This is a genomic window from Streptomyces sp. NPDC057623 (genome assembly GCF_042800355.1).
In the GTDB taxonomy this organism is placed as follows: Bacteria; Actinomycetota; Actinomycetes; order Streptomycetales; family Streptomycetaceae; genus Streptomyces.
The window spans coordinates 1-45958 of sequence record NZ_JBHVGZ010000001.1 but is presented as its reverse complement, the minus strand read 5'-3'; the positions used below and the strand labels follow the sequence as shown (position 1 = coordinate 45958).

The window sequence follows — 45958 nt, the reverse complement described above, 5'->3', positions numbered from 1 at the left end:
GTGGGTGCGTTTCCTCTTTTGGGGGGTGAAGGGGGGTGGGGGGGGGGGGGGGGGGGGGGGGGGGGGGGGAGGGGGGGGTGGGGCCCCCCCCGAAAACCCCCCCCCCCCACGCCCTGGAAAGGGTGCGCTCAGCGCCCTACGGCCCGGCGCAGACTGCGCGCCTTTCGTGCGACCCGGCGGACCGTCGCGTTGCGCGGGATGAACGCCAGCTGGGCCGGCACCCCGCCGGGCAGCGCCAGCGAGGTAAGCCGCCTGCGCTTGAAGTACCGCAGGGTGTGCGGATTCAGCTGCCGCGCCAGATACTCCTCCGCCTCCCGCCGCAGGTTCGGCAGGACCTTGGCCTGCATGGCGAAGCCGACGGCCCGCAGGAGGGCGGCGAGGGCGTCCGTGTCCATGCCGCGCCGCTGTTCGGTGACCGCGGCACGGTCCGTCAGCTCGGGCAGCAGCGCGTGGACGATGGTGACCGGGACACGGTTGCTGTTCTCGTACGGGGCCAGCCGGTCCAGCAGGATGTCCGTGCCGACCTGGGCGACCGGCAGCCGGTACAGCTCGGCGGCGGTGAGCAGGGCGGTCGAGAAGCAGCCGACCACCAGGGCGGGGCGCATCCGCTGGTACAGCACCTCGGCGAGGACCGGGGTGTCCAGGACGGTGAGCTCGGCGCCGAGCTTCTCGGCCTCCCGCTCCAGGGTGCGGGTGAAACGGGCCGGGGCGGTGGGGTGCGGCTTGAACACCACCCGGGTGTGGCCGAGTTCGAACGCGCCCTTCAGCATCCGGACGTGCAGGTCCTCCTCCTGCTCGGCCGTGAGGATGCCGAGCGCGGAGAGGTACTGGCCGAGCAGCAGCGCGGGTTCGTCGATCCCGGGCAGCTCGTCCCCGGTCGCGACCAGTTCGGCGAGCACCTTGGTGAAGGCCGCGGTCGGGACGAGTTCCGGCTCGACGCCGAACTCGGTGAGCAGGAGCGGCTTCAGACCCGGCACCAGGTCGAGGTGGAGCAGCCGGTCGATGCGGGTGCCGACCAGCGGGTCGATCTTGTTGCGGGTGGGGCCGTAGCTCATCAGGCCGTCCGCGTAGACCGTGACGGGCGCGCCGGTGAACATCTGCGCGAGGCCGAGCGCGGGGTTGACCTGGATCGACTCGACGGCGAGCTCGACGTCGTCGTCGCCGAGGTCCCAGGACATCCGCAGATAGCGTTCCCACAGCGGGACGTCGTCCTGTCGCGGGGCCCAGCCGCCCGGGTGGAAGGGGAAGAACGTCTCGTTCCACGACACCACGTCGTCGAACCGTTCGCGCAGTTGCTCGAAGCCCGGCATCTCGTCCAGGCCGGGCGTCGTCTCGGGCGTCGTCGCGTTGTTGCAGACGAGCAGGACGCGCCGGTCGACGGGGCGGAAGCAGCCGGAGTCGAGGGCGGCGGCGAGCGTGGCGGCGCCGTACAGCGTGGACGCCTGGAAGATCTGCGTGGTCACGCGGCGGCTCCCGCGGCGGCGGGCCGGCGGCGCAGTCGGCGCAGCCTCGACGCGCGCTGGACGTCCATCGAGTCGAGGGCGTCGTCCAGTACGTCCTGCGGCAGTCGGCGCAGTGCGGCGGCGCTCATGGACTTCAGTTTTCTCGCCACCGGGGGCTCGAACCTTTCGATGGATCCCAGATGATGGGAAATGATGGCGCAGTAGGTCCGAACGGCCTTGGGCAGGAGTTCGCCCGCGTTCGGGTCCTGCGCGGTTTCCTCGATGACCTGGTCGAACGCGCGAATGAAATCGAGCTGTCGCACGTCCCCGATCTGAGTGAGCGACGAGGTGACTCCGCGCCGGTAGAACACACCCAGGAGCCCCACCGCGGCGAAGGAATCCGCCTCCCGGTGGAGTTTCCAGATCCACGGCCGGTCCTCGGCCGTGCGCAGTCCGTCGGTGAAGTGCAGTACGCCCCGGTCGACCAGCCGGCGGTGGTAGGCGCCCGCCCAGGCGAAGGCGTAGTCCACGGAGGTGGAGCGGTCGGCGGGCAGGATCGCGTCCCGGGGGTTCATCACCACGCCCCGGCGGCCGACCGGGACACGGTGCACGGAACGGGCCCGGGCGGTGCACTGGACGTGGTCGGTGCGTACGAAGTCGCAGCCCAACTCCTCCATGGCGGAGACCAGTTGCGCGTAGTAGCCGGGGGCGAGCCAGTCGTCGCCGTCCAGGAACGTGAGGTACTCGCCGCGGGCCTTGTCGATCCCGGTGTTGCGGGCGGTCGCCAGTCCTCCGTTCTGCTCGTGTCTGACATACACCGCGCCTGGAAGCTCGCGCTCCGCGCGCGCGAGAATGTCCGGTGTCTCGTCGCGTGAGCAGTCGTCGACGAGAATGAATTCGAAGTCGTCGCGGGCGTTCGCACGCAGACTCTTCAGGGTGTCGGGCGCATATTGCTGCACGTTGTAGAACGGCACGATGACGGAGAGCTTGACCACGTAGGTGACGTTAGGCGCAGGCCCGGCATTCGTCTTGACCGTCTGCTTGATACCAGGTGAACGACGCGTGGCAGATCTGTGAACCAGGGCCATTCTCCGGGCGATCCGAGCCTGATTCGCCGTTCGTCGGTGTGCTGTTAACCGTTTGTTGTATTCGGGTTGGGCGGATCCTCGGAATCGCTTCCTAGCGTCTTCGACGTGCCAGCAAGTGCTACGAACAGCCTGCGAGTCGCCGTACTCGCGGATTCCGACACCCGGTGGAAATGGGGCGCGCTCACCGCGAACCGCATCGCCCCGGAGCGCAAGGGCGAGTCGGACATCCGCCTGGACGGCTATCTCCTGCGCGGCCGGGCCACCCCCACGCCGCGCCAGCTCCAGGAGGTCGGCGTCCACGCCGACTCCCTCCGTGAGGTGACCGCCGTCGAGTTCCTGCGCGCCATGGCGCAGGAGTCGTACGACGTCCTGGTCCTCGCCCTGGTCGGCGGGGGCGTGCAGGCCGTCCTGCACGGCCTCAAGCGGGTCTGGGAAGGGCAGGCGCGGCGGCCCGTGGTCGTCACCGGCTATGTCGGCGTCGTCTACGAGAAGCTCGCCGACGGCCTGCTGCTGCGGCACGGCGCGGACCTCGTCCTCGCCAACTCCCGCCAGGACGCCGAGCGGTTCCGCGCGGTGTACGAGGGGGTCGGCGCCGACGCCTCCGCGGTGACCGAGGTGGCGCTGCCGTTCCTCGGCGGGGAGCCCTACGCCGGTGAGCGCGACCCCTACACGGTCGTCTTCGCCGCCCAGCCCTCGGTGCCGGACAGCCGCAAGGACCGCACATACCTGCTGAACCGGCTGATCCAGCACGCCCGCAGGCACCCCGAGCGCGAGGTGCTGCTGAAGCTGCGCTCCAAGCCGGGCGAACACACCACGCACATCGAGGAACTGCCGTACCAGAAGCTGGCGCAGGGGCTCGAACCGCCGGCCAACTTCCGTCTGGTGTACGGGAACATGGGCGAGGTTCTCGACCGCACCGACCTGCTGGTCACGATCAGTTCCACGGCGGCGCTGGAGTCGCTGCACCGCCGTATCCCCACCGTCGTCCTCACCGACCTCGGCGTGCGCGAGACGCTCGGCAACCACCACTTCGTGGGCTCGGGCTGCCTCGCCTCCTGGGACCAGCTGGACGACGGACACCGCCCGGCGGCCGACGAGGAGTGGGTGTCCCGGCAGGGTGTCTGCGCCGACGGCACCTACGCCACCGCCTTCGACGCGGCCCGCGAGCGCATCGCCGAACTGCTCGACCGTCCGGGCGGACTGCCCGCCCTCACGCCGTACTACACGCCGGCCACCGCGCCCGGCTATCTGCCCGGCATCCTCGCCCGCCACCACCTCGGCCCCGACGGCAGCCCGCTGCCCGGCGCCCCCGCCCACGACAAGGAGCCCGGCCCGGTCCGCCAGATAGTGCGCCGGGCGGCGCGCGGCGCCTACCGGCACGGCGTGCAGCGCGTGGCGCCGGTCATCCGGCGGATGGGCGAGCTGTGAGCCGCAAGACCTCACGTCAAGGAGCAGAACCCATGTCCCACCCGGAAGCAGGTCAAGGCACCTCGGTGCCGCGCGTGCTCGCCGTGATCCCCGCGCGCGGTGGCTCCAAGGGGGTGCCCGCCAAGAACCTCATGCCCGTCGGCGGCGTGCCGCTGGTGGCGCGCGCGGTGCGTGAGTGCCGGGCTTCGAGACTCGTCACGGACGTCGTCGTCTCCACCGACGACCAGGGCATCGCGGCCGCCGCCCGCCAGGCCGGCGCCGAGGTCGTGCTGCGGCCCGCCGCCATCGCCGGCGACACCGCCACCTCCGAGGCGGCCGTGCTGCACGCCATGGACGCGCACGAGGCGCTGCACGGCTCCCCGGTGGACGTGGTCCTGCTGGTGCAGTGCACCAGCCCCTTCATCGTCCGCGAGGACATCGACGGCGTGGTCAAGGCGATCGTCGCCAACGGCGCCGACACCTCCCTGACCGTCGCGCCCTTCCACGGCTTCGTGTGGCGTCACGGTGACGACGAGCCGACAGCGGCCGTACGCGCCGAGCGCCAGGCGGCCGAGGGCGGCACGGACACCCTCGCCACCCGCACCACCGCCGGCGGCGGCTACGGCGTCAACCACGACAAGTCCTTCCGCCCGCGCCGCCAGGACCGCCCCCAGGACTTCCTGGAGACCGGCGCCGCCTACGCGATGGACGCCACCGGCTTCCGCGAGCACAGGCACCGCTTCTTCGGCCGCACCGAACTCGTGCGCACCGACCCCGCCCGGGTCCTGGAGATCGACGATCCCCACGACCTGGCCCGCGCCCGCGCGCTGGCTCCGCTGTTCGACGCGGACCGGCCCGGCGCCCTCCCGACCGCCGACGAGATCGACGCGGTCGTACTGGACTTCGACGGCACCCAGACCGACGACCGGGTGCTGATCGATGCCGATGGAAAGGAGTTCGTCTCCGTGCACCGCGGAGACGGCCTCGGTATCGCCGCCCTGCGCAAGAGCGGGCTGAAGATGCTGATCCTCTCCACGGAGCAGAACCCGGTGGTCGCCGCCCGCGCACGGAAGCTGAAGCTCCCCGTGCTGCACGGCATCGACCGGAAGGACCTCGCGCTGAAGCAGTGGTGCGAGGAGCAGGGCATCGCGCCTGAGCGCGTGCTCTACGTCGGCAACGACGTCAACGACCTCCCGTGCTTCGCCCTCGTGGGCTGGCCCGTGGCGGTCGCGAGCGCCCACGACGTCGTGCGCGGCGCCGCACGCGCGGTCACCGCCCTCCCCGGTGGCGACGGCGCAATCCGAGAGATCGCCAGCTGGATCCTCGGCCCCTCTCTCGACTCCCTCACCAAGTAAGGACATCTCTGCCATGAGCACCAACTCCCGCCTCCGCACCTTCGGTTCGCGCGAAGTCGGCCCCGGCAAGCCCGTCTACATCTGCGGCGAGATCGGCATCAACCACAACGGTGAGCTGGAGAACGCCTTCAAGCTCATCGACGCGGCCGCCGAGGCCGGCTGTGACGCCGTGAAGTTCCAGAAGCGCACCCCGGAGATCTGCACCCCGCGCGACCAGTGGGACATCGAGCGCGACACCCCCTGGGGCCGGATGACCTACATCGACTACCGCCACCGTGTGGAGTTCGGCGAGGACGAGTACCGCCAGATCGACGAGTACTGCAAGAGCAAGAACATCGACTGGTTCGCCTCCCCGTGGGACACCGAGGCCGTCGCCTTCCTGGAGAAGTTCGACGTCCCGGCGCACAAGGTGGCCTCCGCCTCCCTGACCGACGACGAGCTGCTGCGCGCCCTGCGCGCCACCAACCGCTCGGTCATCCTCTCCACCGGCATGTCGACGCCGAAGCAGATCCGCCACGCGGTCGAGGTCCTCGGCTCCGACAACATCGTCATGTGCCACGCCACCTCGACGTACCCGGCCAAGGCCGAGGAGCTCAACCTCCGCGCGATCAACACGCTGGAGAAGGAGTTCCCGAACGTCCCGATCGGCTACTCCGGCCACGAGACGGGCCTGCAGACCACGCTGGCCGCGGTCGCCCTCGGCGCCGTCTTCGTCGAGCGTCACATCACCCTGGACCGCGCGATGTGGGGCTCCGACCAGGCCGCCTCCGTCGAGCCGCAGGGCCTCACCCGCCTGGTCCGCGACATCCGCACCATCGAGGCGTCCCTCGGTGACGGCGTCAAGAAGGTCTACGACTCCGAGCTCGGCCCGATGAAGAAGCTGCGCCGCGTCGCCGGTGTCGTCGCCGAGGCGGAGATCGCCGCGGCCGCGGGCGAGCCGGTCCAGGTCTGAGCCTGAGAGCACCGAGTCCGAGTGCGCCGACTCCGAGTGCCCCGAACGGGAGCGCTCGGGCTCGGCGCCCTTCGGGCTCGTGGCAGCACCAGCCGGAACACGAGCTGAATACGAGCGCCGCATGAGCGCCTTACGACGGGACGGTCGTACGTCGATGAGCCACCGCGCCGGGAACACCGGCCCCCGCACTCTCGCCTTCGTCGAGAGCCCGGTACAGCTCCTGAACGTGCTGGAGTGGGCGCACGCCCACCGGCACGCACACGAGCACGCCCTGGGGAGTGTCACCCTCGTCGTCCTGTCCCCGATCGACCCCATGACCCGCGGCCAGCTGCGCCGGATGGCCGAGCTGGCGCGCGACGACGGCCACGAGGTCCGCTGGGAGGAGGCGCGGGGCGGCCCCGCCGCTCCCTTCCACACGATCGGCGGCCTCGCGGGCCTGCTCCGCCGCGCCGACCGCGTGGTCCTGGGCGACCCCTTCTCCCGGTACGTCCAACTCCTGCTGACGATCACCAGGGCCCGCGACATCGTCGTCGTCGACGACGGCACGGCGACCATGGAGTTCGTCGCCCAACTCGCCCGCGGTGAGCGTCTGGTGCGCTGGCACCGCAAGGGGGGCCGCCCCGGCCCCCGCGACCTGGTCTTCGCGCCGGTGTCGTCGGTGGCCCGCAAACGCCTGACGCCGAGCGGCCGCCGGACGGTCGAGATCTTCTCCTCCATGCCGATGGAGGAGACCCCGGACGGTGTGACGGTCACCGCCAACGCCTTCGCCTGGACCCGCGACCGCTTCGGCCCGCCCCGCATCACCAAGGGCGCGGACATGGTGGGCACCTCGCTGGTCGAGACGGGCGTCGTGGACGGCGACCGCTACCTGGAGGCCGTCCGCTCCCTGGCCAAGGCCCACGGCGCCACGCGTTACTTCGCCCACCGGAGGGAGAGCGCGGAGAAGCTGCGCCGGCTGGCGGTGGAGACGGGGCTGGAGATCGTCCGCCCGGACCTGCCCCTGGAGCTGATCGCCCGCCGCGGCCCGATCGGCCGCACGATCCTGAGCTTCCCGTCGACCGTCGTGCATACGCTGCCGCTGGCCCTGTCCGGTACGGAGGTCCGCGTGGCGGTGTGCGACATCGACCCGGCGTGGCTGACGGAGAAGGCGTCGCCGCGGGCGCAGGGATTTTTGTCGGGGGTGACGGGGACGGCACGGGATGTGACCCGACTGTCGGCGGTCACGGCTGTGTGAGGGTCTTCAGGGCTTCGATGAAGAGGCTGAAGGCCGAGGTGGGAAAGGTAAGGGTCGCCCTGGCCGGAACCTTGGAGTCGCGGACGGATATGCGGTGGGGGCAGTTCGCTATCTCGACGCAGTCGTTGCCTTCTCCGCCACCGGAGTAGGACGACTTCTTCCACTGGGTGGGGGTGGTCATGCCGGTCCTCACACTTCCTTGGCCAACTGGTGGATGAGGTCACGTGACTGTCCCGAGGGGAGTGACGCTTCCCTCACCTTACGGAAGAGTGTTCGAAAGTGCTCCAGTTGGGCCTCGGAGTCGAGGAACGCCGTGCCGTGCGGACCATCGCGCACCACGGTATCCAGGCGGGGGACCGGCCCACCGACGTACACGAGCGCGCTTCCGGAGCCGGCGAAGTCGTCCAGGCTGAACGGGATGACTCGTACCGTGACGTGATCGGCCTCGGACATCTCCAGGACCCGCGCCAGCTGGGCCCGCATCCCGGCGCGCCCGCCCACCTTGATGCGGAGCGCCGCCTCGTGAATTACGGTCTCGTACGGGATGGGAGCGGAACCCTCTACGACGACCTTCCGCTTCATCCGGTGCTCCACCCGGAGCGCCACCTCGCTGTCCGGGAACTCCGGGTTCATGTAGGCGAAGAGGGCTTGGGCGTAGCCCTCCGTCTGGAAGAGTCCCGGCACGTGGGTGACCGCCACGTCGTGGCGGAACGTGGCGTGGTGATCCAGCTCGGCGAGGTCCGCGTAAGCGGCGGGCAGAACGTCTCGGAACTCCTCCCACCAACCGCGCGTCCTGTCGGTCGCCATGGCCACCAACGCCTCGATCAACTCGCAGTCGTTGCTGGCGTATTGACCGGCGAAGCGCCGCACGCGTGCCTCGCTCACACCCGAGATCCCCGACTCGATGTTGCTCATCTGTACGGAGTCGGCCCCGACCAGGGCGGCGGCTTCGCGCGCCTTGAGTCCTGCGGCCTCACGTAGTTTCCGCAGTTCGAGACCCAGGCGCACCTGGCGCGCGGTGGGCTGCTTGCGACGCGGCATGTGCTTCCTCCTCACCCTCCAACTACCGGAGGGCTGCGACTCGTTCGGGTGCGAGATTACGGCAACGACTTGCAGGGACCCAAATTTAAGTCCTACCGTCGGTGATGCGACGCACACGCTGCGGAACGCCGGGGTTCCCGGAAGCGCACCACTCCGTCCTGCCATGACGGCAGTGGCACTGCCACCGCCCGATGACCGCCCCTCACCTCTGAACTGGAGTTGACGTATGCCCGAATCCGCACCGGAATGCGAGCCCGAACCCTGGGAGTACTCCCTCTACATCCCGAACGACCCGCGCGCCGTCACCGTAAGCCGCCGCACCCTCCGCCTGATCCTGACCATGCACGGCCTGATCAACCTCGTCGACGTCGCCGAACTGCTCGCCACGGAGCTGGTCTCCAACGCCGTACGCCACACGAAGGGGCCCGCCGCCCTACGGGTGCGCTGGTCGGCCGGTGTGCTGCGGATCGGGGCGTGGGACGCCGACCCCGAACCGCCCGAACCGCCCAGGCCGTTGGAGCGGTCGGCCGAGCTGGAGGACGGGCGCGGCCTCGCCCTCGTCCGGGCCTGCGCCGACCTGTGGGGGTGGCAGCCGCTGTCCCGGCGCGGCAACCGGGGCAAGTACGTGTGGTGCGAACTGGCCACGTAGATCAGGGCCGCCTGCGGGCCAGGACGAACGCGCGTGGGCGCACCTCCTCGCCGGCCGGTTCACGAAGGACGCGGGCCTGGAGCTGGAGGTCCGCCTCGGCCAGGAGGGCGGCGACGGCGTCCGGGGTGCGCCAGTAGTAGTCGAGCGAGATCTCGTGGCCGAAGCGCTCCGCGAGGTGGAGGTGTTCCTCGCCGTCCGGGCCGCCGGACTGGAACGAGAGGAGCACATGACCGCCGGGCACCAGGACGCGGTGGAACTCGGCGAAGGCGGCGGCGAGGTGTCCGGTCGGGACATGGATGATCGAGTAGAGCGCGACGATCCCGCCCAGGGTCCCGTCCGGGAGGTCCAGCGACGTCATCGAACCGACGTGGAACCGGAGCCCGGGGTGCGCGCGGCGGGCGAGGGCCGCCATCCGGGGCGAGATGTCGACGCCGAAGACCGGTAGGCCGAGGCCGTGGAGGTGGGCGGTGACGGAGCCGGGGCCGCTGCCGAGGTCGGCGACGGGGGCGGGCGCGTGGGCCCGGGCCAACTCGGCGAACGCGGTCACCAGGGAGCGGTCCAGGGGGTGGCTGTCGGCAGGCCAGTCGGAGAAGCGGTCGGTGTAGGCGGCGGCTATCGCGTCGTACGAGGCACGGGTGGCATCGAGGAAGTCGGCGGTCACGGGCCGCACCCTAGTGCGGCCGACGGGCGGACCCCCAACTGCCCGTGTAAAAGGGGAAGTTGAGCGCGAAAAGACCTGGTCGGATTCGATCACCTCGGTTAGGCTCTCCGGGCGGTTTGAGCTCCGGCTCTCCGCATTCAATGACCGACCACTTCACCCAAACGGGGGCTTCAGTTGAGCAGAATCGGAAAGTACGCGACCGGCACGAGAATCCTTATGGCCACGGCACTCGCCGGAGGCCTGCTGGGCGTGTTCAGCGGCCCGGCCCAGGCGGCTGTGAGCGACTGTTCGTCAAGGAAAAACACCACGGCGAACTGGGCTACCGCAAATTGCCAGGGCGGGTTCGGAACATATCGGGCGGCGGCGCAGTGCGACTCGCCGAATTACCCCTACTCGATCACCATCTACGGGCCGACGATAACGAAAAGGTCGGGCGTTCCGGGCGGTAATTCAACCGTGTTCGGTGACAGCTACAACTGCCACATCGTGAGGGCCTGGACGGACGCGCGCTAGCCCCGATCTCACGTCACGCGGCGCCGGCCGTGTGCGCTGCGTGACGGAGCCCTCGCCCCCCGGCGCCACGATCCCACCAGATGAACAGAACCGCCGGGGGGGCGGGGAGCGTGGTATGCGTAGAGAAAACGAGGTGTTTACCCATCTCGCCACGCACCCATGCGTCGGGCGGCCAGATTTTCTTCCCCTAACGGGCTGAACTTTTGTTGATCGAGGGTCAGTTGGCCACCCCGGCGTCCTACCCTGTAGAGGGTGAACCAACTGATGTCCCAAGAGTCCGAGGCCGATCACCCCGGGGAAGCCGCCCTTCCCGGCACCTTGCCGGAGGCCCTCCGTGCCGAACTCATCGAGTTCCGGCGCGACTTGCACATGCACCCGGAGCTCGGCAACCAGGAGTTCCGCACCACCGCCGCGATCAAGGGCCGCCTGGAGAAGGCCGGCCTGCGGCCCCGCGTACTCGACTCCGGAACCGGGCTCATCTGTGACATCGGGGAGTGGGACGGCGAGCAGCCCGTGCTCGCGCTGCGCGGCGACATCGACGGCCTGCCCATCCCGGACACGAAGAGTGAGTGCCCGTACCGCTCCACCGTGCCGGACCGGGCGCACGCCTGCGGACACGACGTCCACACGACGGTGGTGCTGGGTGCCGGGCTCGTACTCGCCGACCTGCACGAACGAGGGCAGCTGCCCCGGCCCGTCCGGCTGCTCTTCCAGCCCGCCGAGGAGGTGCTCCCCGGCGGCGCGCTCGACGCCATCAAGTGCGGGGCGCTCGACGGAGTGGGCCGGATCCTCGCCGTGCACTGCGACCCCAAGGTGGACGCCGGGAAGATCGGCCTGCGGCAGGGCCCGATCACATCCGCCTGCGACCGGCTCGAAATCGCCCTCGACGGGCCCGGCGGGCACACCGCCCGCCCCCATCTGACGACCGACCTGGTCACCGCCGCCGCCCGGGTCGTCACCGACGTGCCCGCGATCGTCGCCCGGCGCGCCGACGCCCGCAGCGGCCTCTCCGTGACCTGGGGGCGGATCGAGTCCGGCCACGCGCCCAACGTCATCCCGCAGCACGCCGAGCTCTCCGGGACCGTGCGCTGCCTGAACCTCGACACCTGGCGGCAGGCCCCCGATCTCGTCGTCGCCGCCATCGACGAGATCGCCAACCTCCACCGCGCCAAGTCGGAGATCAACTACGTCCGCGGCGTCCCGCCCGTCGTCAACGCCCCCGACGCGACCGAACTGCTGCGCGGCGCCATGGCCGCCCGCCTCGGCGCCGACTCCGTCGAGGACACCGAGCAGAGCCTCGGCGGCGAGGACTTCTCCTGGTACCTGGAGCATGTCTCCGGTGCCATGGCCCGCCTCGGCGTCCGTCACCCGGGTGACCGGATCGGGCGGGACCTGCACCAAGGGGACTTCGACGTGGACGAGTCCGCCATCAAGGTGGGCGTGGAGCTGTTCACCGCCGCCGCGCTCCTGGACGCCGCCGGCTAGCCGGACCGCCCCCTCCGCTTGCGCCCCCCGCGCGGCGGAGGGAGTCTGACCCCATGACGGGCGGTCCTGAGCGCCATCACGGTCAAGGCACCCCTGGTACGCGTGGCTGCCGGAGTGCGCGGTGCGCGGCGGGCGTAGTCGCCCCATGCGTGCCTTTCGATCCGATGGTTCACAAGGACGTAACCGGCCATCGGCACGAATGGATAACGGCACGACGGAACCCCGTTCCCAGGAGTGTCTACGCGCGTTAATGTGCGCCGAACTCAGCACCCACTGCGGGGCTTGGAGAATGGGGACTTCACGATGCGTCGGATATCCAAACTGACTCGTGTCGCGGTGGGGGTCGCGTCGATCGCGCTCGCCGCCACGGCGTGCGGTGGTACCAGCAGCGACAGCGGCGGCGACGGTGGCGACAGCGGGGACAAGGGCGTCGCCATCGCGTACGACATCGGCGGCAAGGGCGACCAGTCCTTCAACGACGCCGCGTACTCCGGTCTGCAGAAGGCTCAGAAGGAGTTCGGCTACAAGACCGCCGACATCGAGCCCACCGAGGGCGAGACGGACGCCGACAAGGAGCAGCGCCTGGCCTCGCTGGCCAAGCAGGGCTACAACCCCGTCATCGGCATCGGCTACGCGTACGGCCCCGCCATCACGGCCGTGTCGAAGAAGTACCCGGACACCACCTTCGGCATCGTGGACTCCACGGTCGAGGGCGAGAACGTGGCATCCCTCGTCTTCGCCGAGGAGCAGGCCTCCTATCTCGCCGGTGTCACCGCCGCCAAGGCGACCAAGTCGAACGTCGTCGGTTTCGTGGGTGGCGTGGACATCCCGCTGATCCACAAGTTCGAGGCCGGCTACAAGCAGGGCGTCCTGGACACCAACCCCAAGGTCAAGGTCCTGTCGCAGTACCTGACGCAGACCGCGGAAGAGGGCGGTTTCGCCAGCCCCGACAAGGGCAAGGCCGCCGCCGAGGGCCAGATCGAGAAGAACGCCGACGTCATCTACCAGGCGGCCGGTCTGTCCGGTCAGGGCGTCATCGAGGCCGCCGCCAAGGCCAAGGTCTGGGCGATCGGTGTCGACTCCGACCAGTACGAGCAGGCCGCGCTGGCCTCGTACAAGAGCTACATCCTCACCTCCGCCCTGAAGGACGTCGGCGGCGCGGTCTACGCGCTGGCCAAGTCCGTCGAGGACGGCAAGCCGCTGACCGGCACGCAGACCTTCGACCTGAAGGTCAACGGGGTCGGCCTGTCCGAGTCCAACCCGGAGTTCGCGAAGATCGCCGGTCTCTCCGAGGCCGTGGCGAAGGCCAAGGAAGGCATCATCGACGGCTCCATCAAGGTCAAGACCGAGTAGTACGGCAGGAGTCACCGTCGTACACCGGTGAAGCGGGCGGGCATCCCAGGATGCCCGCCCGCTTGGTCGTTGCCGGACCGCGGCGTCACCCACCGCCACCCTCCCTTTGCTGTCGGCAAGCCCTTGGTCAAGGTCTGACGTGCTGTTGGCCACGGGCGGATAACAAGGTGGACAGAAGGGGTTTTCAGGCTTGTCTACGCGCGTTAATCTGCGACGAAAGCCAGCGCCGTAGCTGCATGCTGTACCGAGCTGTACCGTCCGGCGCTGGGCGAACCCGGAGAAGTGCGGGTGCGCCCCCACGCCGCCCGGCACGCACTCTCGCCGCACCGGCCAAAGGCCCTGGTAGCTCCGCTACGAGGACCTTCGTCCGGCACGCCGAGAGCACGCACCGAACGAACGCGGGAACGCACCCGCACTTCCCCGGCCCCGCCAGTACGACAGGAGCTCTACACATGCGCCGGATTTCCCGGATCACGGTCGCAGGCGCAGCGACCGCCTCTCTGGCCCTCGCGCTCTCCGCCTGCGGCGGCACCTCGACCTCGGCCTCGTCGTCGGATTCGAAGGGCGACAAGGGCCTCGCCATCGCGTACGACGTCGGCGGCAAGGGCGACCAGTCCTTCAACGACGCCGCGTTCGCGGGCCTGGAGCAGGCGAAGAAGGAGTTCCAGTACGAGACGCAGGACGTCGAGCCCACCGAGGGTGAGACGGACGCCGACAAGGAGCAGCGACTGGTGTCGCTGGCCAAGCAGGGCTACAACCCGGTCATCGGCGTCGGCTACGCGTACGCCGCCGCCGTGAAGGGCGCCGCGGAGAAGTTCCCCGACACCACCTTCGGCATCGTGGACGACTCCACCGTCGAGTCGAAGAACGTGGCCGACCTGGTCTTCTCCGAGGAGGAGGCCTCGTACCTGGCCGGTGTCGCCGCCGCCAAGAACACCAAGACGAACACGGTCGGCTTCGTGGGCGGTGTGGACATCCCGCTGATCCACAAGTTCCAGGCGGGCTTCGAGCAGGGCGTCAAGGACACGAACCCGAAGGTCAAGGTCCTGTCGCAGTACCTCACGCAGACCGCGGAGGAGGGCGGCTTCGCCAGCCCCGACAAGGGCAAGTCGGCCGCCGAGGGCCAGATCGAGAAGAAGGCCGACGTCGTCTACGCCGCCGCCGGTCTGTCCGGCCAGGGCGTCATCGAGGCCGCCGCCGCCAACAAGGTGTGGGCCATCGGAGTCGACTCCGACCAGTACAGCCAGGCGGCCCTCGCCAAGTACAAGGACTCGATCCTGACGTCGGCGATGAAGGACGTCGCCAAGGCGGTCTACACGCTGGCGAAGTCGGTCGAGGACGGCAAGCCCGAGACCGGTATCGTTCGTGGCGATCTGAAGACCGGCCAGGTGAGCCTGTCGAACTCCAACCCGAAGTTCGCGGACGACGCCGAGGTCCAGGAAGCCATCAAGACGGCCAAGGAGAAGATCATCAGCGGCGAGATCAAGGTCAAGTCCAGCTGATTGCAGCAACACCCTGAGCAAGCGGTAACCCCGGGGTTACGTCCGCTCAACGGGGTACGGGGAGGCTTTCCATGGGCTTTCCCCGTACCCCGTTGGTCGCGGTGCGTCGGCCCCTGTCAGGCCATAGGGGCGCTACGCGCGTAGACGACCCCCGTCCCCAGGAGAGTGCGCCATCAACGCGTCCAGCAGCCCTCCGGCCGGCGCGGCGGTCAACGGTCAGGCGACCGCCGTCGAACTCGCCGGAATCACCAAGCGATTTCCCGGCGTCGTGGCCAACCACGACATCCACCTGACCGTCCGCAAGGGCACCGTCCACGCCCTCGTCGGCGAGAACGGCGCCGGCAAGTCGACGCTGATGAAGATCCTCTACGGCATGCAGAAGCCGGACGAGGGCACCATCGCGATCGACGGCGACAAGGTCACCTTCTCGTCGCCGGCCGACGCCATCGTGCGCGGCATCGGCATGGTGCACCAGCACTTCATGCTCGCCGACAACCTCACCGTCCTGGAGAACGTCGCCCTGGGCAGCGAGAAGCTGTACGGCATCGGCGCCAAGGCCCGCCGCAAGATCAAGGAGATCTCCGAGCGCTACGGCCTCGGCGTGGAGCCCGACCGCCTGGTCGAGGAGCTCGGTGTCGCCGCCCGCCAGCGCGTGGAGATCCTCAAGGTCCTCTACCGCGGCGCCACCACGCTGATCCTCGACGAGCCCACGGCCGTCCTGGTGCCGCAGGAGGTCGACGCGCTCTTCGACAACCTGCGCGAGCTGAAGGCCGAGGGCCTGTCGGTCATCTTCATCTCCCACAAGCTGGGCGAGGTGCTCTCCGTCGCCGACGAGATCACCGTCATCCGCCGCGGCACCACGGTCGGCACCGCCGTCCCCGCCGAGACGACCCCGCGCCAGCTCGCCGAGATGATGGTCGGCAGCGAGCTGCCGACGCCGGAGACCGCCGAGTCCACGGTCACCGACCGCCCCGTCATCACGGTGGAGAAGCTGCGCCTGGAGACGGCCGGCGGCAAGGCCCTGCTCGACGACATCACCTTCACCATCCACGCGGGCGAGGTCCTGGGCATCGCCGGCGTCGAGGGCAACGGCCAGACCGAGCTGGTCGACGCGCTCATCGGCCTCAAGAGCGCCGACTCCGGCACGATCTCCCTGATCGACGACGAGATCACCGGCTGGACCACCCGCAAGCGCCGCGAGCAGGGCATCGGCTACATCCCCGAGGACCGCCACCGGCACGGCCTGCTCCTGGAGGCCCCCCTCTGGGAGAACCGCATCCTCGGCCACGTCACCGAGAAGCCCCTCGCCAAGGGCGTCTGGCTGGACCCGAAGGCGGCCCAGGAGGACACCCGGCGGATCGTGACGGAGTACGACGTCCGCACCCCCGGCATCGACGTCACCGCCGCCTCCCTGTCCGGCGGCAACCAGCAGAAGCTGATCGTCGGCCGCGAGATGAGCCACAAGCCGCGCTTCCTGATCGCCGCGCACCCCACCCGTGGTGTGGACGTCGGCGCGCAGGCCGCGATCTGGGACCACATCCGCGAGGCCCGCCGCGAGGGCCTGGCCGTGCTGCTGATCTCCGCCGACCTGGACGAGCTGATCGGCCTGTCCGACACCCTCCGGGTGATCTACAACGGAAAGCTGGTCGCGGACGCCGACCCCGCCACCATCACGCCGGAGGAGCTGGGCTCGGCCATGACCGGTGCCGCGACCGGTCACCTGGAACACGACGAGAACGCCGAGCCCGGCGCAGACACCCCCGAGATCCGCAAGTCTCCCGAGGCTCCGGAAGACGAGGCCCGCTGATGAAGAAGTTCGACAAGGAGCGTGTGCTCCTCGCGGTGGCCGGACCGGTCATCGCGCTCGCCGTGGCCTTCGTGCTCAGCGCGATCGTGCTGCTCGCCTCGGGCAAGAGTCCGGTCGAGCCGTACACCCTGATGTTCGAGCAGGCATCGTTCTCCGACATCCAGGTCCTGATCATCAACCAGGCCTCGATGTACTACATCGCGGCCCTCGCGGTGGCCATCGGCTTCCGGATGAACCTGTTCAACATCGGCGTCGACGGCCAGTACCAGCTCGCCGCCATGATGGCCGCCATCGTCGGCGCCCACGTGGACCTGCCGGCCGCGATCCAGATCCCGCTGCTGCTCCTCACCGCGGTCTGCACCGGCGCCTTCTGGTCCGGTATCGCCGGTGTCCTCAAGGTCACCCGCGGGGTCAGCGAGGTCGTCGCGACGATCATGCTCAACGCGATCGCGACCTCCGTCATCGCCTACCTGTGGCTGCCGGACGTCTTCGGCGTCAAGGTCGGCAACAACAACACCACCGGCGAGATGCACGAGTCCGGCTGGGTGCCCGGCATCAACATGGGCGACGCCGGCGAGATCTACGGCCTGGTCTTCCTCGCCGTACTCCTCGGCATCGCCTACTGGGTCGTCCTCAACCGCACCCGCTTCGGCTTCGACCTGCGCGCCTCCGGCGCCTCGGAGTCGGCCGCCGCGGCCAGCGGTGTCGACCCCAAGCGCATGGTGCTCACCGCCATGCTGCTCTCCGGCGGTATCGCGGGCCTGGCCGGCCTGCCGATCCTGCTCGGCGACACCCACACGTACAGCCTGAACTTCCCCACCGGCATTGGCTTCCTCGGTATCGGTATCGCCCTGCTCGGCCGCAACAGCCCCGTCGGCATCGCGTTCGCCGCCCTGCTGTGGGCCTGGCTCGACAAGGCGTCGCCCGAGCTGGACTTCCACGGCTACGACAAGGAGATCGCGGTCATCATGCAGGGCCTGATCGTGCTCTCGGTCGTCGTGTCCTACGAGGCCGTACGCGAGTGGGGCCTGCGCCGCCAGCAGCGCCGGGTCGGCGCGGAACTGGCCGCCGGTCACGTCCTCGGCGCCAACAACACCACGAAGGAGGTGGCTGGCCGATGACGACCGCGACCGACGTCAACCAGCCCACGCTGCAGCCCGCGGCACCGACGGGCCGCCGCCTGTCGTGGTCCGTCCTGCTGCTGGTCATCGCCGGAGCCCTGGCGCTGACCTCGATCGTCCGCATCATCACCGGCGCCGACGGCATCACCAACGTCAGCCAGATGTCCACCGCGCTCCAGCTCGCCGTGCCGATCGGCCTCGCCGGTCTCGGCGGTCTGTGGGCCGAGCGGGCGGGCGTCGTCAACATCGGCCTCGAAGGCATGATGATCCTCGGCACCTGGTTCGGCGCCTGGGCCGGATTCCAGTGGGGCCCGTGGACCGGTGTCGTCGTCGGCATCATCGGCGGCTGCATCGGCGGCATCCTGCACGCCATCGCCACCGTCACCTTCCGGGTCAACCACATCGTCTCCGGTGTGGCGATCAACATCCTCGCCCTCGGCATCACCCGCTACCTCGCGCCCCTCGCCTTCGAGGGCCACGCGGGCGGCTCCGCCAAGCAGTCCCCGGCGATCGACTCCCTCGGCCACTTCACGGTGCCGGGCCTGTCCGACGGGCTGCGGGACCTGAACAACCACGGCTGGTTCTTCATCTCCGACATCGCCGGTCTGCTCGGCGGCCTGGTCACCAACGTCTCCTGGCTGACCCTGATCGCCATCGCGCTGATCCCGGCGACCTGGTGGATCCTGTGGCGCACCGCCTTCGGTCTGCGCCTGCGCTCCTGCGGTGAGAACCCGGTCGCGGCCGAGTCCCTCGGCGTGAACGTCTACAAGTACAAGTACATCGCCGTGATCATCTCCGGCGGCCTGGCGGGCCTCGGTGGCGTCTTCCTGTCCATCGTGGCCAACCCCTTCTATCTGGAGGGCCAGGTCAGCGGCCGCGGCTACATCGGTCTCGCGGCGATGATCTTCGGCAACTGGATGCCGGGCGGCCTCGCGCTGGGTGCCGGCCTGTTCGGCTACACCGACAGCCTCAACCTGCGGGGCGGCTCGACGAACGTCCACGCCCTGCTGCTGCTCGGCGCGCTCCTGCTGATCATCGGCGCCATCTGGCTGGTGGTCCGCAAGAAGTACGCCCCGTCGATGATCACCGCGGTGATCGGCGCCCTGGTGTACACCTGGTACGCCACCACCAACGAGGTGCCCAACCAGGTCGTCTCCGCCACGCCGTACGTCGTCACGCTCGTCGTCCTCACCCTGTCCGCGCAACGACTGCGGATGCCGAAGGCGGACGGCCTGCCGTACAAGAAGGGCCAGGGCAAGTGACGTCGGCCGCCTCCCACGACATCGACTGGGACAAGCTGCGCGCGGCGGCCCGGGACGCCATGTCCCGCGCCTACGCCCCGTACTCCGGCTACCCGGTCGGCGTCGCGGCCCTGGTCGACGACGGCCGCACCATCACCGGCTGCAACGTGGAGAACGCGTCGTACGGCGTCGGCCTGTGCGCCGAGTGCGGGCTGGTCTCCGAGCTGCAGAACTCGGGGGGCGGCCGGCTGACGCACTTCACCTGCGTGGACGGCAAGGGCGACATCCTCGTCCCGTGCGGCCGCTGCCGCCAGCTGCTGCACGAGTTCGGCGGCCCGGAACTGCTCCTGGAAACCCCGGCGGGCATTCTGCCGCTCTCGGAGATGCTGCCCCAGGCCTTCGGGCCGGGCCACCTCCGCAAGTAAGTCGTAACTCCCGTGCGGCCCCTCCGAGTTGCTCCACGCGACCGGCTCGGAGGGGCCGTACGACTTCTGGAACCCTCGGAAGGAAGCCAAGCCATGGCCATGGACGCCATCTCCGTCATCCGCACGAAGCGGGACCGCGGTGAGCTCAGCGACGCACAGATCGACTGGGTCATCGACGCGTACACCCGCGGGGAGGTCGCCGACGAGCAGATGTCCGCACTCGCCATGGCGATCCTGCTCAACGGCATGAACCGCCGCGAGATCGCCCGCTGGACCGCCGCGATGATCGCCTCCGGCGAGCGCATGGACTTCTCGTCCCTGTCCCGCCCCACGGCCGACAAGCACTCCACGGGCGGCGTGGGCGACAAGATCACCCTCCCGCTGGCACCCCTGGTCGCGGCCTGCGGTGCGGCCGTCCCCCAGCTGTCCGGCCGCGGCCTCGGCCACACGGGCGGCACCCTCGACAAGCTGGAGTCGATCCCCGGCTGGCGCGCCCTCCTCTCCAACGAGGAGATGCTGAACGTCCTGGACACCACCGGCGCGGTGATCTGCGCGGCGGGCGACGGCCTGGCCCCGGCGGACAAGAAGCTGTACGCGCTGCGGGACGTCACCGGCACGGTCGAGGCGATCCCGCTGATCGCCTCGTCGATCATGTCGAAGAAGATCGCGGAGGGCACCGGCTCGCTGGTCCTGGACGTGAAGGTCGGCACGGGCGCCTTCATGAAGACCATCGAGGACGCGCGGGAGCTGGCGTCCACGATGGTCGGCCTGGGCACCGACCACGGCGTGAAGACGGTCGCGCTGCTCACGGACATGTCCACCCCGCTCGGCCGCACGGCGGGCAACGCCCTGGAGGTCCGCGAGTCGGTCGAGGTCCTGGCGGGCGGCGGACCCGCGGACGTGGTGGAGCTGACGATCGCCCTGGCCAGGGAAATGCTGGAAGCGGCAGGTGTCCGTGACGCCGACCCGGCCAAGGCCCTGGCCGACGGCTCGGCGATGGACGTCTGGCGGCGCATGATCGCGGCCCAGGGCGGCGACCCGGACGCGGAACTGCCGGTCGCCCGCGAGCAGCACGTGATCAAGGCCCCGTCCTCCGGCGTCCTGACCCGCCTCGACGCCTACGACATCGGCGTCGGCGCCTGGCGCCTGGGCGCCGGACGCGCCCGCAAGGAGGACCCGGTGCAGGCGGGCGCCGGCATCGAGCTGCACGCCAAGCCGGGCGACACCGTGACCGAGGGCCAGCCCCTGCTGACCCTGCACACGGACACCCCCGAGCGCTTCGAGTACGCGCTCCAGTCGGTGGAGGGTTCGTACGACATCGCGGCGGCGGGGACGGACTTCACGGCTTCGCCGGTGGTGCTGGAACGTATCGCCTGACCAGGCGGTTTCCCTTACGGGTGAACGGGATCGGTGGACCTCCGCCGGTCCCGTTCGGCATGTTGAATGGCCGCGTGCAGGTGATCGAGGGTGACTACATCGCGGCTGACAACGCGTGGGACGAGATTGCCTGGGTCTGGCAGCGGACCGATGTCCCCAAAGGCTGCAGAACGGAGATCATCGACGGGGTTGTCACAGTGACGCCGCTGCCCTCCGTGGCACACAGCTGCGTCGCGGACCTCGTGCAACACGGTCTGTACGACGTGATCCCGGACGACTGGGGCATCTACCAGTGGCTGGGCTTGGCCGTGCCATCCCGGCTGGGGCTGTACGTGCCGGACCTCGCGGTCGTGCCGGAGCAGGAACTGCGGGTCAGGGATGACGTCTTCGTCCCTGCCGGGAAGGCCGAACTCGTCGTGGAAATCACCTCGAAGGTCACCGCGCGCAACGACCGCGTTCACAAGGCCGCGGGGTACGCCGAGGCGGGGATTCCTCTGTACCTTCTCATCGACTCTCTGGCCCCTGGCGGTGCCACGATCACGCTGTACGGCGAGCCGAAGGGTGACGTCTACCGGGTCCTGCGGGCCTGCGAGTACGGCGCTCCGATCTCTCTGCCGCGGCCGTTCGACATCACCCTCGACTCCGGCGACTTCCCTCAGCCCAACAACGCAGCCACTCCCACCAACACCGGCACCGACAACACCGTCGACAGCAGAATCGAGTCCCGCGCCAGCCGCTCGCCCACCCGGTAGCTCGACGCGTACGTGTACAGGTTCTGCGCGGCAGGCAGCGCCGACGTGACCACCACGTCCAGCAGCGGAGCGCCCCGCAGGCCGAACACGCCCGCCGCCAGCGCCCAGGCCACCGCCGGCTGGCCCACCGACTTGAGCGCGACCGAGAGCAGCACGGGATGCCGGTCCGGGCCCCGGCCGGGCATCGTGCTGCCGCACAGGGAGATGCCGAACGCCAGCAGCACCGCCGGGACCGACATGCCGCCGATCAGGGTCAGCGGGTCCAGGACGGGCGCCGGGATCCGCAGACCCGTCGCCGACACCGCGACGCCCGCCAGTGAGCCCACGGCGATCGGGTTGCGCAGGGGAGTGAGCAGACGGCGCCACAACGGGCCCTTCTCGCCCTCCCCGGACAGGTCGAGGACCGTCAGGGCGATCGGGGTGACGCCGATGAGCTGGAACAGCAGCACCGGTGCCACCAGCGAGGCGTCGCCCAGGACGTACACCGCGATCGGGATGCCGAGGTTGCCGGAGTTGACGTAGCTGGAGCACAGGGCGCCGATCGTGGTGCGGCCCACGCCCCAGCGCCGTACGACACCCACCGCGACGAAGACACCGGCCGCCGCGGCCGTGCTCAGAGCCGTGACCAGGAGGCGGCTGGAGAAGATCACCGAGAGGTCGGTCTGCGCGAGCGTGGTGAACAGCAGCGCCGGGGACGCCACATGGAAGGCCAGTTTGGTGAGGACCTCACGGCCGTGGACACCGAGGTAGCCGCGCAGGCCGATCAGATAGCCCACCCCGATGACGACCGCGATCACCGCGAACCCCGTCAGCACCCCCTGCACGGCGCCTCCATGGCGGGGAGGAAACCGCAGGGTATTCGGGGAGGTGCTGATACGTGGGGCATACAGGCAACCCTCCGGGGAAGGAGGGGAGCGGGTCAACGTGATCTCGGTCGGCGGACACCCCGCGCAAGCGCGATGAGCAGCGGAAACCGGCGCCCGGTGCCCGGCCCGATGAGTTACGCCCGCCCGTCCGGTCTACCGATCGTGGATGCCATGACACCCGCTGTACTCGTGTTGGTCGGCCCCGTCACCCGGGACGAGGTGACAGGGCTGTGCGACGACGTGCGAGCCCGGCTGGAGGCCACCGGGGCGTCCGTCGTGGTGTGCGACGTCGGAGGGCTCGGGCCGCCGGGCCTGAGCGTCGTGGACCTGCTGGCACGGTTGCAGCTCGCCGCCCGGCGGGCCGGGGGCCGGATACGGCTGCGCGACCCGGACCCCGCGCTACACGCCCTCCTCGACCTGGTCGGCCTCCGCTTCGAGGTGGAGGGGAAGGTCGAAGAGCGGGAACCAGCGCTTGGTGTCCAGGAAGCAGTGGAACCCGGTGATGCGGCCCTCTGAGATCTCCAGCACCTGCACCGCCCACGGGGTGAAGCCGCCCGCCTCCGGGTCCGGCTTGTACTGGGCGAAGCCCGGCAGCCCGTTGACCTGGACCGGCACCAGACGCGACCCCGCGCAGGGGGCGCCGAGGGTCGTCATGAAGCCCGTGATGTCCTGGACGCCCGTCAGCCACAGGTCGAACGGCGGCATCGTCATGATGGCGTCCTCGTGCAGCAGGGCCGTGAGCGCCGTCATGTCATAGCCCTCGAAGGCCGCGACATACCGCTCCAGGAGCCTCTGCTGCTCCTCGTCCAGCGGATCCGACGCGGCGGCGTCGGTGCCCGGCCGCTGCTGCTCGGCGAGCGTCGCACGCGCCCGCTGCAGGGCGCTGTTGACCGAGGCGACCGTCGTGCCGAGCAGCTCGGCGACCTCGCTCGCCTTCCAGGCCAGCACCTCACGCAGGATCAGCACCGCCCGCTGCTTGGGCGGCAGCTGCTGGAGGGCCGCCATGAAGGCGAGCCGCACCGACTCCTTGGCGATCGCCGCCTCCGCCGGATCGTCGGTCGTGGGCAGCACCCGGCTGTCCGGCATCGGCTCCAGCCAGGTGTTGTCCGGCCGGGGGGAGAGTGCCGCCTGGGCCAGCGGAGTCGACTCCGTGAGGTCCATGGGCCTGGCCCGTTTGTTGCCCGCGGTCAGCATGTCCAGGCACACGTTCGTCGCGATGCGGTAGAGCCACGACCGGAGACTGGAGCGCCCCTCGAACTTGTCGTAACTGCGCCAGGCGCGCACCATCGTGTCCTGCACCGCGTCCTCGGCCTCGAAGGACGAGCCGAGCATGCGGTAGCAGTACCCGGTCAGTTCGACGCGGTGTTTCTCCAGCCTGACGTCGAGGTCTGTCGTCGTCGCCGTGCCGTCGCTCATCGTCCACCCACCCCTGTGGCCCTGTCCCGTCGTGCGCCTCGTCGCGCCCAACACCTCGGAAGCTACCGCAGCCCACTGACAATGGCCCCCGGAGCGGACAAAGCAGCAGGTCGGAAGGGTCGGCTCGGAACGGGAACGCCGCTGGGGCACACCCGTGTCCAAGGGTGCGCCCCAGCGGCGTGGTGCGGGGGAGGCGGATCAGGCGAGCGGCAGGCCGTTCACCGGCAGGCCCTGGGTGGGCAGGCCCTGCACCGGCAGACCGCCGAGCAGCCCCTCCGCCACGGTGAGCGGGCCCCCGGCCAGCGCCTGCTCCGCAGCCGGCTGCGCGGCGGCGACGCCGGTGGTGAGCGCCTCCTGCCCCTGGGCCAGGCCCGCGCCACCCTGGGCGAGCCCCGCACCGGCGGCGGGCCCGGCCTGCGAGAGGTGCTCGGCCGGGAGCGCACTGGTGACGGTGCCCAGCGCCGCGCCCGCGGCGTCCGGGGCGACCGGAGCGGCGTTCGCGGCACCCGCGCCCGCGGCGGCGAAGGCGGCACCGAGGGCGGCGACACCGAGAGTCTTGGCAGCAGACTGCTTCATGAAAGTAAGTCCTCGAAATTCGTTACGGGGTGGTGAGCGGTTCTCGACCGTAAACACGCCCCGCATGCCACCGCAAACATCGAAATGCGGACGGATTGTGAATGGCGTCCGCATTCCGTGTGCACGGAGGATCCCCAGTCAGCCCTCTTCGGCCTCAGAACCGCTGGTAGAGGTGGTCTGCCGGAACAGCCATTCGGACTTGAGTTCGGCATATCCGGGCTTGATGACGTCATTGATCATCGCGAGTCGTTCATCGAAAGGAATGAACGATGATTTCATCGCATTGACGGAGAACCACTGCATGTCATCGAGCGTGTAGCCGAATGCGTCGACAAGATGCTCGAATTCCCGGCTCATGCTGGTGTGGGACATGAGGCGGTTGTCGGTGTTCACGGTGGCCCGGAAGTGCAGGCGGCGCAGCAGACCGATCGGGTGCGCGGCGTACGAGTCGGCTGCCCCTGTCTGGAGGTTGGAGCTGGGGCACAGCTCCAGCGGGATGCGCTTGTCCCGTACGTACGACGCGAGCCGGCCGAGCTTCACCGAGCCGTCGGCGTGCACCTGGATGTCGTCGATGATGCGCACCCCGTGCCCCAGCCGGTCGGCGCCGCACCACTGGAGGGCCTGCCAGATGGACGGCAGGCCGAACGCCTCGCCCGCGTGGATGGTGAAGTGGTTGTTCTCGCGCTTGAGGTACTCGAAGGCGTCCAGGTGCCGGGTCGGCGGGTGACCGGCCTCGGCGCCCGCGATGTCGAAGCCGACGACGCCCAGATCGCGGTAGCGGTTGGCGAGTTCGGCGATCTCCAGGGCGCGGGCGGCGTGCCGCATCGCGGTGAGCAGGGCGCCCACGCGGATGCGGTGGCCGTTCTCCCGCGCGATCTGCTCGCCCTCCCGGAAGCCCTCGTTGACGGCCTCGACGACCTCTTCGAGGCTGAGCCCGCCCTCGAGGTGCTGTTCCGGCGCGTAGCGCACCTCGGCGTAGACGACACCGTCCTGCGCGAGGTCCTCGGCGCACTCGCGCGCGACCCGCACCAGGGCGTCCCGGGTCTGCATCACGCCGACGGTGTGGGAGAAGGTCTCCAGGTACCGCTCCAGAGAACCGGAGTCGGCGGCCTCGTGGAACCAGAGGCCGAGCTTGTCGGGGTCGGTCTCTGGGAGTTGGGAGTAACCCGCCTCGCGGGCGAGCTCGATGATCGTGCCGGGGCGGAGCCCGCCGTCGAGGTGGTCGTGCAGCAGAACCTTCGGCGCCCGGCGGATCTGGTCCGAGCTCGGGATGTTCGCCTTCTGGGCAGTCTGGCTCGTCATTTCCGCACTCTAACGCCTACGCGCGTAGAGGGCGCGTTCATCGCGGGTTCGCCGCTCGTCTCGATTTTCGCTTTACACATCCGTCGATACGTAACGGTGACCCCACGGACGGGTCGCGTACACCCGCGCTTCTGACACTGTTCTGTCATGGCACAGCAAGCGACGCCGGTGCGCAGGGTCCGGCTGGGCAAGGCGATCGGGCCGGAACCGACGGCGGTGAGCGGAGTGGTCCTTCTGCTTCCCGCAGGTGACGAAGTATCACACCGCAAGCCGGCGACGTTGTTGGCGACGTCCTATGTGCGGACCCTCGGGCGCCGTCTGACGCGGGCGGGGCGGGCGGAGGGTCTGGCCACACATGTCGTCCACTACCGCTATCGCGGGTGGAACGGCAGTGACGCGAACCAGATGAGCGACGCGTTGTGGGCCGCCGACGAGGTCGTACGCCGCTACGGCGACGTCCCCGTGTGCCTCGCCGGGGTCGACATGGGCGGGCGGGCGGCCCTGCGGGCGGGGGGCCACGAGGCCGTCAACTCCGTGCTCGCGATAGCTCCTTGGCTGCCGGAGGAGGACGTGGCGGCATCGCCCGAACCGGTGAGGCAGCTCGGCGGGCGGCGGGTGATGGTCGTGCACGGCACGAACGACGAGCGGACCGATCCCGAGCTGTCGTTCCGGTTGGCGGCGCGGGCCAAGAAGGCGAACCGGGACGTGTGCCGGTTCGAAGTGCACTCCGACCGGCACGGGTTGCAGCAGCATCGGGATGAAGTCCTCGCGCTGGCCGAGGACTTCGTGATGGGGGTGCTGTTCGGGAGGGCGTTCTCCCGGCCGGTCACCGACGCGTTCGCGGCTCCGCCGCCTTTGGGGTTGCGGATGCCGTTGGCTGCGGGGTTCGGTAAGTCGTTGCGGCGGTAGCGTCGTCGAGGTGCTTGTCTCGTCGGCGGGTGCGGGTTGTTTGTGGCTGGTCGCGCAGTTCCCCGCGCCCCTGGGGCGCTGCCCCTAGGCGGGCAACAGGTTGCCCCTTCTCGAGAGCAGGAACTTCTTGAAGGCGGCCACCGGGGGTGTGTCCGGGCGGTCGGCCAGCCAGGCGACGCCGATCTCGCGTGCCGCCCGTGGTGCGGTGACCGTCAGTTCCGCGACCCCCGGGCGGGGTACCGCCGGTGGGGGCAGAAGGGCTACTCCCAGGCCCGCCGCCACCAGGCCCCTCAGGGTCTCCGCCTCCTCGCCCTCGAAGGCGATACGGGGCTTGAAGCCCGCCTCCTGGCAGAGGTCGTCGGTGATGCGGCGCAGGCCGTAGCCGGGCTCCAGGGTCACGAAGATCTCGTCGGCCGCTTCCGCCAGGCGGATGCGTTTGCGGGCGGCCAGCCGGTGGTCGGCGGGGACGACGAGGCGGAGCTTCTGTTCGTCCAGGCGGCGGGCGACCAGGTCGGGGGCGTCCGGGACCGGGGAGGTGAGGCAGAGGTCCAGCTCGCCCGCGCGCAGGCGCTCGATCATCGCCTCGCCGTAGTTCTGGACCAGGCTGAAGCGGACGCGGGGGTGGTCGGCGCGGAAGGCGTGCAGGAGGCCCGGGACCGTTTCGGCGCCCATGGTGTGCAGGAAGCCGAAGGCGACCTTGCCGGTGGCCGGGTCGGCGTCGGCGCGGACCTCGTCGGCGGCGCGCGCGATCTCGGCCAGGGCGCGTTCGGCCGAGGCGAGGAAGGTGCGGCCGGCGGGGGTCAGGGAGACCGTACGGCCGTGGCGGGCGAAGAGATCGACGCCCAGGTCCTGTTCCAGCCGGACCATGGCCCGCGAGAGCGTGGACTGCGGGACCCGCATCTCCTGGGCGGCCCGGGTGACGTGCTCGGTACGGGCGACGCCGGCGAAGTGGGCCAGCCGGGGAGCGAGCAACATCGTCATGTCTTCTGTGTCACTGGACGGTGACAGTCGAGGCTGTGAGCTGTACTGATGCGCCATGGGAACGATTATGGCCAATCCATGCATTGGACGGATCAGTGGGGGTGTACGTAGCTTCGAAGCATGTCTCCCGCCAGTACCGGGGCGTCCACCACCGTGGTCGCCGCACCCGCAGTCCCCGTCGTCGACTCCCGCATGGCCCCGGGCGGCCCCGGCTACCGCCGGATGAGCTTCGCCCTCTTCCTCGCCGGTGTCGCGACCTTCGCACTCCTCTACTCCACGCAGGCCCTTCTGCCGCTGATCTCCGGTGAGTTCGGGGTGGCGGCGAGTGAGGCCAGCTGGACGGTGGCGGCCGCGACGGGCGGTCTGGCGCTGTTCGTGCTCCCCATGAGCGCGCTGTCGGAGCGGTTCGGACGCCGTACGGTCATGACGGCGTCCCTGGCGGTCGCGGTGACCGTCGGGCTGCTGGTCCCCTTCGCCCCCAACCTGACCGGTCTCGTCGTCCTGCGGGCGGTCCAGGGAGCTGCCCTGGCGGGGGTGCCGGCGTCGGCCACGGCCTATCTGGCCGAGGAGGTCCGGCCGAAGGCGCTGGTCACGGCCATCGGCCTGTTCGTCGCGGGCAACAGCGTCGGCGGCATGAGCGGCCGTGTCATCACCGGCTGGGTCGCGCAGGAGTGGGGCTGGCGGGCCGCCATCGGCGTGATCGGCGTGATCGCGGTCGCGTGCGCCGTGGCCTTCCGGCTGCTGCTCCCGGCACCGCGCCACTTCAGGAAGGGCTCGCTGCGGCCGCGCGTGCTCGCGCGTACGGTGCGTGACCACCTCGCCAACCCGCTGCTGTGCCGCCTCTACGCCATCGGCGCCCTGTTCATGACGATCTTCGGCGGCGTGTACACGGTGATCGGCTACCGCCTGACGGAGGCGCCGTTCTCCCTGCCGCAGGGCGTGATCGGCTCGATCTTCCTGGTGTACCTGGTCGGTACGGTCTCGGCCTCGACGGCGGGACGCCTGGTGGGCCGCCTCGGCCGCCGGGGCGCGCTGTACGCGGCGGGCGGCACCACGACCGCGGGCCTGCTGCTGTCCCTGGCGGGGTCGCTCCCGCTGGTCCTGCTCGGCCTGGTCCTGATCACCGGCGGCTTCTTCGCGGGGCACGCGGTGGCGTCCTCGGCGGTCAGCAAGACGGCCACGCGGGGCCGCGCCCAGGCTTCGGCGCTGTACCAGTCCGCCTACTACATCGGCTCCAGCGCGGGCAGCACGGTCGGTGCCGTCGCCTTCCACGCGGGCGGCTGGGCCGGGACGGTCGGGGTCGGCCTGCTGGCGGTGCTCGGCGTCGTGACGATCACCGTGTTCGGGACGCGGGCGGCTCGGCTCCAGCGGCGGCAGCTGGCGACGGCCGCCTGAGCCGGTCGCGGCCGGTCGCGGCCGGTCGTAGGGTTCGTTCCCCCTGGTCGGGGCCGGTTGTCAGTGGCTGCGGATAGCCTCCGCGAGCACTGATGACCGGTGTCCGGGCAGGGGGAATTCTCATGGAGTTCAGGATCGAACGCGCCGCCTTCGCCGAGGCCGTCGGCTGGGCCGGGCGGGCCCTGCCCTCGCGTACGCCGGTGCCTGTGCTGGGCGGGCTGCTGCTGGCGGTGGGGCCGGGGCGGCTCACCGCGTCGGGGTTCGACTTCGAGGCGGCGGCGCGGATCGAGGTGGACGCCGAGACCGGGGCGGCCGGCGAGGTGCTCGTACCGGGGCGTCGGCTGCTGGACATCTGCCGGGTGCTGCCGGACGGGCCGGTGAGCTGCTCCCTGGAGGGCACGCGGTTCACCGTGGCGGCCGGCGGCACCGAGTTCGGGCTGTCCACGCTGCCGCGCGAGGAGTACCCGGCTCTGCCGGCACAGCCCGCGCCCTACGGCAGCGTCGACGCCGCCGCCTTCGCCGCGGCCGTCGGGCAGGTGGCCGTCGCGGCCGGGCGGGACGAGACGCTGCCGGTGCTGACCGGCGTCCAGCTGCGTCTGGACGGCGACTCGATGACGCTGTCGGCGTCGGACCGGTATCGGTACGCGGTGCGGCGGGTGGGGTGGAAGCCGGAGGGGGTGGCCGGGGAGGGGCTTGCCGGCGGTGTCGGCGGTGTCGGCGGTGCTGAGGGCGTCGGCGGTGCTGCGGGTGCCGACGGGGTCGTGGAGGCGCTCGTGCCGGCTCGGCGGTTGCTCGATGCCGCGCGGTCACTGGCGCGGTGCGGGGGCGTGCGGGTCGGGCTGGAGACGGCGGCGGGTGGCGGGCTGATCGGCTTCGAGGGCGGGGGCATGCGGAGCGTCGTGCGGCTGCTGGACGGGCGGCTGCCGGCGTACGGGTCGTTGTTCGACATGGCGGGGGCCGCTGTCGCCGAGGTGGGGTGCGGGGTGTTCACGGAGGCCGTGCGGAGGGTGGCCGTGGTGGCCGAGGCGAGCAGTCCGGTGCGGTTGGACTTCTCGGCCGACGGGTCGGTGCTGCTGCGGGCCGGATACGGGGACGACGTGGCCGCGCAGCGGTTGCCCGCCGTGCTCAGCGGTGCGCAGGAGGTCACCGTGGCGTTCAATCCGGCGTATCTGCTGGATGCGCTGAACTCCTTCGAGGCGGCCCGGTTGCGGCTGGAGATGGTCGGGTCGGGGCAGCGGGTGCTGGTGAGCGGGGTGGAGGAGGGCAGCGGCGGGTCGGTCGGGGCGCATCGGCATCTGCTCATGTCCGTGAAGCAACTGGTCTGAGCTGGGCGGTGGGTAGAGGCACGGGCGGAGACGTGAGTGCGCCCCGCCGGGGGGATGGCGGGGCGCACCGGTTTTCGTGGGTTACCAGGCTGCGCGCGTCCTGTTCGCCTTGTCCTCCGAGGGCAGCAGGATCCAGAGGGCTATGTAGAGGAGGAATTGCGGACCCGGGAGCAGGCAGGAGATCAGGAAGATCACGCGCATGGTCGTCGCGGAGGTGCCGAAGCGCCGTGCCAGCGCGGCGCACACTCCGCCGATCATGCGGCCGTGGGTGGGTCGGGCGAGCGCGGTCATGGTGCGGCTCCTTCGCGAGCGTTGGCCGGCCCCCTTGTGGGGCCTGTTGAGGGGTTCCCTCATCTGCCATCCACGCTACGGCGACGAACCGGGCAAAGCGTCACTCTATGGAGCTATCCCGACCCTGGGAATCGTCGGGGTCCGACCCTGAGAGGGCTCCTCCTGGGGGACGGTCGACCGGTGTGCTCGCTCCGACCTGCGGCGGAGCCAGGCGCGGGCCGCGGGGACGACTGTGGCGTGTGCCAGGGCCACGCCCACCGTGTTCAGCAGGAGTGAGTCGATGTCGACCATCTGGCCCGGTACACCGGTCTGCAACAGCTCGATGCCCAGCGAGATCAGGGCGCCGGCGGCGACCGTACGGACCAGGGAGCCGAGGGGGGAGACGCTGATCCTGCCGTGCGCCATCGGGATCAGCACTCCCAGGGGGGCGAGCAGCGCGAGGCCCTCGACGATGTGCCGGGCGGCCTCCTGCCAGCCCAGCGCCAGGTCGGCTCTGATGCCGGCGAACGGCTGGAGGTTGGGCGGCATCACCCAGGGAACGTCCAGGGGGCGCAGCGTGAGCCAGGCGACGAACGCGAGGTGCGCGACCAGGAGGACACCCCCCGTCGCACGGATGCGGATCACGGCGCTGTCGCCGATGGAGCCTTGACGCTGCACGCCCCCCTAGACGCGCCCCCCGGCAGGATCGGTTCCGGGGTGGGGCGCAATGGGGTGAGGCGTCTGCCACAACTGCCTCCGGCGGTTGGGCGGGGGTGACTGTGACGCTTGTGCTGTCCGGTGCGGGTTCGGGGGTGGATGCCTGCGGCGCCTGTTGCTGTTCGGTGGGGGCTCGTGGAGCGCGGGGGCGGGTGTTCGTGGGTCGGGGCCGCGTCGGGGGGTGTCCGTCCTCGGTCCGGTGCGTTGGGCTTTTGCCAGGAGGTGCCGAGCCTTGACACCGGACTCTGCGGGCGGACACCCCCGACGCGTCCCCTTGCCGCCGTACGCGGCCGCCGGGCCCGTGGGTGGCATGCGCCATCCCCCGACGCTGCCCCTCGCCGCCGTCGGCGGCTGCGGGGCCGTGGGGGTATGCGCCGTTCCCCGGTGCTGCCTCTCGTCGCCGTGGGCGGCTGCGGGGTTGTGTGTGGGGGGCGCTCGGGTGTTGGGTCAGGTGTCCGATACGTCCGTGGACGGGGGCTCGTTGCTGCCTGGTCTGGTGCGGACCTCGTCCGTGCACTCGTAGCGGCGTGGTGGGTCGTTGGCCGGGCCGCCCAGGATGACCGAGCCGTCGCCCTCCGCGGCTGTCGAGTCGGAGAAGGTGCAGACGATCTGGGCCAGTGCGTACGACGTGAGGTCGTTGGGCGGGGTGCTCAGGCGCAGGGTCTCGTCGGGGTCGTTGCGGCGTGGGCCGGTCACGCCCGTGGCGCCGCGGACGTCCGTGGTGTAGCCGGCCTCTTTCTCGGCCGTCGACGGGGTCGCCTCCAACTCGTCGAGCAGGCCCTGGGCCACGAGGACGCGGCGGGCCGAGTCCGCCGTGCCGTCGGGGACGCGTACGGTGCGGTCGACCGCCACGAGTTGGGAGCCGCACAGGAGGAACACCTGGACCGGCAGGCCGCGCGTGGCCTGCGTCGATACGTCGGGTTCGGAGAGTGAGCAGTGCACACGCGAGGGGGCGGGGCCGAAGTTGGTCGGCACCTCGGTGGATCGGATGCCGCACCCGGTGAGGAGCGCGGCGCCCGTGGCGGAGAGCGCCAGCAGGCCACGTACGTTCATCAGGCGTCCCCCTTCTTCGGACCGCCGGCGCCCTGGCCGTTGGTCTGTTCCGCCAGCTCAGAGGCGTCCTGGGGCAGGCGCAGGGTGAACACCGCGCCTCCCTCGGGGGAGTTGGCGGCGGTGATCTCGCCGCCGTGGATGTGGGCGTTCTCCAGGGCGATGGACAGGCCCAGGCCGCTGCCCTCGGAGCGGGGGCGGGAGGCGCTGGCCTTGTAGAAGCGGTCGAAGACGTGGGGGAGGACGTCCTCGGGGATGCCGGGGCCGTGGTCCCGGACCTGGATGGTCACCGAGTCGTCCGCCTGGCGGACCGAGACGCGGACCGGGGAGCCGCCGTGCTTGAGCGCGTTGCCGATGAGGTTGGCCAGGATGACGTCCAGGCGGCGGGGGTCCAGGCGGGCCATGATCCCGCGCGCGGCGTCGAGATCCACCGCGTCCAGCCAGGCCCGGGCGTCGATGCAGGCCGTGATCTGGTCGGCGACGTCGACGTGGTCGAGGACGAGGCGGGCGGTGCCCGCGTCGAAGCGGGTGACCTCCATCAGGTTCTCGACCAGGTCGTTGAGGCGGCGGGTCTCGCTGACGACGAGGCGTACGGCGGGTTCGATCATGGGATCCATGGATCCGGTGTCCGCCTCCAGCTCCTCCTCCAGGACATCGGTGACGGCGGTGATCGCGGTGAGGGGGGTGCGCAGTTCGTGGGACATGTCGGCCACGAAGCGCCGGGACGACTCGTCCCGGGAGGCCATGTCGGCGACGCGTTTCTCCAGCGCTTCGGCGGCCTTGTTGAAGGTGCGCGAGAGGTCGGCCAGTTCGTCCGTGCCGGAGACTCTCAGACGGGTGTCCAGCTTGCCCTCGCCCAGGCGGTGGGCGGCGACCCCGAGGCGCTGTACCGGCTTCAGTACGGTCGTGGCGGCTGCCTGCGCCAGCAGCGCGGAGCCGATCAGCGCGAGGCCCGTGGCGATGCCGAGGGACCAGGCGAGGGAGTTGAGGTCCTTGGCCTCCTGCTCCAGGGACTTCATCATGTAGCCGGTCGGTCCGCCGCCGATCACCTTCGTACCGGCGATCAGGTACGGGGTGTCGTCCTCCACCGTCCGCTGCCAGTACAGGTGGTACTCGGCCTTGTTGGAGGAGTCGACCTCCTGTTTCTCGTTCACGGCGGTGCGCAGGGACTTGGGCACGTCGGCGAGGGTGAAGCCGTCCAGGCCGCCGGAACTGCCGTAGGCGGGCCTGCCGTCGGCATCCTGGGCGACCAGCAGCACGCTGAAGCGCTGGCTGCTGTTGGCCATCTGGCCGGCGGTGTGCTGCAGCTCGTCCTGGGTCGGTTCCGTGGGCAGCAGGCCCGCGCGGTTCTGCATCTCCTGCTCGAAGTCACGCAGCACCGCGTCCTGGGTGCGGGTGAGGACCGCCTCGCGGTTGAGCCAGTAGGCGATCCCGGACGCGGACACGGCGGCGGTGAGCGCCACCAGGCCGAAGACGACCACCAGGCGCAGTCGCAGACTGGTGAAGCGCAGCCGTGACCACACTCCCTTACGAGCCGCGACCCAGCCGCGGAAACCCCCCTGCGCCTTTGTCACTGAGGCGCGTCCAGGCGGTAGCCGACACCACGGACGGTACGGATGAGGGTGGGGGACGACGGGACGTCCTCGACCTTGGCGCGCAGGCGCTGGACGCAGGCGTCGACCAGGCGTGAGTCGCCGAGGTAGTCGTGCTCCCAGACGAGGCGCAGGAGTTGCTGGCGGGACAGGGCCTGGCCCGGCCGGCGGCTCAGTTCCAGCAGCAGGCGCAGCTCGGTCGGGGTGAGCTGGAGGTCCTCGCCGTTCTTCGTCACGGTCATCGCGGCCCGGTCGATGACGAGACTCCCGTAGGTCGCCGCGTCGTTCGACTCGCGCTCCCCGCGCCGCAGCACGGCCCGGATGCGGGCGTCGAGGACCCGCCCCTGCACGGGTTTGACGATGTAGTCGTCCGCGCCGGACTCCAGTCCGACCACGATGTCGATGTCGTCGTTGCGCGCGGTCAGCAGGATGATCGGCAGCTGGTCGGTGCGCCGGATACGGCGGCACACCTCGAATCCGTCGATGCCGGGCAGCATCACGTCCAGCACGATCAGGTCCGGCCGCTGTTCACGCAGCAGTTTCAGGCCGTCCTCGCCGGTGGCAGCGGTGGCCACGCGGTGACCCTGGCGCGTCAGTGAGAGCTCCAGGGCCGTGCGGATGGCGTCGTCGTCCTCGATCAGCAACAGGGAAGGCACGGGGCACATTCTGGCCCATGCGGGGGTGGTCTTTCGACACCTGTACGAGCTGTACGGATACGCGCACGTAGCGCTCATGACTGTGTGCGGGCTGTCGTGCGCCTGGGGGCGGCCTGGGACACAGGCCCCTGTGACAGGTCTGTGACAGTCGGCGGACACGTCCATGAAGGTGCCCGGGCAAGCTTTTCGGCACAGGCAAGACAGCAAGTCGCACCACAGCAAGACGCACGAGCAGAACACCGGAAGTCCACGACGGGGGGCGCGAGATGAACACGCTGCAGGGCACCAGCAACAGCGCAGTGATCACGCGTCTGCACGACGTGCACGGGGGCCGGGGTTCGGAGAAGTCCGGCGCCGTGAGCGGGCGGGGGTGCGCTCGCGGCGCCGGGCGTCAGCACACCGCGTTCATGACGGTGGTTGACGGTTTCACGGGGGAACCGCACGGGGGAGCCGCGTACAGGGAGGACTCGGGGGAGCGGCGTCGCTCGCTGTCGGAGGCGGAGTTCACCGCCTACGTCCAGGAGCGCCGCGCCTCCCTGTACGCAACCGCCTACCACCTGACCGGTGACCGTTTCGAGGCCGAGGACCTGCTCCAGAGCGCGCTGTTCTCGACGTACCGGGCCTGGGACCGGATCAGTGACAAGGCCGCCGTGGGTGGCTATCTGCGGCGGACCATGACGAACCTGCACATCAGCGCGTGGCGCCGCCGCAAGCTGAACGAGTACCCGACCGAGGAGCTGCCGGAGACGCCCGGCGACACGGACGCGATGCGCGGCACCGAGCTGCGTGCCGTCCTGTGGCAGGCGCTGGCCCGGCTGCCCGAACTCCAGCGCACGATGCTGGTCCTGCGCTACTACGAGGGCCGCACCGATCCGGAGATCGCGGAGATCCTCGACATCAGTGTCGGCACGGTGAAGTCCAGCATCTGGCGGTCGCTCCGCCGGCTGCGCGAGGACGAGGTCCTCAGCTTCGGCCGTGACGAGGAGGACGCCTTCGGGGAGCTCGTCGCCTGAAGGTCCGGGGGGACCGCATCCGGGGGGATGCAACGGGGGAGCGGTAAGAAGTGGGGGGACCCACGGGGGCCGGGGGGCCCACGGGGGACCAACGGGGGAAACGGGGGGTGCTCCACCACGGGGGAAGCGGTGGAGCACACAACGACAGCGGGGCTGGAGGGCCGGGGGGTCCGTCCAGTCCCGCTTCGCTGTGTGCCCGCGGATGTGTCAGCGGACCTTCATGAGGGTCGCTTCGGCGGGCGTGTCGCCCACGGCGATGGCGCGCGCCGGGTCCATCCCCTCGACGGCGTACGCGGTGATCCCGCGCTCGGGAACGGCGTCCCCCGGGTCGTTCGGCGTGTCGTCGCACCGCGGGATCGTGGCGGTACCCAGCTTCTCGCCGACGGTGAACTCGACGTTCGCGACGTCCAGGTAGGTGCGGCCGTCGTAGGTGACCAGGTACGCACACGATGCCTCGGCCGTGCCGCCCGTATCGGCCGGCCCCGCACAGCCGACGGCCACCGCCGCAGGCAGCAGGGCCGTCACGAGCAGCCGTCGGCCGTCCTGGAGAGCGTTCGTCATTGGCTTCCTTCCCGCGGGGACCGTTCATCCGGTCCTACGACGGGGCAGGCGCCCGCTTCGTTCAGCCGGCCGGTGTCGCCGCCGGACGGCGGCCCGCTGCGGCCGCGGTGAGGCGGCCGAGGGCCTCGTCGCGGTCGCAGGCATGGGCGCCCAGGGACGTCTGGTGGGCGATGATCGACTGCTCCAGGCGCATCAGGCGCCAGCCGCGGCGCAGCAGGAAGGGCACCGACTTCCGCCCCTCCTTCAGGTCGCGCAGGAAGCGGCGGCGGAACGTCGTCACCGGGCCGCGGCTCAGGCAGAGCGCGTCGGCCAGCACGCCGAGCTCCCGGCAGCGCGTGACTATCTCGGCCGCGAAGATGCCCTCCGCGATGAAGAGAGGGGTGCGGCCGATGTCGACGGTCTCCTCGCCGGTGCGGGCGCTGAGGGAGATGTCGTACAGCGGCACGTTCGTACGGCCCGTGCGGCACAGCCGCGCGATGGCGGCGACGGCCGTGTCGGCGTCCCACGAGTCGGGGTGGTCCCAGTCGATGTCGGCGCTCCCGGGGACCTGCGGCAGGGTCGGGTCGTCAGCCTCTTTGTAGAAGTCGTCGAGCCGCAGGACCGGAAGACCGGAACGGGCGGCCAGCAGGGACTTGCCGGAGCCGGAAGGGCCGCAGAGCAGCACGACTCGCGTCGGTATGGGCGGATGGGAACTCACGGGACACCAGTCTGAGGCATGGTCCGGGCCGGGAACGACCCGGTGGACCGCGAATGAAGCGCGCGTCACATTCCGGCGTCGATGGTCGAACGGCGGCACCGGACCCGGCAGGGGCGGCAGAAGAAGAGGGCCGTGTCTCCTCCGGACGGAGAGGAGGCACGGCCCTCTGGTCTGTGGGGCGGTGTCAGTACGACGAGCCCGACGCGCCCAGCGAACCCGTCGGGTGCCACACTGTCTTGGTCTCCAGGAACGCCGTCATGCGGTCGATGCCGGGAGCCGCCGAGTAATCCACAGGCTGTGGACGAAGGACGCGCTTGAGGTTGTCCGCCGCGGCGATCTCCAGCTCCTTCGCCAGGACCTCGTCGGCGCCGGCCAGGTCGATCGCGTTGACGTCCTGGTGCGCGGCCAGCGGGGTCGCGATCTCCGCCGTACGGCCGGACAGGACGTTGACCACGCCGCCCGGGAGGTCGGAGGTGGCCAGGACCTCGCCGAGGGAGAGGGCCGGGAGCGGGGACTTCTCCGACGCCACCACGATCGCCGTGTTGCCCGTCGCGATCACCGGGGCCAGTACCGAGACCAGGCCCAGGAAGGACGACTCCTGCGGGGCCAGGACCGCCACCACGCCCGTCGGCTCGGGGGAGGAGAGGTTGAAGTACGGGCCCGCGACCGGGTTTCCGCCGCCGACCACCTGGGCGATCTTGTCGGTCCAGCCCGCGTACCAGACCCAGCGGTCGATCGTGGCGTCGACGACCGAGCCCGCCTTCGACTTCGACAGGCCCTCCGAGTCCGCCACCTCACGGACGTACTGCTCGCGCCGGCCCTCCAGCATCTCGGCGACGCGGTAGAGGATCTGGCCGCGGTTGTAGGCCGTCGCGCCGGACCACCCGCCGAACGCCTTGCGCGCCGCCACGACCGCGTCCCGGGCGTCCTTGCGGGACGACAGGGGTACGTTCGCCAGCCAGTCGCCCTTCGAGTCGGTCACCTCGTACACCCGGCCGCTCTCGGAACGCGGGAACTTCCCGCCGACGTACAGCTTGTAGGTCTTGAAGACGGAGAGCCGCTCGGCGCGCTCGGTCTTGTCGTTCTTCTCAGACATCGAGATAAGCCTCCAGGCCGTGGCGACCGCCCTCGCGGCCGAAGCCCGACTCCTTGTAGCCGCCGAACGGCGAGGTCGGGTCGAACTTGTTGAACGTGTTGGACCAGACGACACCCGCGCGCAGCTTGTTCGCCACGGCGAGGATCCGCGAGCCCTTCTCCGTCCAGATGCCCGCCGACAGGCCGTACGCGGTGTTGTTGGCCTTGGCGACGGCCTCGTCCGGGGTGCGGAAGGTGAGGACCGACAGGACCGGGCCGAAGATCTCGTCGCGGGCGACGGTGTGCGCCTGGGTGACGTTCGTGAAGAGCGTCGGGGCGAACCAGTAGCCGGCGGCCGGGATCTCGCAGGCCGGGGACCAGCGCTCGGCACCCTCCGCCTCGCCCTGCTCGACGAGCGAGGTGATGCGGGTGAGCTGATCCTCGGAGTTGATCGCCCCGATGTCCGTGTTCTTGTCCAGCGGGTCGCCGAGGCGGAGGGTCGACAGGCGGCGCTTGAGCGACTCCAGCAGCTCTTCCTGGATCGACTCCTGGACCAGGAGGCGGCTGCCCGCGCAGCAGACCTGGCCCTGGTTGAAGAAGATCCCGTTGACGATCCCCTCCACCGCCTGGTCGATCGGGGCGTCGTCGAAGACGATGTTGGCGCCCTTGCCGCCGAGTTCGAGCGTGACCTTCTTGCGGGTGCCCGCGACGGTCCGGGCGATCTCCTTGCCGACGGCCGTGGAGCCGGTGAAGGCGACCTTGTTCACGTCGGGGTGCGCGACGAGGGCGGCGCCCGCGTCGCCGTATCCGGGAAGGATGTTGACGACGCCCTTGGGCAGGCCCGCCTGGCGGCAGATGTCCGCGAAGAACAGGGCCGAGAGGGGGGTCGTCTCCGCCGGCTTGAGCACGACCGTGTTGCCGGTCGCGAGTGCCGGGGCGATCTTCCAGGCCAGCATCAGCAGCGGGAAGTTCCAGGGGATGACCTGGCCCGCGACGCCCAGTGGCCGGGGGCCGGCACCGAAGCCGGCGTGCTCCAGCTTGTCGGCCCAGCCCGCGTAGTAGAAGAAGTGCGCGGCGACCAGGGGGAGGTCGGCGTCGCGGGTCTCCTTGATCGGCTTGCCGTTGTCCAGGGTTTCGAGGACGGCGAGCTCACGGGCCCGCTCCTGGATGATCCGGGCGATGCGGAACAGGTACTTCGCGCGCTCGGAGCCGGGCAGCGCCGACCACTTCCCGAATGCCTTGCGGGCGGCCTTCACCGCGCGGTCCACGTCCGCCTCGCCGGCCTGGGCGATCTCCGCGAGGACCTCCTCGCTGGACGGGGAGACGGTCTTGAAGACCTTGCCGTCCGCCGCCTGAACGAACTCGCCGTCGATGAACAGGCCGTACGAGGGCGCGATGTCGACGATCGAGCGGGACTCGGGGGCCGGTGCGTATGCGAATGCCGATGCCATGGTGATCAGTCCACCGTCACGTAGTCGGGGCCGGAGTAGCGGCCGGTGGCCAGCTTCTGACGCTGCATCAGCAGATCGTTCAGGAGCGAGGAGGCGCCGAAGCGGAACCAGTGGTTGTCCAGCCAGTCCTCGCCCGCGGTCTCGTTGACCAGTACGAGGAACTTGATGGCGTCCTTGGTGGTCCGGATCCCGCCGGCCGGCTTCACGCCGACCTGGATTCCGGTCTGGGTGCGGAAGTCGCGTACCGCTTCCAGCATAAGGAGGGTGTTCGCGGGGGTGGCGTTCACGGCGACCTTGCCGGTGGACGTCTTGATGAAGTCGGCGCCCGCCAGCATGCCGAGCCAGCTCGCCCGCCGGATGTTGTCGTACGTCGACAGCTCGCCGGTCTCGAAGATGACCTTGAGGCGGGCGCTCGTCCCGCAGGCGTCCTTCACGGCGACGATCTCGTCGTACACCTTCATGTAGTCGCCCGCGAGGAACGCTCCGCGGTCGATGACCATGTCGATCTCGTCGGCGCCCGCCGCCACGGCCTCGCGCACGTCGGCCAGCTTGACGGTGAGCGGGGCGCGGCCCGCCGGGAAGGCGGTGGCGACCGAGGCGACCTTCACGGTCGACCCGGCGACGGCCTCCTTGGCGGTGGCCACCATGTCGGGATACACGCAGACGGCCGCGGTCGCCGGGGCCGTCCGGTCGGTGGGGTCGGGACGGACCGCCTTGGCGCCGAGCGCCCGGACCTTGCCCGGGGTGTCCGCGCCTTCCAGCGTCGTCAGGTCGACCATCGAGATGGCGAGGTCGATGGCGTACGCCTTGGCGGTCGTCTTGATGGAACGGGTACCGAGGGACGCGGCACGCCCCTCCAGGCCGACCGCGTCGACACCGGGCAGCCCGTGGAGGAAGCGGCGCAGCGTGCTGTCGGACGCGGCGACGTCCGTGAGGGCGTGTGCTGCGGCAGATGCATTGGTGGGCATGGTCACCAGACGAGCATATCTACGCGCGTAGCGGCTGTACAGGCCCGGATGCTCATCTTGTGCGGGGGTGGTGCGTATGAGCGCCGTCCGGGGCGTCGGGCACAATCGGGGCCATGACGACGCCGGAGCACCAGCCGCCCACCCCTGACCCCGTGTCGAAGGACCGGGTCTACCGCTCGCCCATGGGCATCGGCGGCGGCGTCGCGCTGCTCGCCATCACGCTCTGGCTGGGCGTCGACGCCCTGGTGCGGGGCGAGAGCCGAACGCAGTGGCTGGCGCTCGCGGCGCTGATCCTGATCGTGCCGCTGGCGGCCGCGTTCACGCTGCGACCCGCCGTGTACGCCAACGAGGACCGGCTCCGCATCCGCAACCCGCTCCGCGTCATCGTGCTCCCCTGGGGGCAGATCGCCGCGCTGCGCTCCGGCTATTCGAACGAGGTCGTCGCGAAGTCCGGCACCAGGTTCCAGCTCTGGGCGGTCCCCGTCTCGCTGCGGGCCCGCAAGAAGGCGGCCCGGCGCACGGCCCGGGCGGCGTCGGAGCGGAGCGCCGCCGCGCGGGGTGAGCGCAGTGGTCGCGGCGGACTGGGGGCCGGGGGGCTCGGGTTCGGGGCGCCGCGCGGGGAGGCCGACGTGGACGGCCCGATGCGGGCCGAGACCGACAAGGTCATGGACGACCTGCGGGGACTGCTGGAGCACCGGGAGAAGGCGGAGTCCGCGCAGGGCGAGGTGACCGTGCGGTGGGCCTATGAGGTGATGGGGCCCGCGGTCGCGGGGGCCGTGTTGCTGGTGATCCTGCTGATGGTGTCCTAGGCGGCTTGAGCGCCCCGAGAGCCGAGAGCCCGAGAGCCCGAGAGACCTGAGCGACCTGAAGCGATGAGTACGAACCCACGGATGCCGCTGCCGCTGCCCGCCTCCGCGATACCCGAGGGCTGTCTTCCCTGGGACGCTGAGGAGACCCGACGCTGGATCGACGCCCTGCCTCCGCGCGGGATCCCGGTGCGGCTGCGCGCCGTGTCCGTCGTCATGGCCGTCGTCCCGGCGGCCGCCGCGCTGGCCGGTGGCCTGGCGCTGTACGGGGGGCTGCGCGGGTGGGCCGCCGCGTGCCTCGCCCTTCAGGTCGTGTGGGCGGTGGTGCGGCCCGAGATCGTACGGGTGTCGGCGCCCGCCCTCCTCGGTGTGGTGCTGCTCCTCTGGTCCACGCTGCCTTGGGTCCTTGGCCTGACCGTCGTGCTCTCCCTCGCGCTGCTCTGGGTGGCCGCCATGGTGCGCCTTGTCGCACGGGGCCGCCAGCGGGCGGCGGCCCTGGCGGCGGCAGGAGAGGGGACCGGCACCCTGCCGGATGGCGGCGCGCCGCTCGACCGGGGGCGGTTCCTCGCCTGGATCGGGGGCGTCGCGCTCGTGACCGGCGCCGTCCTGGCCGCCACTTCCGGGGACTGGGAGCTCGCCGAGGACCGGCAGACCGCCCCCGCCATCGGCTGGTTCGTGGTCGGGCTCGGCGTCACCGTGCTGCTGTCCGCCGCGCTCGGCCGGTGGCGTGCCGCCGCGCTGCGCCGACGCCCCGTACCCGTACTGCGGGTGCTGGTGCGGGAGAACGCGGACGTGGACGCCGAGGTGTACGCCGCCGACGACCTGGCGGCGGTGCGGCCGCTGTTCACCGTCGCCACGTCCGAGCTCGACGAGGACGAGGACGGGTCCGGGGACGACGGGAAGGACGAAGAGGACGGCGACGACGACGGGGACGAAGGCGACGACGAGGAGTTCCAGCAGCTCCTCGACCGCCTCGACGCCGGTCAGCCCGGGCCCCTGCGCGAAGCCGTCCTGTACGGGCTGCCCTACGACGGCGCCGAGGTGCTGCTCGTCAGTGCCGGTGAGGAGCCCGGCGAGGAGCCGGTCGTGGAGCGGTCCGCCGGGCCAGTCCGGCCGTTCTCCGAGGGCGCCGTGCGGCGTCGGCTTGCCGCTGAGAAGCGTGCGGCGGCGGACCAGGAGCGACGGCGGGCCGTCGCCGAGGACTTCGCCGGGCGGCTGAGCGGGCAGGGGGCCGTGGACGTGCGGCGGTGGCGGGCCGGGTGGCCCGACTGGCTCACGGTGGCGCTGGGAGCGGTGTGGACGTACGTCCTCTTCGTGGACCAGAGCGGGCTGTGGCGCTATGTCCCCGGCGCACTCCTGGGGATCGCCGTCGCCCTGCTGGTACCGCGTCAGCTGGCCTGGCGGGTCACCGCCGACCGCGACGGACTGTGGTTCAACGGGCTGCGCGGAACCCGGCACATCGCATGGGACGCCGTACGGATCGTCGAGTCCAAGGGCGCCGAGCTGAAGATAGACAGTCGCCGGACCGCGTTCGGGGCGTGGACCGTGGACACGCTCCGCTGGCGTCGGCTGGAGCGGACGGCGGGCCTGGTCCACCCCTACGACCGGACCGCCGCCGAGATCACGGCGATGTGGCAGGACCCCGCCGCACGCCCGGTCGGCGTGAGCGACGAGCGGCAGCGCGGACGCCCGCTGTGGCCGCTCGCGGTGCTCGTCGCGCTGGGGTGGACGGCCGCGCTGCTGTGGGTGTGACCCGGAACCTCAGGGCGCGCCCGGATGCACCAGCGCCATGTAGGCGCCGCAGTACGCCGAGCCGGTGACCGCCGCCGCGAGGGCCAGCGCGCGGTGGCGGCGGGTGGCGCGGGACAGGCGCAGGGCGAGGGGGAGCAGGAGCGGGAAGGCGGGGAGCAGGAAGCGGGCGCGCGGGAAGTAGACCCCGCCGCTGCCCAGGACGATCGCCAGCAGTACGGCCGTGAAGACCAGCAGCGGCACCGGCTGCCGGTCCCGCACCGCCAGCCCGAACAGCACCACCGAGCCGATCAGCGTGAGCGTCACCATCACCAGGAACAGCTCGGGCCGCGGGTCGTACACCAGGAGCCGCCGCATCTGGCGCAGGGTTTCGAGGCCGCCGTCCAGTTCGTTGTGCCACAGCCGCTGTACGGCGAAGTAGCCGTCCCAGCGGCCCACGCGCAGGCCCACCCAGCCGACGTATCCGCACCAGCCGAGCGGCGCGAGCACGGCGGCCGCGAGGGGGCGCGGGCCGAAGCGGCGGCGCAGCGCGAGCAGGGCCGCGACCGTGACCGCCGCCGCCACCGCGACGCCCGTCGGGCGGGTCAGGCCCGCGAGCGCGGCCAGCCAGGCCGCGGTGAGGAGCCGGCCGGTGAGTACGGCGTACAAAGACCAGGCGGCGAGCGCCGTGAACAGGGACTCGGTGTAGCCCATCCACTGCACCAGGCCGACCGGCAGCGCGGCCCACAGGACCGTGAGGAGGACGCCGGCCCGTCGTCCGTGCAGCCGCTCCCCGACCGCGAAGACGCCCCACGCGGCGACGAGGGAGGCGAGCACGGCGAGGGCGAGGCCGGTACTGGCGCGGGTGCCCGGGGTGACGGCCGCGACCGCCTTGACCAAGGCCGGGTAGAGCGGGAAGAAGGCCAGGTTGTTGGCGTTGTCCGCGGTGCCTAGTTCGTGCGCGTAACCGTGGTCGGCGATACCGAGGTACCAGTCGGCGTCCCACTGCGTCGCGAGGATCGGCCAGACGCCGTGCTGCCCGCGGTGCGCCCAGACGGTGAGGAGCAGCAGGCCCGTGCCGCGTACGGCGAGATAGGCGAGGAGGGCGGGGGCCGCGTGGCGCAGGGCGTGCAGGGGTGCGGAGAGGGCGTGCGGGGGCGGTGGAGGGCGCGAACCGGGGCGGGCGTGGTTTCCGGGGGCGGTGATCGCCCGGGGGGTCTGCCGGGATGCGGTCGTGGACACGGCGCGGCTCCAGGCGGTTTCGGCGGTGCGCTTGCCCGTCCACCGTTGCCCGGGTGAGGGGGCGGGGCGTGGAGGGTGGGTCAACCGCCCGGAGAAGAACGCCCGAAAGGGTGCCCCCATCCGGAGGAGAGGCACCCTTTCAGCAGACGACCGGTCAGTCCCGTACGGCTCAGATGCCGGCCGCCGCCGACAGGTCCCGCTTGATCGTCGCGAGCAGGCCGGCGGCCTCGGCGTGCGCGGCCGGGAGGTCGGCGTGTGCCGCGACCGGGACGACGACCTCCAGGTAGCACTTCAGCTTGGGCTCGGTGCCGCTGGGGCGGACGATGACGCGGGCGCCCTCCAGGGTGTAGCGCAGGCCGTCGGTGGGCGGGAGGGTGTCGGTGCCCCGGGTGAGGTCCTCGGCACGGGTGATGGCCAGACCGGCCAGCTCGGTCGGCGGCTGCTCACGCAGTCGGCGCATGGCGTTCGCGATGACCGACAGGTCCTGGACGCGGACCGAGAGCTGGTCCGTGGCGTGCAGGCCGTGCTCCACGGCGAGGTCGTCGAGGAGGTCGAGGAGGGTGCGGCCCTCGGCCTTGAGGACGGAGGCCAGCTCGGTGATCAGCAGAGCGGCCGTGATGCCGTCCTTGTCGCGTACGCCCTCGGGGTCGACGCAGTAGCCGAGGGCCTCCTCGTAGCCGTAGCGCAGGCCGTCCACGCGGGCGATCCACTTGAAGCCGGTGAGGGTCTCCTCGTACGGCAGCCCCGCCTTCTCGGCGATACGGCCGAGGAGGGAGGAGGAGACGATCGACTCGGCGAAGGTGCCCTGTGCGCCGCGGCTGACGAGGTGCGCGGCGAGCAGGGCGCCCACCTCGTCACCGCGCAGCATCCGCCACTCCTCGCCGTCCTTGACGGCCGCGGCGCAGCGGTCGGCGTCGGGGTCGTTGGCGATGATCAGGTCGGGGTCGGTCTCGCGGGCCTTGGCGAAGGCCAGGTCCATCGCGCCGGGCTCTTCCGGGTTGGGGAAGGCGACGGTCGGGAAGTCCGGGTCCGGCTCGCCCTGCTCGGCGACCAGGGCGGGCGCGGGGAAGCCGGCGCGGGCGAAGGCGGCGAGGAGGACGTCCTTGCCGACGCCGTGCATCGCCGTGTAGACGGTGCGGGCGGTGCGCGGGGATCCGGCGGACAGGACCGCGTCCGTGCGGGCGAGATAGGCGTCCAGGACGCTGTCGTCGAGGGTTTCCCAGCCTTCGGTGGGGCGGGGGACGGCGGTGAGGGACGGTACGGCGGCGATCTCGTCCGCGATGTCGACGTCCGCGGGCGGGACGATCTGGGAGCCGTCGCCGAGGTAGACCTTGTAGCCGTTGTCGCGGGGCGGGTTGTGACTGGCGGTGACCTCCACGCCGGCGACCGCGCCGAGGTGCCTTGTCGCGAACGCGAGGACGGGGGTGGGGAGAGGGCGGGGGAGTACGGCGGCACGGAGGCCGGCGCCGGTCATCACGGAGGCCGTGTCGCGGGCGAAGTCCTCCGACTTGTGCCGGGCGTCGTAGCCGATGACGACGAGGCCACCGTCCTGGCCCTGCTTCTTGAGGTACGCGGCGAGGCCGGCGGCGGCGCGGATGACGACGGTGCGGTTCATGCGCTGGGGGCCTGCGCCGAGTTCTCCGCGCAGGCCCGCGGTGCCGAACTGGAGGGTGCCGCTGAAGCGCGCGGTGAGCTCCTCGATGTCCGCGGCGTCGATGAGCTTGGCGAGCTCGTCGCGGGTCTCCGGGTCCGGGTCCTCGGCGAGCCATGCCTGGGCCCGGGCGATGAGATCGTCGTGCACGTCGGTCAACCTCTCGTTCGTGTCGTTCGGAGCGGGGTGCCTGGAAGGAGTTCTTCGCCCCCGCCGCCCCTACCCGTCCCGTCCCTGGGGGCTGCGCCCCCAGACCCCCGCTGTCGGCCCTGCGGGCCTCGTCCTCAAACGCCGGACGGGCTGAAGT

General features: G+C 70.8%; 43 protein-coding genes. 21 read left to right on the top strand and 22 right to left on the bottom strand.

The annotated features are described in order from the left end of the window. Positions 1-128: 128 nt before the first annotated feature. Both ACFU95_RS00215 and ACFU95_RS00210 read right to left on the bottom strand, forming a co-directional pair. Positions 129-1463, bottom strand: a complete 1335-nt coding sequence (locus tag ACFU95_RS00215; protein WP_383819541.1) for a polysialyltransferase family glycosyltransferase — start codon at positions 1461-1463, stop codon at positions 129-131. Further along, positions 1460-2437, bottom strand: coding sequence for a glycosyltransferase family 2 protein (locus ACFU95_RS00210; RefSeq protein ID WP_383819539.1), 978 nt, complete (start codon positions 2435-2437; stop codon positions 1460-1462). The genes ACFU95_RS00215 and ACFU95_RS00210 overlap by 4 nt, the downstream gene beginning before the upstream one ends. Before the next feature lie 198 nt (positions 2438-2635). Here ACFU95_RS00210 and ACFU95_RS00205 point away from each other — a divergent pair, with 198 nt between their 5' ends. The 4 genes from ACFU95_RS00205 (at position 2636) to ACFU95_RS00190 (ending at position 7478) form a co-directional block, all read left to right on the top strand. After that, on the top strand, positions 2636-3958 hold the full coding sequence (locus ACFU95_RS00205) for a DUF6716 putative glycosyltransferase (protein WP_383819536.1): 1323 nt from the start codon (positions 2636-2638) through the stop codon (positions 3956-3958). Positions 3959-3990: 32 nt separating this feature from the next. After that, on the top strand, positions 3991-5292 hold the full coding sequence (locus ACFU95_RS00200; protein WP_383819533.1) for a cytidylyltransferase domain-containing protein: 1302 nt from the start codon (positions 3991-3993) through the stop codon (positions 5290-5292). A gap of 13 nt (positions 5293-5305) precedes the next feature. Further along, positions 5306-6244, top strand: coding sequence for an N-acetylneuraminate synthase family protein (locus ACFU95_RS00195; RefSeq protein ID WP_383819531.1), 939 nt, complete (start codon positions 5306-5308; stop codon positions 6242-6244). Positions 6245-6398: 154 nt separating this feature from the next. Then, a complete protein-coding gene (locus tag ACFU95_RS00190; protein ID WP_383820410.1) occupies positions 6399-7478 on the top strand; it encodes a hypothetical protein in 1080 nt (359 codons plus the stop codon). Here the strand turns inward: ACFU95_RS00190 and ACFU95_RS00185 are convergent. Next, complete coding sequence (locus ACFU95_RS00185; RefSeq protein ID WP_383819529.1) at positions 7465-7659, bottom strand: DUF397 domain-containing protein; 195 nt, start codon at positions 7657-7659, stop codon at positions 7465-7467. The two genes, ACFU95_RS00190 and ACFU95_RS00185, sit on opposite strands and share 14 nt — an antisense overlap. Positions 7660-7667: 8 nt before the next feature. Next, a complete protein-coding gene (locus tag ACFU95_RS00180; RefSeq protein WP_383819527.1) occupies positions 7668-8519 on the bottom strand; it encodes a helix-turn-helix domain-containing protein in 852 nt (283 codons plus the stop codon). A 226-nt stretch (positions 8520-8745) separates the two neighbouring features. Between ACFU95_RS00180 and ACFU95_RS00175 the strand changes: the two genes are divergently transcribed. Then, complete coding sequence (locus ACFU95_RS00175; protein ID WP_383819524.1) at positions 8746-9168, top strand: ATP-binding protein; 423 nt, start codon at positions 8746-8748, stop codon at positions 9166-9168. Between the two features lies 1 nt (position 9169). On the opposite strand, the gene ACFU95_RS00170 is transcribed toward ACFU95_RS00175, so the two are convergent. Continuing rightward, positions 9170-9838: a class I SAM-dependent DNA methyltransferase gene (locus ACFU95_RS00170; protein WP_383819521.1), complete on the bottom strand. Its 669-nt coding sequence runs from the start codon at positions 9836-9838 to the stop codon at positions 9170-9172. Between the two features lie 768 nt (positions 9839-10606). Between ACFU95_RS00170 and ACFU95_RS00165 the strand changes: the two genes are divergently transcribed. From ACFU95_RS00165 to ACFU95_RS00125, 9 genes are all read left to right on the top strand, one after another. Beyond that, a complete protein-coding gene (locus ACFU95_RS00165; protein WP_383819519.1) occupies positions 10607-11827 on the top strand; it encodes a M20 family metallopeptidase in 1221 nt (406 codons plus the stop codon). 303 nt (positions 11828-12130) lie between these two features. Then, positions 12131-13180: a BMP family protein gene (locus ACFU95_RS00160; RefSeq protein WP_383819516.1), complete on the top strand. Its 1050-nt coding sequence runs from the start codon at positions 12131-12133 to the stop codon at positions 13178-13180. Positions 13181-13632: 452 nt separating this feature from the next. Beyond that, positions 13633-14682, top strand: a complete 1050-nt coding sequence (locus tag ACFU95_RS00155; RefSeq protein WP_383819514.1) for a BMP family protein — start codon at positions 13633-13635, stop codon at positions 14680-14682. Positions 14683-14854: 172 nt separating this feature from the next. Continuing rightward, positions 14855-16489: an ABC transporter ATP-binding protein gene (locus ACFU95_RS00150; RefSeq protein WP_383820407.1), complete on the top strand. Its 1635-nt coding sequence runs from the start codon at positions 14855-14857 to the stop codon at positions 16487-16489. After that, entirely contained in the window at positions 16489-17610 is a 1122-nt protein-coding gene (locus ACFU95_RS00145) for an ABC transporter permease (protein WP_383819512.1), read from the top strand. Before ACFU95_RS00150 ends, ACFU95_RS00145 begins: the two co-directional genes overlap by 1 nt. Continuing rightward, positions 17607-18872, top strand: coding sequence for an ABC transporter permease (locus ACFU95_RS00140; protein WP_383819509.1), 1266 nt, complete (start codon positions 17607-17609; stop codon positions 18870-18872). The genes ACFU95_RS00145 and ACFU95_RS00140 overlap by 4 nt, the downstream gene beginning before the upstream one ends. Next, complete coding sequence (locus ACFU95_RS00135; RefSeq protein ID WP_383819507.1) at positions 18869-19276, top strand: cytidine deaminase; 408 nt, start codon at positions 18869-18871, stop codon at positions 19274-19276. Before ACFU95_RS00140 ends, ACFU95_RS00135 begins: the two co-directional genes overlap by 4 nt. Positions 19277-19375: 99 nt before the next feature. Further along, a complete protein-coding gene (locus tag ACFU95_RS00130) occupies positions 19376-20653 on the top strand; it encodes a thymidine phosphorylase (RefSeq protein WP_383820404.1) in 1278 nt (425 codons plus the stop codon). A gap of 74 nt (positions 20654-20727) precedes the next feature. Then, on the top strand, positions 20728-21405 hold the full coding sequence (locus ACFU95_RS00125; RefSeq protein ID WP_383819505.1) for a Uma2 family endonuclease: 678 nt from the start codon (positions 20728-20730) through the stop codon (positions 21403-21405). On the opposite strand, the gene ACFU95_RS00120 is transcribed toward ACFU95_RS00125, so the two are convergent. Next, entirely contained in the window at positions 21309-22229 is a 921-nt protein-coding gene (locus ACFU95_RS00120; protein WP_383819502.1) for an AEC family transporter, read from the bottom strand. The two genes, ACFU95_RS00125 and ACFU95_RS00120, sit on opposite strands and share 97 nt — an antisense overlap. A gap of 171 nt (positions 22230-22400) precedes the next feature. Here ACFU95_RS00120 and ACFU95_RS00115 point away from each other — a divergent pair, with 171 nt between their 5' ends. Next, a complete protein-coding gene (locus tag ACFU95_RS00115) occupies positions 22401-22787 on the top strand; it encodes an STAS domain-containing protein (RefSeq protein WP_383820402.1) in 387 nt (128 codons plus the stop codon). Here ACFU95_RS00115 and ACFU95_RS00110 read toward each other — a convergent pair. From ACFU95_RS00110 to ACFU95_RS00100, 3 genes are all read right to left on the bottom strand, one after another. After that, complete coding sequence (locus ACFU95_RS00110) at positions 22671-23687, bottom strand: sigma-70 family RNA polymerase sigma factor (protein WP_383819500.1); 1017 nt, start codon at positions 23685-23687, stop codon at positions 22671-22673. The genes ACFU95_RS00115 and ACFU95_RS00110 overlap by 117 nt on opposite strands. Before the next feature lie 198 nt (positions 23688-23885). Then, the gene (locus tag ACFU95_RS00105) at positions 23886-24263 is read right to left on the bottom strand and encodes an ATP-binding protein (RefSeq protein WP_383819497.1); all 378 of its coding nucleotides are present in this window, start codon (positions 24261-24263) and stop codon (positions 23886-23888) included. Positions 24264-24401: 138 nt separating this feature from the next. Continuing rightward, positions 24402-25565, bottom strand: coding sequence for an adenosine deaminase (locus ACFU95_RS00100; protein WP_383819495.1), 1164 nt, complete (start codon positions 25563-25565; stop codon positions 24402-24404). A gap of 147 nt (positions 25566-25712) precedes the next feature. Here ACFU95_RS00100 and ACFU95_RS00095 point away from each other — a divergent pair, with 147 nt between their 5' ends. After that, positions 25713-26474, top strand: coding sequence for an alpha/beta hydrolase (locus ACFU95_RS00095; protein WP_383819492.1), 762 nt, complete (start codon positions 25713-25715; stop codon positions 26472-26474). An 84-nt stretch (positions 26475-26558) separates the two neighbouring features. Here ACFU95_RS00095 and ACFU95_RS00090 read toward each other — a convergent pair whose 3' ends face one another. After that, complete coding sequence (locus ACFU95_RS00090; RefSeq protein ID WP_383819489.1) at positions 26559-27512, bottom strand: LysR substrate-binding domain-containing protein; 954 nt, start codon at positions 27510-27512, stop codon at positions 26559-26561. Between the two features lie 63 nt (positions 27513-27575). Between ACFU95_RS00090 and ACFU95_RS00085 the strand changes: the two genes are divergently transcribed. Both ACFU95_RS00085 and dnaN read left to right on the top strand, forming a co-directional pair. Next, positions 27576-28850: an MFS transporter gene (locus tag ACFU95_RS00085; protein WP_383819487.1), complete on the top strand. Its 1275-nt coding sequence runs from the start codon at positions 27576-27578 to the stop codon at positions 28848-28850. A gap of 122 nt (positions 28851-28972) precedes the next feature. Further along, positions 28973-30175: a DNA polymerase III subunit beta gene (dnaN, locus tag ACFU95_RS00080; protein WP_383819485.1), complete on the top strand. Its 1203-nt coding sequence runs from the start codon at positions 28973-28975 to the stop codon at positions 30173-30175. Positions 30176-30256: 81 nt separating this feature from the next. Here dnaN and ACFU95_RS00075 read toward each other — a convergent pair whose 3' ends face one another. From ACFU95_RS00075 to afsQ1, 5 genes are all read right to left on the bottom strand, one after another. Continuing rightward, the gene (locus ACFU95_RS00075) at positions 30257-30466 is read right to left on the bottom strand and encodes a PspC domain-containing protein (RefSeq protein WP_383819483.1); all 210 of its coding nucleotides are present in this window, start codon (positions 30464-30466) and stop codon (positions 30257-30259) included. Between the two features lie 105 nt (positions 30467-30571). Further along, entirely contained in the window at positions 30572-31123 is a 552-nt protein-coding gene (locus tag ACFU95_RS00070) for a VanZ family protein (RefSeq protein WP_383819480.1), read from the bottom strand. 486 nt (positions 31124-31609) lie between these two features. Next, on the bottom strand, positions 31610-32215 hold the full coding sequence (locus ACFU95_RS00065) for a hypothetical protein (RefSeq protein ID WP_383819477.1): 606 nt from the start codon (positions 32213-32215) through the stop codon (positions 31610-31612). Beyond that, positions 32215-33786 (bottom strand): ATP-binding protein, encoded by a 1572-nt coding sequence (locus ACFU95_RS00060; protein WP_383819475.1) that lies wholly within the window; start codon positions 33784-33786, stop codon positions 32215-32217. Before ACFU95_RS00060 ends, ACFU95_RS00065 begins: the two co-directional genes overlap by 1 nt. Then, a complete protein-coding gene (afsQ1, locus tag ACFU95_RS00055) occupies positions 33783-34460 on the bottom strand; it encodes a two-component system response regulator AfsQ1 (protein ID WP_190072356.1) in 678 nt (225 codons plus the stop codon). Before afsQ1 ends, ACFU95_RS00060 begins: the two co-directional genes overlap by 4 nt. 266 nt (positions 34461-34726) lie before the next feature. On the opposite strand from afsQ1, the gene ACFU95_RS00050 reads away from it, so the two are divergent. Next, positions 34727-35473 (top strand): SigE family RNA polymerase sigma factor, encoded by a 747-nt coding sequence (locus ACFU95_RS00050; RefSeq protein WP_383819473.1) that lies wholly within the window; start codon positions 34727-34729, stop codon positions 35471-35473. Between the two features lie 207 nt (positions 35474-35680). Here the strand turns inward: ACFU95_RS00050 and ACFU95_RS00045 are convergent, their stop codons facing one another. The 5 genes from ACFU95_RS00045 to deoC all read right to left on the bottom strand — a co-directional run bounded on the left by ACFU95_RS00045 (position 35681) and on the right by deoC (position 40224). Then, positions 35681-36034, bottom strand: coding sequence for a DUF6281 family protein (locus ACFU95_RS00045; RefSeq protein WP_383819470.1), 354 nt, complete (start codon positions 36032-36034; stop codon positions 35681-35683). 61 nt (positions 36035-36095) lie between these two features. Beyond that, complete coding sequence (locus ACFU95_RS00040; RefSeq protein ID WP_383819468.1) at positions 36096-36731, bottom strand: uridine kinase; 636 nt, start codon at positions 36729-36731, stop codon at positions 36096-36098. A 184-nt stretch (positions 36732-36915) separates the two neighbouring features. Next, on the bottom strand, positions 36916-37827 hold the full coding sequence (locus tag ACFU95_RS00035) for an aldehyde dehydrogenase family protein (protein WP_383819466.1): 912 nt from the start codon (positions 37825-37827) through the stop codon (positions 36916-36918). Further along, the gene (locus ACFU95_RS00030) at positions 37820-39256 is read right to left on the bottom strand and encodes an aldehyde dehydrogenase family protein (protein ID WP_383819464.1); all 1437 of its coding nucleotides are present in this window, start codon (positions 39254-39256) and stop codon (positions 37820-37822) included. Before ACFU95_RS00030 ends, ACFU95_RS00035 begins: the two co-directional genes overlap by 8 nt. A gap of 5 nt (positions 39257-39261) precedes the next feature. Then, positions 39262-40224, bottom strand: coding sequence for a deoxyribose-phosphate aldolase (deoC, locus tag ACFU95_RS00025; RefSeq protein ID WP_383820399.1), 963 nt, complete (start codon positions 40222-40224; stop codon positions 39262-39264). A 113-nt stretch (positions 40225-40337) separates the two neighbouring features. On the opposite strand from deoC, the gene ACFU95_RS00020 reads away from it, so the two are divergent. Further along, a complete protein-coding gene (locus ACFU95_RS00020; protein WP_383819463.1) occupies positions 40338-41033 on the top strand; it encodes a PH domain-containing protein in 696 nt (231 codons plus the stop codon). Between the two features lie 63 nt (positions 41034-41096). Further along, positions 41097-42782, top strand: a complete 1686-nt coding sequence (locus tag ACFU95_RS00015; RefSeq protein ID WP_383819460.1) for a hypothetical protein — start codon at positions 41097-41099, stop codon at positions 42780-42782. 9 nt (positions 42783-42791) lie between these two features. Here the strand turns inward: ACFU95_RS00015 and ACFU95_RS00010 are convergent, their stop codons facing one another. Together ACFU95_RS00010 and ACFU95_RS00005 are read right to left on the bottom strand one after the other, a co-directional pair. Continuing rightward, positions 42792-44000, bottom strand: a complete 1209-nt coding sequence (locus ACFU95_RS00010) for a hypothetical protein (RefSeq protein WP_383819457.1) — start codon at positions 43998-44000, stop codon at positions 42792-42794. A gap of 169 nt (positions 44001-44169) precedes the next feature. Further along, on the bottom strand, positions 44170-45801 hold the full coding sequence (locus ACFU95_RS00005) for a phospho-sugar mutase (RefSeq protein ID WP_383820396.1): 1632 nt from the start codon (positions 45799-45801) through the stop codon (positions 44170-44172). Positions 45802-45958: the final 157 nt, after the last annotated feature.

Bases quoted from the DNA above. Each gene is read 5' to 3' on its own strand.
- ACFU95_RS00200 (WP_383819533.1), top strand. From the start codon at position 3,991: ATGTCCCACCCGGAAGCAGGTCAAGGCACCTCGGTGCCGCGCGTGCTC.
- ACFU95_RS00195 (WP_383819531.1), top strand. From the start codon at position 5,306: ATGAGCACCAACTCCCGCCTCCGCACCTTCGGTTCGCGCGAAGTCGGC.
- ACFU95_RS00190 (WP_383820410.1), top strand. From the start codon at position 6,399: ATGAGCCACCGCGCCGGGAACACCGGCCCCCGCACTCTCGCCTTCGTC.
- ACFU95_RS00185 (WP_383819529.1), bottom strand. From the start codon at position 7,659: ATGACCACCCCCACCCAGTGGAAGAAGTCGTCCTACTCCGGTGGCGGA.
- ACFU95_RS00180 (WP_383819527.1), bottom strand. From the start codon at position 8,519: ATGCCGCGTCGCAAGCAGCCCACCGCGCGCCAGGTGCGCCTGGGTCTC.
- ACFU95_RS00175 (WP_383819524.1), top strand. From the start codon at position 8,746: ATGCCCGAATCCGCACCGGAATGCGAGCCCGAACCCTGGGAGTACTCC.
- ACFU95_RS00165 (WP_383819519.1), top strand. From the start codon at position 10,607: ATGTCCCAAGAGTCCGAGGCCGATCACCCCGGGGAAGCCGCCCTTCCC.
- ACFU95_RS00160 (WP_383819516.1), top strand. From the start codon at position 12,131: ATGCGTCGGATATCCAAACTGACTCGTGTCGCGGTGGGGGTCGCGTCG.
- ACFU95_RS00155 (WP_383819514.1), top strand. From the start codon at position 13,633: ATGCGCCGGATTTCCCGGATCACGGTCGCAGGCGCAGCGACCGCCTCT.
- ACFU95_RS00145 (WP_383819512.1), top strand. From the start codon at position 16,489: ATGAAGAAGTTCGACAAGGAGCGTGTGCTCCTCGCGGTGGCCGGACCG.
- ACFU95_RS00140 (WP_383819509.1), top strand. From the start codon at position 17,607: ATGACGACCGCGACCGACGTCAACCAGCCCACGCTGCAGCCCGCGGCA.
- ACFU95_RS00130 (WP_383820404.1), top strand. From the start codon at position 19,376: ATGGACGCCATCTCCGTCATCCGCACGAAGCGGGACCGCGGTGAGCTC.
- ACFU95_RS00115 (WP_383820402.1), top strand. From the start codon at position 22,401: ATGAGTTACGCCCGCCCGTCCGGTCTACCGATCGTGGATGCCATGACA.
- ACFU95_RS00110 (WP_383819500.1), bottom strand. From the start codon at position 23,687: ATGAGCGACGGCACGGCGACGACGACAGACCTCGACGTCAGGCTGGAG.
- ACFU95_RS00105 (WP_383819497.1), bottom strand. From the start codon at position 24,263: ATGAAGCAGTCTGCTGCCAAGACTCTCGGTGTCGCCGCCCTCGGTGCC.
- ACFU95_RS00100 (WP_383819495.1), bottom strand. From the start codon at position 25,565: ATGACGAGCCAGACTGCCCAGAAGGCGAACATCCCGAGCTCGGACCAG.
- ACFU95_RS00095 (WP_383819492.1), top strand. From the start codon at position 25,713: ATGGCACAGCAAGCGACGCCGGTGCGCAGGGTCCGGCTGGGCAAGGCG.
- ACFU95_RS00090 (WP_383819489.1), bottom strand. From the start codon at position 27,512: ATGGCGCATCAGTACAGCTCACAGCCTCGACTGTCACCGTCCAGTGAC.
- ACFU95_RS00085 (WP_383819487.1), top strand. From the start codon at position 27,576: ATGTCTCCCGCCAGTACCGGGGCGTCCACCACCGTGGTCGCCGCACCC.
- dnaN (WP_383819485.1), top strand. From the start codon at position 28,973: ATGGAGTTCAGGATCGAACGCGCCGCCTTCGCCGAGGCCGTCGGCTGG.
- ACFU95_RS00075 (WP_383819483.1), bottom strand. From the start codon at position 30,466: ATGACCGCGCTCGCCCGACCCACCCACGGCCGCATGATCGGCGGAGTG.
- ACFU95_RS00065 (WP_383819477.1), bottom strand. From the start codon at position 32,215: ATGAACGTACGTGGCCTGCTGGCGCTCTCCGCCACGGGCGCCGCGCTC.
- ACFU95_RS00050 (WP_383819473.1), top strand. From the start codon at position 34,727: ATGAACACGCTGCAGGGCACCAGCAACAGCGCAGTGATCACGCGTCTG.
- ACFU95_RS00045 (WP_383819470.1), bottom strand. From the start codon at position 36,034: ATGACGAACGCTCTCCAGGACGGCCGACGGCTGCTCGTGACGGCCCTG.
- ACFU95_RS00035 (WP_383819466.1), bottom strand. From the start codon at position 37,827: ATGTCTGAGAAGAACGACAAGACCGAGCGCGCCGAGCGGCTCTCCGTC.
- ACFU95_RS00030 (WP_383819464.1), bottom strand. From the start codon at position 39,256: ATGGCATCGGCATTCGCATACGCACCGGCCCCCGAGTCCCGCTCGATC.
- deoC (WP_383820399.1), bottom strand. From the start codon at position 40,224: ATGCCCACCAATGCATCTGCCGCAGCACACGCCCTCACGGACGTCGCC.
- ACFU95_RS00020 (WP_383819463.1), top strand. From the start codon at position 40,338: ATGACGACGCCGGAGCACCAGCCGCCCACCCCTGACCCCGTGTCGAAG.
- ACFU95_RS00015 (WP_383819460.1), top strand. From the start codon at position 41,097: ATGAGTACGAACCCACGGATGCCGCTGCCGCTGCCCGCCTCCGCGATA.